Annotated in this window: 54 protein-coding genes, 2 tRNA genes and 1 pseudogene (1 of these 57 cut by a window edge); 34 read left to right on the top strand and 23 right to left on the bottom strand. The window is 66.9% G+C overall.

Annotated elements, in window-relative coordinates; all coding sequences use genetic code 11:
* The 3 genes and pseudogenes from CLD20_RS17590 to CLD20_RS17600 form a co-directional block, all read left to right on the top strand.
* Positions 1-297 (top strand): annotated as a pseudogene (locus tag CLD20_RS17590) (cobalt ABC transporter permease); the annotation flags it as partial.
* A 2-nt stretch (positions 298-299) separates the two neighbouring features.
* Positions 300-1,082 (top strand): cobalt ECF transporter T component CbiQ, encoded by a 783-nt coding sequence (gene cbiQ, locus CLD20_RS17595; RefSeq protein ID WP_224407978.1) that lies wholly within the window; start codon positions 300-302, stop codon positions 1,080-1,082.
* Between the two features lie 19 nt (positions 1,083-1,101).
* Positions 1,102-1,770: an energy-coupling factor ABC transporter ATP-binding protein gene (locus CLD20_RS17600; protein WP_224407979.1), complete on the top strand. Its 669-nt coding sequence runs from the start codon at positions 1,102-1,104 to the stop codon at positions 1,768-1,770.
* A gap of 6 nt (positions 1,771-1,776) precedes the next feature.
* Here CLD20_RS17600 and CLD20_RS17605 read toward each other — a convergent pair whose 3' ends face one another.
* Positions 1,777-2,226 (bottom strand): hypothetical protein, encoded by a 450-nt coding sequence (locus tag CLD20_RS17605; protein WP_224407980.1) that lies wholly within the window; start codon positions 2,224-2,226, stop codon positions 1,777-1,779.
* Between the two features lie 265 nt (positions 2,227-2,491).
* On the opposite strand from CLD20_RS17605, the gene CLD20_RS17610 reads away from it, so the two are divergent.
* The 3 genes from CLD20_RS17610 (at position 2,492) to CLD20_RS17620 (ending at position 6,345) form a co-directional block, all read left to right on the top strand.
* Positions 2,492-3,553 carry a Fe(3+) ABC transporter substrate-binding protein gene (locus CLD20_RS17610; protein WP_224407981.1) on the top strand — a complete coding sequence of 354 codons (1,062 nt, stop codon included), beginning with the start codon at positions 2,492-2,494 and terminating at the stop codon, positions 3,551-3,553.
* An 80-nt stretch (positions 3,554-3,633) separates the two neighbouring features.
* On the top strand, positions 3,634-5,346 hold the full coding sequence (locus CLD20_RS17615; RefSeq protein WP_224407982.1) for an iron ABC transporter permease: 1,713 nt from the start codon (positions 3,634-3,636) through the stop codon (positions 5,344-5,346).
* Positions 5,347-5,682: 336 nt separating this feature from the next.
* On the top strand, positions 5,683-6,345 hold the full coding sequence (locus CLD20_RS17620) for a hypothetical protein (RefSeq protein WP_224407983.1): 663 nt from the start codon (positions 5,683-5,685) through the stop codon (positions 6,343-6,345).
* 4 nt (positions 6,346-6,349) lie between these two features.
* On the opposite strand, the gene CLD20_RS17625 is transcribed toward CLD20_RS17620, so the two are convergent.
* Positions 6,350-8,305 carry an acetoacetate--CoA ligase gene (locus tag CLD20_RS17625; RefSeq protein WP_224407984.1) on the bottom strand — a complete coding sequence of 652 codons (1,956 nt, stop codon included), beginning with the start codon at positions 8,303-8,305 and terminating at the stop codon, positions 6,350-6,352.
* Positions 8,306-8,465: 160 nt separating this feature from the next.
* Here CLD20_RS17625 and CLD20_RS17630 point away from each other — a divergent pair, with 160 nt between their 5' ends.
* Positions 8,466-10,208: an AsmA family protein gene (locus tag CLD20_RS17630; protein WP_224407985.1), complete on the top strand. Its 1,743-nt coding sequence runs from the start codon at positions 8,466-8,468 to the stop codon at positions 10,206-10,208.
* A gap of 15 nt (positions 10,209-10,223) precedes the next feature.
* Here CLD20_RS17630 and CLD20_RS17635 read toward each other — a convergent pair whose 3' ends face one another.
* The 6 genes from CLD20_RS17635 to CLD20_RS17660 all read right to left on the bottom strand — a co-directional run bounded on the left by CLD20_RS17635 (position 10,224) and on the right by CLD20_RS17660 (position 16,220).
* Complete coding sequence (locus CLD20_RS17635) at positions 10,224-11,015, bottom strand: ABC transporter permease (protein ID WP_255599977.1); 792 nt, start codon at positions 11,013-11,015, stop codon at positions 10,224-10,226.
* Positions 11,015-11,905, bottom strand: coding sequence for an ABC transporter permease subunit (locus CLD20_RS17640; RefSeq protein ID WP_224407987.1), 891 nt, complete (start codon positions 11,903-11,905; stop codon positions 11,015-11,017). Before CLD20_RS17640 ends, CLD20_RS17635 begins: the two co-directional genes overlap by 1 nt.
* Positions 11,905-12,312 carry a hypothetical protein gene (locus CLD20_RS17645; RefSeq protein ID WP_224407988.1) on the bottom strand — a complete coding sequence of 136 codons (408 nt, stop codon included), beginning with the start codon at positions 12,310-12,312 and terminating at the stop codon, positions 11,905-11,907. Before CLD20_RS17645 ends, CLD20_RS17640 begins: the two co-directional genes overlap by 1 nt.
* A 2-nt stretch (positions 12,313-12,314) precedes the next feature.
* Positions 12,315-13,484 (bottom strand): ABC transporter ATP-binding protein, encoded by a 1,170-nt coding sequence (locus CLD20_RS17650; RefSeq protein WP_224407989.1) that lies wholly within the window; start codon positions 13,482-13,484, stop codon positions 12,315-12,317.
* A 93-nt stretch (positions 13,485-13,577) separates the two neighbouring features.
* Positions 13,578-14,669 carry a polyamine ABC transporter substrate-binding protein gene (locus CLD20_RS17655; protein ID WP_370636936.1) on the bottom strand — a complete coding sequence of 364 codons (1,092 nt, stop codon included), beginning with the start codon at positions 14,667-14,669 and terminating at the stop codon, positions 13,578-13,580.
* Between the two features lie 138 nt (positions 14,670-14,807).
* Positions 14,808-16,220: a short-chain fatty acyl-CoA regulator family protein gene (locus CLD20_RS17660; protein WP_224407990.1), complete on the bottom strand. Its 1,413-nt coding sequence runs from the start codon at positions 16,218-16,220 to the stop codon at positions 14,808-14,810.
* Between the two features lie 213 nt (positions 16,221-16,433).
* Between CLD20_RS17660 and aceA the strand changes: the two genes are divergently transcribed.
* Together aceA and CLD20_RS17670 are read left to right on the top strand one after the other, a co-directional pair.
* On the top strand, positions 16,434-17,738 hold the full coding sequence (gene aceA / locus CLD20_RS17665) for an isocitrate lyase (RefSeq protein WP_224407991.1): 1,305 nt from the start codon (positions 16,434-16,436) through the stop codon (positions 17,736-17,738).
* 168 nt (positions 17,739-17,906) lie between these two features.
* Positions 17,907-18,140, top strand: a complete 234-nt coding sequence (locus tag CLD20_RS17670) for a hypothetical protein (RefSeq protein ID WP_224407992.1) — start codon at positions 17,907-17,909, stop codon at positions 18,138-18,140.
* A 151-nt stretch (positions 18,141-18,291) separates the two neighbouring features.
* Here CLD20_RS17670 and CLD20_RS17675 read toward each other — a convergent pair whose 3' ends face one another.
* Positions 18,292-18,651 carry an MmcQ/YjbR family DNA-binding protein gene (locus tag CLD20_RS17675; protein ID WP_224407993.1) on the bottom strand — a complete coding sequence of 120 codons (360 nt, stop codon included), beginning with the start codon at positions 18,649-18,651 and terminating at the stop codon, positions 18,292-18,294.
* Positions 18,652-18,769: 118 nt separating this feature from the next.
* Between CLD20_RS17675 and CLD20_RS17680 the strand changes: the two genes are divergently transcribed.
* The 8 genes from CLD20_RS17680 to CLD20_RS17715 all read left to right on the top strand — a co-directional run bounded on the left by CLD20_RS17680 (position 18,770) and on the right by CLD20_RS17715 (position 26,921).
* On the top strand, positions 18,770-19,525 hold the full coding sequence (locus CLD20_RS17680; RefSeq protein ID WP_224407994.1) for a CerR family C-terminal domain-containing protein: 756 nt from the start codon (positions 18,770-18,772) through the stop codon (positions 19,523-19,525).
* A 1-nt stretch (position 19,526) separates the two neighbouring features.
* Complete coding sequence (locus CLD20_RS17685; protein WP_224407995.1) at positions 19,527-20,513, top strand: HlyD family secretion protein; 987 nt, start codon at positions 19,527-19,529, stop codon at positions 20,511-20,513.
* The gene (locus CLD20_RS17690) at positions 20,513-21,442 is read left to right on the top strand and encodes an ABC transporter ATP-binding protein (RefSeq protein ID WP_224407996.1); all 930 of its coding nucleotides are present in this window, start codon (positions 20,513-20,515) and stop codon (positions 21,440-21,442) included. The genes CLD20_RS17685 and CLD20_RS17690 overlap by 1 nt, the downstream gene beginning before the upstream one ends.
* Position 21,443: 1 nt before the next feature.
* Positions 21,444-22,577 (top strand): ABC transporter permease, encoded by a 1,134-nt coding sequence (locus CLD20_RS17695; RefSeq protein ID WP_224407997.1) that lies wholly within the window; start codon positions 21,444-21,446, stop codon positions 22,575-22,577.
* Between the two features lie 156 nt (positions 22,578-22,733).
* Positions 22,734-23,519 carry a MipA/OmpV family protein gene (locus tag CLD20_RS17700; protein ID WP_224407998.1) on the top strand — a complete coding sequence of 262 codons (786 nt, stop codon included), beginning with the start codon at positions 22,734-22,736 and terminating at the stop codon, positions 23,517-23,519.
* Positions 23,520-23,648: 129 nt separating this feature from the next.
* Entirely contained in the window at positions 23,649-25,064 is a 1,416-nt protein-coding gene (locus CLD20_RS17705) for a glutamine synthetase family protein (protein WP_224407999.1), read from the top strand.
* A gap of 32 nt (positions 25,065-25,096) precedes the next feature.
* The gene (locus CLD20_RS17710; RefSeq protein WP_224408000.1) at positions 25,097-26,368 is read left to right on the top strand and encodes an FAD-binding oxidoreductase; all 1,272 of its coding nucleotides are present in this window, start codon (positions 25,097-25,099) and stop codon (positions 26,366-26,368) included.
* 76 nt (positions 26,369-26,444) lie between these two features.
* Positions 26,445-26,921: a DUF4112 domain-containing protein gene (locus tag CLD20_RS17715; RefSeq protein ID WP_224408001.1), complete on the top strand. Its 477-nt coding sequence runs from the start codon at positions 26,445-26,447 to the stop codon at positions 26,919-26,921.
* On the opposite strand, the gene guaD is transcribed toward CLD20_RS17715, so the two are convergent.
* From guaD to uraH, 10 genes are all read right to left on the bottom strand, one after another.
* Positions 26,906-28,225 carry a guanine deaminase gene (gene guaD / locus CLD20_RS17720; RefSeq protein ID WP_224408002.1) on the bottom strand — a complete coding sequence of 440 codons (1,320 nt, stop codon included), beginning with the start codon at positions 28,223-28,225 and terminating at the stop codon, positions 26,906-26,908. The genes CLD20_RS17715 and guaD overlap by 16 nt on opposite strands.
* Complete coding sequence (locus tag CLD20_RS17725; RefSeq protein ID WP_224408003.1) at positions 28,225-29,463, bottom strand: urate hydroxylase PuuD; 1,239 nt, start codon at positions 29,461-29,463, stop codon at positions 28,225-28,227. The genes guaD and CLD20_RS17725 overlap by 1 nt, the downstream gene beginning before the upstream one ends.
* Positions 29,464-29,544: 81 nt before the next feature.
* Entirely contained in the window at positions 29,545-30,621 is a 1,077-nt protein-coding gene (locus CLD20_RS17730) for a BMP family ABC transporter substrate-binding protein (RefSeq protein WP_224408004.1), read from the bottom strand.
* Between the two features lie 53 nt (positions 30,622-30,674).
* A complete protein-coding gene (locus CLD20_RS17735; protein WP_224408005.1) occupies positions 30,675-31,601 on the bottom strand; it encodes an ABC transporter permease in 927 nt (308 codons plus the stop codon).
* Entirely contained in the window at positions 31,598-32,743 is a 1,146-nt protein-coding gene (locus CLD20_RS17740; RefSeq protein WP_224408006.1) for an ABC transporter permease, read from the bottom strand. The genes CLD20_RS17735 and CLD20_RS17740 overlap by 4 nt, the downstream gene beginning before the upstream one ends.
* Positions 32,733-34,301 carry an ABC transporter ATP-binding protein gene (locus CLD20_RS17745; protein ID WP_224408007.1) on the bottom strand — a complete coding sequence of 523 codons (1,569 nt, stop codon included), beginning with the start codon at positions 34,299-34,301 and terminating at the stop codon, positions 32,733-32,735. Before CLD20_RS17745 ends, CLD20_RS17740 begins: the two co-directional genes overlap by 11 nt.
* Positions 34,264-35,154, bottom strand: coding sequence for a xanthine dehydrogenase accessory protein XdhC (xdhC, locus tag CLD20_RS17750; protein ID WP_224408008.1), 891 nt, complete (start codon positions 35,152-35,154; stop codon positions 34,264-34,266). Before xdhC ends, CLD20_RS17745 begins: the two co-directional genes overlap by 38 nt.
* The gene (gene xdhB, locus CLD20_RS17755; protein ID WP_224408009.1) at positions 35,151-37,553 is read right to left on the bottom strand and encodes a xanthine dehydrogenase molybdopterin binding subunit; all 2,403 of its coding nucleotides are present in this window, start codon (positions 37,551-37,553) and stop codon (positions 35,151-35,153) included. Before xdhB ends, xdhC begins: the two co-directional genes overlap by 4 nt.
* Entirely contained in the window at positions 37,553-39,022 is a 1,470-nt protein-coding gene (xdhA, locus tag CLD20_RS17760) for a xanthine dehydrogenase small subunit (RefSeq protein ID WP_224408010.1), read from the bottom strand. Before xdhA ends, xdhB begins: the two co-directional genes overlap by 1 nt.
* Positions 39,022-39,363: a hydroxyisourate hydrolase gene (gene uraH / locus CLD20_RS17765; RefSeq protein WP_224408011.1), complete on the bottom strand. Its 342-nt coding sequence runs from the start codon at positions 39,361-39,363 to the stop codon at positions 39,022-39,024. The genes xdhA and uraH overlap by 1 nt, the downstream gene beginning before the upstream one ends.
* Before the next feature lie 186 nt (positions 39,364-39,549).
* On the opposite strand from uraH, the gene puuE reads away from it, so the two are divergent.
* From puuE to CLD20_RS17800, 7 genes are all read left to right on the top strand, one after another.
* Complete coding sequence (gene puuE, locus CLD20_RS17770) at positions 39,550-40,983, top strand: allantoinase PuuE (protein WP_224408012.1); 1,434 nt, start codon at positions 39,550-39,552, stop codon at positions 40,981-40,983.
* The gene (alc, locus tag CLD20_RS17775; protein ID WP_224408013.1) at positions 40,980-41,999 is read left to right on the top strand and encodes an allantoicase; all 1,020 of its coding nucleotides are present in this window, start codon (positions 40,980-40,982) and stop codon (positions 41,997-41,999) included. The genes puuE and alc overlap by 4 nt, the downstream gene beginning before the upstream one ends.
* Positions 41,996-42,508, top strand: a complete 513-nt coding sequence (locus CLD20_RS17780; RefSeq protein WP_224408014.1) for an ureidoglycolate lyase — start codon at positions 41,996-41,998, stop codon at positions 42,506-42,508. Before alc ends, CLD20_RS17780 begins: the two co-directional genes overlap by 4 nt.
* Positions 42,509-42,646: 138 nt before the next feature.
* Complete coding sequence (locus tag CLD20_RS17785) at positions 42,647-43,057, top strand: dihydroneopterin aldolase (RefSeq protein ID WP_224408015.1); 411 nt, start codon at positions 42,647-42,649, stop codon at positions 43,055-43,057.
* A gap of 50 nt (positions 43,058-43,107) precedes the next feature.
* Entirely contained in the window at positions 43,108-43,398 is a 291-nt protein-coding gene (locus CLD20_RS17790) for a 4a-hydroxytetrahydrobiopterin dehydratase (RefSeq protein WP_224408016.1), read from the top strand.
* A 107-nt stretch (positions 43,399-43,505) separates the two neighbouring features.
* A complete protein-coding gene (locus CLD20_RS17795; protein ID WP_224408017.1) occupies positions 43,506-43,889 on the top strand; it encodes a BA14K family protein in 384 nt (127 codons plus the stop codon).
* A gap of 257 nt (positions 43,890-44,146) precedes the next feature.
* Positions 44,147-45,475 carry a globin-coupled sensor protein gene (locus tag CLD20_RS17800; protein WP_224408018.1) on the top strand — a complete coding sequence of 443 codons (1,329 nt, stop codon included), beginning with the start codon at positions 44,147-44,149 and terminating at the stop codon, positions 45,473-45,475.
* Positions 45,476-45,620: 145 nt separating this feature from the next.
* On the opposite strand, the gene CLD20_RS17805 is transcribed toward CLD20_RS17800, so the two are convergent.
* Positions 45,621-45,695: transfer RNA gene (locus CLD20_RS17805), tRNA-Thr, on the bottom strand.
* A 286-nt stretch (positions 45,696-45,981) separates the two neighbouring features.
* Here CLD20_RS17805 and CLD20_RS17810 point away from each other — a divergent pair.
* The 10 genes from CLD20_RS17810 (at position 45,982) to CLD20_RS17855 (ending at position 51,891) form a co-directional block, all read left to right on the top strand.
* Positions 45,982-46,185: a hypothetical protein gene (locus CLD20_RS17810; RefSeq protein WP_224408019.1), complete on the top strand. Its 204-nt coding sequence runs from the start codon at positions 45,982-45,984 to the stop codon at positions 46,183-46,185.
* Positions 46,186-46,284: 99 nt separating this feature from the next.
* Complete coding sequence (gene murA / locus CLD20_RS17815) at positions 46,285-47,574, top strand: UDP-N-acetylglucosamine 1-carboxyvinyltransferase (RefSeq protein ID WP_224408020.1); 1,290 nt, start codon at positions 46,285-46,287, stop codon at positions 47,572-47,574.
* Positions 47,575-47,775: 201 nt separating this feature from the next.
* Positions 47,776-48,228: a DUF2948 family protein gene (locus CLD20_RS17820; protein ID WP_224408021.1), complete on the top strand. Its 453-nt coding sequence runs from the start codon at positions 47,776-47,778 to the stop codon at positions 48,226-48,228.
* A 13-nt stretch (positions 48,229-48,241) separates the two neighbouring features.
* Entirely contained in the window at positions 48,242-49,534 is a 1,293-nt protein-coding gene (gene hisD, locus CLD20_RS17825) for a histidinol dehydrogenase (RefSeq protein ID WP_224408022.1), read from the top strand.
* A 9-nt stretch (positions 49,535-49,543) separates the two neighbouring features.
* Positions 49,544-50,023, top strand: a complete 480-nt coding sequence (locus CLD20_RS17830; protein ID WP_224408023.1) for a UPF0262 family protein — start codon at positions 49,544-49,546, stop codon at positions 50,021-50,023.
* On the top strand, positions 50,020-50,463 hold the full coding sequence (locus tag CLD20_RS17835; RefSeq protein WP_224408024.1) for a low molecular weight phosphatase family protein: 444 nt from the start codon (positions 50,020-50,022) through the stop codon (positions 50,461-50,463). Before CLD20_RS17830 ends, CLD20_RS17835 begins: the two co-directional genes overlap by 4 nt.
* A 107-nt stretch (positions 50,464-50,570) precedes the next feature.
* Positions 50,571-50,789, top strand: coding sequence for a translation initiation factor IF-1 (infA, locus tag CLD20_RS17840; RefSeq protein ID WP_028482718.1), 219 nt, complete (start codon positions 50,571-50,573; stop codon positions 50,787-50,789).
* A gap of 38 nt (positions 50,790-50,827) precedes the next feature.
* On the top strand, positions 50,828-51,463 hold the full coding sequence (locus CLD20_RS17845; RefSeq protein ID WP_224408025.1) for a Maf-like protein: 636 nt from the start codon (positions 50,828-50,830) through the stop codon (positions 51,461-51,463).
* Positions 51,463-51,648 carry a DNA gyrase inhibitor YacG gene (yacG, locus tag CLD20_RS17850; protein WP_224408026.1) on the top strand — a complete coding sequence of 62 codons (186 nt, stop codon included), beginning with the start codon at positions 51,463-51,465 and terminating at the stop codon, positions 51,646-51,648. Before CLD20_RS17845 ends, yacG begins: the two co-directional genes overlap by 1 nt.
* A gap of 167 nt (positions 51,649-51,815) precedes the next feature.
* Positions 51,816-51,891: transfer RNA gene (locus tag CLD20_RS17855), tRNA-Phe, on the top strand.
* Positions 51,892-52,106: 215 nt separating this feature from the next.
* Here CLD20_RS17855 and CLD20_RS17860 read toward each other — a convergent pair.
* The 3 genes in view from CLD20_RS17860 to CLD20_RS17870 are tightly spaced (each overlapping or abutting the next) and all read right to left on the bottom strand, a layout consistent with a single transcriptional unit that may run on beyond the window.
* A complete protein-coding gene (locus CLD20_RS17860) occupies positions 52,107-53,603 on the bottom strand; it encodes a sugar ABC transporter ATP-binding protein (protein ID WP_224408027.1) in 1,497 nt (498 codons plus the stop codon).
* A complete protein-coding gene (locus CLD20_RS17865; RefSeq protein ID WP_224408028.1) occupies positions 53,600-54,727 on the bottom strand; it encodes a strictosidine synthase in 1,128 nt (375 codons plus the stop codon). The genes CLD20_RS17860 and CLD20_RS17865 overlap by 4 nt, the downstream gene beginning before the upstream one ends.
* Positions 54,724-55,708, bottom strand: the 3' portion of a protein-coding gene (locus CLD20_RS17870; RefSeq protein ID WP_224408029.1) for an SMP-30/gluconolactonase/LRE family protein. Its footprint extends 1,136 nt past the window's final position; the window shows 985 of its 2,121 coding nt (coding positions 1,137-2,121); its start codon lies off the right edge, out of view; its stop codon occupies positions 54,724-54,726. Before CLD20_RS17870 ends, CLD20_RS17865 begins: the two co-directional genes overlap by 4 nt.

Below are 55,708 nucleotides of genomic sequence, written 5' to 3' on the forward strand. Positions count from 1 at the left end.
GCCCGCCCCGCGGCGGCGACCGCGGCGCCTGTTTCGGAGGCCGGGGAGGCCGCGGCTCCGGACGCGCCCGCCGCCAACCCGGCCCCGGAGGCCATCGACATGGAAGCGCTCCTCGACGAGCAGCGGCGGATGGTCACCGAGGCCGTGCAGAAACAGGTGAACCCGCTCCGGCGCGACATCGAGGCCTACAAGGAAAAGCGCGACCTCCAATCGGTTCTCGGAGGGATCGGCTACATCCTCGGCATCTTCGGCATCGGCTTTTATTTCGCCGCGCGCCGCAAGATGAAGGCGGCCTGAGCATGGGACATGTCCTCGGCGCCGAAAGGCCGGCCCTCAGCGATACCGCCGGCCCGCAGCGCACGCTGCTCGCCGGCGTCGATCCGCGCAGCCGCATCCTCGCGGCCATCGCCTTCTCCATCGTGATCGTGGCGCTCGAGGACATGTCGCTGCTGTGCATCGGCCTTGCGGCCGCCATGGCGCTGATGCTGGCGGCACGCCTGCCGGTCGCCGCAACGCTGAAGCGCATGGCGGCGATGGATTCCTTCATCGTCTTTCTCATCGCCATGCTGCCCTTCACCGTGCCCGGAGAGCCAATCTTCACGCTCTTCGGATTTGCCGCCAGCTGGGAAGGGCTCTGGCAGGCCGTGGCGATCGCGCTCAAGGCGAATGCGGTGATCCTCGCCCTCATGGCGCTGGTCGGTTCCATGGAGCCCGTGACGCTCGGCCACGCGCTGAGCCGCCTCAAGATGCCGGAGGGCCTCGTTCATCTCCTGATGTTCACGGTGCGCTACATCGACGTGCTGCATCAGGAGTACCAGCGGCTGCGCCTCGCCATGAAGGCGCGCGGTTTCCAGCCGGCGACCAACCACCATACGCTGCGCTCGCTCGGCTACCTCCTCGGCATGATGCTTGTACGCGCCATCGAACGCTCCGAAAGGGTTCTGGCGGCGATGAAGTGCCGTGGTTTCACAGGGCGCATCCCGCTTCTGGACGAACTGGCGTTTTCGGGCCGCGACCTCCTCTTCGCGGCCGGGTTCACGGCATTCCTCGGTGCGCTCGTCGCGCTTCAGCTCAGCCTCTAGCCCGGCCGGAGAGAGCAAGATGTCCGAGCTCATCACGCTGTCCGACGTCCATTTTGCCTATCCGGGCGGACCGCCGGTGCTGCGCGGCGCTTCTCTCACACTCCTGGAGAAGCAGCGGCTGTGCATCGGCGGCCATAACGGGGCCGGGAAATCGACGCTGCTGCAGGTGATCGTCGGCCTGCTGAAGCCGCAAGCCGGCCGGGTCCTGGCCTTCGGCTCCGAAAGGCGCAAGGAGAAGGATTTCCACGAAGTGCGGCGGCGCGCCGGCCTCGTCTTCCAGGATCCGGACGACCAGCTCTTTTGTCCGACCGTGGCGGAGGACGTCGCTTTCGGCCCGCTCAATCTCGGCAAGGGCCGCGAGGAGGCGATGGCGATCGTCGACGAGGTATTGGCCCGTCTCGACCTTTCGGCGTTTCGCGATCGCATCACCCACAAGCTGTCTGGCGGGGAGAAGCGCCTCGTCACGCTCGCGGCGGTCCTTGCCATGCAGCCCGACGTTCTCCTTCTCGACGAGCCGACCAATGCGCTCGACGTCGACAACAAGGCGCGCCTCAGGGAAATACTCCTTTCCCTGCCGCAGGCGATGATCCTCGTTTCGCACGACCACCGTTTCCGCCGCGAAATCGCGACGCGTACCCTCTTCATGGTCGATGGCCGGATCGAGGAACGCGAGCCGCGCTGCCGCTAAAGCGGCTCAGAAGCTCAGTATGCGGGTGTTATCGGCGATCAGCCTGGCGCCCATCGCCTCCGGCTTGCCGGGCGCGACGCCCTCGATCAGCGCCTCCTGGCCGACGCCCTTGTTGGGCAGGTAAAGGGCGCAGACCTCGACCTTTGTGCCGGTCTTTTCGATGAGCGTCTTCATCAGACCCTGCGGGCTCATGGCCTTCGGCTTCTGCAGTGCGAGCGCGGTCGAGGGCGGGCTCTTCAGCGCCAGATCGCCCGCCGGGCCGCACAGGAGGATATGGGCGCTCGAACCCTGCTGCACGGCCTGCATGGTGAGGATCATCGCCATCAATTGGGTCTCTGGCTCGGCCGCGGTCAGCACCGTGACGAGCTTCGGCTTTTCCTGCGCCGAGGCCGGCGTCGGGGCCGGGACCGCGACAACGAGAAGGGAAAAAGCGAGCGTGGCGAGGATCTTGAGCATCCGGTTCTCCTTGCGGCAGGTTCAGGCTTCATATTCGATACCGGATATATGTTTGCCGCACAGCGGCACCATGGCGACCGCTGCGCCCGTTCGTCACAGGCGGCGGAGTTTGTTTGGAATACTTCTAAAGTCTTGATTTTACTGACGATTTCGTGATCTGCAATTGTTGACTCTGAACCTCCCCAATTTATAGTCCGCGCTCGGCAAACGCGGCGTTTGCTCTTTCCATGTCTGGGCTTTGAACCCTTTCATCCGGAGGTATTTCATGTTCGATTTTTCGCGCCGACCCGGCACGCTGACGGCGCTTCTCATTGGGGGCGCGGTCGCGCTTCTCGGTCCTGGCAGTGCCAGCGCTGAGGAGAAAGGAGAGGTCAATATCTACTCCTACCGCCAGCCCTATCTGATCGCCCCGATCACCGAGGCCTTCGAAAAGGAGACCGGCATCAGGGTCAACACCGTCTTCCTCGCCCAGGGGCTGGAGGAGCGCATCCAGGCGGAGGGCGCCAACTCACCCGCCGACGTCATCATGACCGTGGATATCGGCCGGCTGGAAAACGCCAAGCAGATGGGCATCACGCAGCCCGTCACGGACGAGGTCATCGAGAGGGATATCCCGGCGCAGTACCGCGACCCGGAGGGTCACTGGTTCGGCCTGACGACGCGCAGCCGCGTCGTCTACGCCTCCAAGGAGCGCGTCGAGCAGGATACGATCACCTATGAGGAGCTCTCCGACCCGAAGTGGAAGGGCCGCATCTGCATCCGCTCCGGCCAGCACGTCTACAATATCGGCCTCATCGCCTCGATGATCGCCCATCACGGCGAGGAGGCGACGGAAGAATGGCTGCGCGGGCTGAAGAACAACCTCGCCCGGCGCCCGGAGGGCAACGACCGCAATCAGGCCAAGGGCATCTTTTCCGGCGAGTGCGACATCGCCGTCGGCAATACCTACTATGTCGGCGTGATGGCGACCAACGAGGAGGAGCCGGAGCAGAAGGAATGGGCAAACGCGCTCAAGATCCTCTTTCCCAACAACGATGCGCGCGGCGCACATGTGAACATCTCCGGCATGGCGATGGCCAAGAACGCCCCGCACCCCGAGAACGCGCTGAAGTTCATGGAATTCGCCACCCGCGACGAGGCGCAGCACATCTACGCGGAGAAGAACTTCGAATATCCCGTGAAGGCGGGTGTGCCGGCTTCCGACATCGTCGCGTCCTGGGGCGAGATTCATCCGGACGAGCTGCCGCTGGCGGAAATCGCCCGCTATCGCAAGAAGGCTTCAGAGCTGGTCGACAAGGTCGGCTTCGACGAGGGGCCGAGCTCCTGAGCGAACCCCTCATCTGCAGGAAGGGCCCGGCGGCGAACGCCGGGCCTTTTTGCGTTACCGCCTGAGAAGGACCGGCTCCGGTGACGCCGCAGGAACCGCTGCTTTCTTTTCGCATCTTTTCCTGGCGCCGACGCGGCGCGCGTAACGCACTCGGCGGGCACCGGCTGCTCTCCGGCCTCGCCTGGCTCGTTACGGCGCTGGTGCTGGTTCCGCTCGTGGCGGTCCTCGTCATCGCCATGGGCTCCTCCCAGGGCGTGTGGCCGCACCTCGTCTCCACCGTCCTGCCGCATGCCGTGCGCACGACGCTTCTTCTGATGGCCGGCGTCGCCATCCTCTCGTCCACGATGGGCGTCGTCGCGGCCTGGTTCGTCACCAATTTCACGTTTCCCGGCCGGCGCTTCCTGGAAGTAGCGCTGGTGCTGCCCTTCGCGATGCCGCTCTACATCGCCGCCTTCACCTATATCGAGTTCTTCGATTTCACCGGCCCGCTGCAGACCGCCATCCGCGCCGCCGGCGGATATACGAGCGTGCGCGAGTACTGGTCGCCCGAGGTGCGCAACCTGCCCGGCGCCATCGTCATCATGTCGTCGGTCCTCTATCCCTACGTCTACATGACGACCCGGCTTCTCTTCCTGATGCAGTCGGTGACGGCCCTGCAGGTCGCCCAGACGCTCGGCTGCAGCCGCTTTTCCGCTTTCTTCCGCGTCGCCGTGCCGCTGGCCCGCCCGGCGATCGCCATCGGCATCACACTCTGCCTGATGGAGACGCTGAACGACATCGGCGCCGTCGACTTTCTCGGGATCCGCACGCTGACCTTCTCGGTGTACGACACCTGGCTCAACCGCGGCTCGCTCGCCGGGGCCGCTCAGATCGCCACCGTCATGGTCGGTTTCGTCGTCGTGCTGATCGCGGCCGAACGCGCCGCGCGTGGGCGGCAACGCTACCATGTGGGGCGCGCCGAGCGCGGTCGCTTCCGCATCACGCTCAAAGGCTGGCGCGCCGCGGGCGCGGCCTTCCTGTGCTCCATGCCGCCACTGCTCGGCATCGGCATTCCGGGCTACGTCCTCCTCGATTTCGCCTCGAGGCGGCTCGCCAAGTTCGCCCATCCGGAGCTTTTGGCGGCCGCGACGCACAGCGTCACGGTGGCGGCGGCCACCGGCATCGTGACCGTCGTCGCCGGCCTCGTCCTCGCCTATTGTGCCCGTCTTGCCGCCTCGCGCTTCCAGCACGCGGCCCTGAAGGTCGCCCTGATCGGCTATGCCGTTCCCGGCACGGTGCTCGCCCTCGGTATCCTCGTGCCGCTCGCAAGGCTCGACAATTCGGTGGACGCCTTCATGCGCGCCACCTTCGATGTCTCAACGGGCCTTCTCATCACCGGCTCGGCGGCGGCGATCGTTTACGCCTGCTCGGTGCGCTTCCTCGGCGTCGCACAGGGCACGATCGAGGCCGGACTTTCCAAGGTCACCTCGCATCTCGACATGGCCGCCAGAACGCTTGGCCGGACGGCGCAGCAAACCCTGTTCGACGTGCATGTGCCCTTGATGAAGAAGGCGCTGGGCGCCGCCTTCCTGCTCGTCTTCGTCGACAGCCTGAAGGAGCTTTCGGCAACGCTGCTCCTGCGCCCCTTCAACTACGACACGCTGGCGACGCTGGTCTATTCACGGGCCTCGCGCGCCGCCTATGGCGATGCGGCGATCCCGGCTCTCCTCATCGTTCTCGTTGGGCTCGTGCCGGTGGTGATGCTGCTCAAGAACGCCGCACCGGCCGCCCCCGAGCGCCGCGGCTCCGGCTGAGGGCTGCGGGCGAGCCCGCCTCCAGCGACTGGTCAGGGCGCACTGCGTGCCGAAAATCTGCCTTCGTCGGGTCGCTCCTGAAGTCCCGCGACATGGAGGATTGTGCGCCACATCTTGCGGATTTATCACTTAAAGTTGTATTATTCTGGCAAATGATGCGAACGTGTCTTCTCGGTTGCGTTGCGGCAGCTCGATAGGAGTTCACGAGAGGGCAATCGCCGGACATCCGTATCAGCCGGAACATCTGCGCGGCATCGCGCAATCATTGCTGGAAGATACCAATCAGGCGGAGGGCGAGGCGCCTGGAACGGAGCGCTGTTGGATGAGGGTGAGGCCATGAAGCTTGCGTTCGACCTCGGCTATCACGGCGACCTCACCGAGGCGGCCAATGACGACATTCTCGACCAGCAGCAGCTCGGTTTCGTGGTTGCCGCCAACATCGCGCAGGATCTCCTGCAGACGCAGAGCTGCGTGCATTTCGACAATTGCGACTTCCCGGGCGGTATCTCCCATATCGCCGACGAGTGGAACGTCATCGACCAGCTCGCCGACAAACATCCCGACGTGGCGCTCGGCGCCTTCGGCGCGCTGCTGCACACGATGCAGGATTTCTACGCCCATTCGAACTGGATCGAGCTGCACCGGAACGACGCCGCGATACCCGTCTGGAACCAGAAGCTCTCAAGCCTTCCCGCCGCCATCGTCAGCGGCACATGGTGGATCGGCTCGCCAAAGCTGTGCGGCCCGAACGCACCGAGCCATTCGGATCTCAACAAGGACAGCCCCACCTCCAGAGAAGGAAGCAAGCTCGTCGCCGCGGGGCCGAATGCAGGCAAGAGCCTGTTCGACCTTGCCTATGCCACCGCGCTGGAAGCGACCAGGGAGGAGTTCGCGCGCTTTTCGGCAGTCAGGCTCGCACCGCTCGCCGCGGGCGCGAACAGCGTCTCGCCGCTCTCCGACCTGATCGCCGCGAACGAGGCGCTGCGCGATATCTACTGAGCCTCTAGAAGCGGAGCGCCTCAATGTCCTTGTAGATGTCGAGCGCCTCGGGATTGGCGAGCGCCTCCACATTCTTCACTTCGCGCCCGTGCACCACGTCGCGGACCGCCAGCTCGGTGATCTTGCCCGATTTGGTGCGCGGAATGTCGGCGACGGCGACGATCTTCTGCGGCACATGGCGCGGAGAGGCGCCCTCGCGAATCTGCTTCTTGATGCGCATGGTCAGTTCCTCGTCGAGATCGACGCCCTCGGCGAGGCGCACGAAGAGCACGACGCGCACATCGCCCTCGAAATCCTGGCCGATGGCGAGGGCCTCCATGATCTCCGGCATCTGCTCGACCTGATTGTAGATCTCCGCCGTGCCGATCCTCACGCCGCCGGGATTGAGCGTGGCGTCCGAACGGCCATGGATCACCATGCCGCCGTGCCCGGTCCATTCGGCGAAATCGCCATGGCACCACACGCCCGGAAACCGCTCGAAATAGGCGGCCCGGTATCTGCTCCCGTCCGGATCGTTCCAGAAGCCCACCGGCATCGAGGGGAACGGGCGGGCGCAGACGAGTTCGCCCTTGGCGCCCTTCACCGGCTGACCGTCCTCGTCCCAGACATCGACGGCCATGCCGAGGCCCGGCCCCTGGATCTCGCCGCGCCAGACCGGTTCCAGCGGATTGCCCAGGACAAAGCAGGACACGATGTCGGTGCCGCCGGAGATGGAGGCGAGATGCATGTCCGCCTTGATCGACTGGTAGGCGAAATCGAAGTTCTCCGGCGCCAGCGGCGAACCGGTCGAGGTCATCATGCGGAGCGCGGAGAGGTCGTGCGTCCTGGCCGGCTCCAGCCCCGCCTTGCGCACCGCGTCGATGAACTTCGCCGAGGTGCCGAAGATCGTCATCTTCTCCGCCTCTGCGTAGTCGAAGAGCGTGTTGCCGTCGGGATAGAAGGGCGAGCCGTCATAGAGGAGCAGCGTCACCCCGGCGGCGAGGCCGGAGACGAGCCAGTTCCACATCATCCAGCCGCAGGTGGTGAAGTAGAAGAGCCTTTCCCCGGGCACGAGCGAACAATGCAGCCGGTGCTCCTTGAGGTGCTGCAGCAGCGTGCCGCCCGCCCCGTGGACGATGCACTTCGGCACGCCGGTCGTGCCGGAGGAGAAGAGAACGTAGAGCGGGTGGTTGAAGGGCATGCGCTCGAAAGTGAGCTCGGCAGGGGCGAACCCCTCGAGGAAGGCATCGAGCGTCTCGCCCCGGGGGACGGCCGCGGCGACTTCTCCGGTCCGGCCGATATAGGGGACGACGACGACCTTTTCCGCCGAGGGCAGCTTGTCGGCGATCATGCCGAGTTTCTCGGCCACCTCGATGGTCTTGCCGCCATAATAGTAGCCATCCGGCGCGATGAGCAGCTTCGGAGCGATCTGGCCGAAACGGTCGAGGACGCCCCGCGTGCCGAAATCGGGCGAACAGGAGGACCAGATGGCGCCGAGGGAGGCAGCAGCGAGCATCGCCGCGATCGTCTCCGGCATGTTCGGCATCATCGCGGCGACGGCATCACCCGGTCCGATGCCGGCCGCGCGCATCGCCTGCTGAAGGCGCGAGACGAGGGCCGCGAGATCATCCCAGGAGAGGCGGTATTCCACCTTGTCCTCGCCGCGGAAGACGAGGGCGTCCTCCGCGCCGGAGCGGCGAAGGAGGTTTTCGGCGAAGTTCAGCCGCGCATCCGGGAAGAAGGCGGCGCCCGGCATCGCGTCGGGGTTTTCCAGGATACGCTCGCCCTTCTCGCCGATCACCGCGCACTCGTCCCACACGGCATCCCAGAAAGCTGCCGGCTCGGCCGTCGACCAGCTATGCAGGGCGCGAAAACCCTCAAGGTCCTTGCCGGTCTTTTCCGCGAGCCCTTTCGCGAAGCGCGCCATCGGCGTCGCGGCGGCCTTGGAAGGATCGGGCGTCCAGAGGGGCGTATCGGTCATCGGCGTTTCCCTGCGCTTTTTTCGAAGTGTTTGCGGGTTGCCCATGGCATGCCACAGCCGGCGGGGAGCGCCAAGAGCGCAAGATGTGACTAGCCTTTTCCGCGCCTTGCGTTCCGCCGGCAAAGTGCCTATCGCCGGGGTCTAACGGAGAATTAATCGGATGGTGAGGCGCTCTCTCATCGCTTTATGCGTGCTGCTCGTCCTCCTCGGAGGGCTGGGCTATCTCGCCACCCGGATCATCTCGGCCGACGACGTCAAGCAGCAGATCGGTGAACAGATCTCCGCCTGGACGGGCCGCGAGGTCTCGCTGCAGGGCGATGCCGTCATCACCGTGCTGCCGAACCTTTCCGTCAAGCTGAAGGACGTGCGCATCGCCGGCCCCGACGGCGGCAACGAGCCCTTCGTCACCATGCGGTTCCTGAAGGCCTCCATCCGCATCCTGCCCCTGTTCATCGGCGAGGTGCAGGTGGAGAACTTCTCCATCGTGGCGCCCGACATCCGCCTCGTCCGCGAGGCGGATGGCCGCCGGAGCTGGGACTTCGACAGCGGCGCGGCGGCGCTGCAGCTCGCCTTCGCCGGGGATGTGCGGCTCGGCTCCTTCTCGGTTCAGGAAGGGCATATTCTCTACATCGACGAGATCACCGAGCAGCGCGAGGAACTCTCCAACGTCAATCTCGGCCTCAAATGGGACAGCGTGCGCCGCCCGATCGAGGTCTCAGGCCGGCTCGACTGGCGCGGCGCCGAAGTCAATCTCTCCGCCTCCGCCCAGGAGCCCTACCGCTTCATCCGCGGCGGCGAGACGCCGCTCAGCGCCGACCTGCAGTCGACACGCTTCAACGGCTCCTTTTCCGGAACGATGCGCAATCCGCGCCAGCCTGCTCTGCTCGGTCGCGGCGCCTTCAACGCGGAGGACCTGACCGGCTTCCTCACCTGGGTCGGCAACCCTTATGCCGAAACGACCCCGGTGAAGGCGCTGCGTATCGATTCCAACGTGGAGATATCCGGCCGAAAGGCGAGCTTTTCCGATGCCAGCGTGGCGGTGAACGGCGTCTCCGGGCGCGGGGCGTTCACGCTCGATCTCGCTTCCAAACCGTCGCTCTCGGGCACGCTCGCCTTCCCGAGCCTGGATATGTCGCCGGCCATCGCCCATCTCGTCGACTGGCAGGATGGCGAGAACCTTCTCTCCGGTCGCATCAACGCCGACTGGCTCGACGAGTTTTCGGCCGATCTGCGCGTCTCGGCCGAGGAAATGCGCCTGAAGTCGCTCCGTCTTTCCTCCGTCGGGGCGTCCCTCCTCGTCAACGATGGCAAGGCGACACTGACCATCGCCGAGGCTGGCCTCTATGGCGGACGGCTCAGCGGCTTCATCAGCCTCGCCCAGGAAGAGAACGTGCCGGCAATGGAGGCCTCGCTGAGGGCAGGCGCCGTCAAGGGCGGCGATCTTCTCGCCGCGCTCGGCCTTTCCTCCTTCGCCGGCCTCGCCGACATCTCGGCGGAGCTGCGCTCCGGTGGCGAGCGGCTCCTCGACATGGTCGAGGGGCTGCAGGGGCGCGTGTCAGTCGCCGCGGCGAACGGGCGACTGCCCTATATCGACCTTGCCGCCATCCGCAGCCGAAAGGCCGCCGAGACGACGCCTCTACTTTCGGCCAATGCCAGCACCGACTTCACCAGCCTCGCGGCCGAGATCACCTTCGCCGAAGAGATCGCCCATATTGCGAACTGCAAGGTGGAAAACCCCGGCTATACCGCGGAGCTTTCCGGCGATGTCGGCCTGGAAAGCCGGACCCTTGCCCTTTCCGGCACGATGACGGCGAAAAGCGCCGGCGCCGAGCCGATGCCGGTGCGCATCGTCGGCACGCTGGCGAGCCCGGAAGTCGCCCTCTCCCCGCCCCCTTCCAACTGATTTTTCCTGCTAGCCTCAGGGCGCCTTTGCCGGCGCCCGCACCTTTCCGATCACCGAAGCCGCGAGGACACCCGTCGCCACGAAAGCGACGAGGATGGTGCAGACGGCGTTGATCTCCGGCGTCACGCCGCGGCGGACCTGGCTGTAGATCTTCATCGGCAGCGTCGTCGCCCCCGGCCCCGTGGTGAAGCTGGCGATGACGAGATCGTCGAGTGACAGGGAGAAGGCGAGCATCCATCCGGCGGCGACGGCCGGGAAGATGAGCGGCAGGGTGACCGCAAAGAAGGTCTTTGCGGGCGTCGCGCCCAGGTCGAGCGCCGCCTCCTCCAGCGAGCGGTCAAAGGACATCAGCCGCGACTGCACGACCACCGCCACGAAGCACATGGCGAAGGTGATGTGGGCGATGGTGACGGTCCAGAAGCCGCGGTCGAAATTGATCGCCACGAAGAGGAGGAGGAGCGACAGGCCGGTGATCACTTCCGGCATGACAAGCGGCGCATAGACCATGCCGGAGAACAGCGTGCGCCCGAAGAACCGCCCCGAGCGCACCAGCGCGATCGCCGCCAGCGTGCCGAGGACCGTAGCGATCGTCGCGGAGAGCAGCCCGACCCGTAGCGTCACCCAGGCAGCGTCGAGGATGCTCTCGTTTTGCATCAGCTGCACATACCAGCGGGTGGAAAATCCGCCCCAGACCGTGACGATGCGCGAGGCATTGAAGGAATAGAGGATGAGAATGAGGATCGGCAGGTAGAGGAAGGCCATGCCGAGCGTGAGGGTCGTCAGGTTGAAGGCCGTGAAACGCCTCATCACGCCGACCTTTCCTGCATCTTCTGGAAGATGACGATCGGCACGACGAGCAGCAGCAAGAGGATGATGGCGACGGCGGAGGCGACCGGCCAGTCGCGGTTGTAGAAGAACTCCACCCAGAGCGTGCGCCCGATCATCAGCGTGTCGGAGCCGCCGAGAAGATCCGGGATGACGAACTCGCCGACGGCGGGGATGAAGACGAGCAGCGAGCCGGCGAGAATGCCCGGCAGGGAGAGCGGGATGGTGATCTGCCAGAAGGCCTTGAGCGGCGTCGCGCCGAGATCGGTCGCCGCCTCGATCAAGCGGTAGTCCATCTTCTCCAGCGTGGCGTAGAGCGGCAGCACCATGAAGGGCAGGTAGGAATAGACGATGCCGATATAGACGGCCCAGTCGGTGTTGATGATCTGCAGCGGCTCGGTGATGAGGCCGGTCGCCATCAGCGCCTGGTTGAGAAGACCCTCAGGCTTCAGGATGCCGATCCAGGCGTAGACACGGATGAGGAAGGACGTCCAGAAGGGCAGGATCACCGCCATCAGGAGGATCGGGCGCAGCCTGTCGGGCGCCCGCGCCATCGCCAGCGCCATGGGATAGCCGAGGAGGAGCGTGATCAGCGTCGAGATCACGGCGATCTTCAGCGAGGAAAGATAGGCCTTGATGTAGAGGGCGTCCTGGGTGAGCCACAGATAGTTGTCGAAGGAGAGCTCCTTCGCCTTCTCCCAGAAACCGGCAAGCTGGTCGAAGACGGGCACGTAGGGCGGCATGGCGATTGCCGTCGCCGAGAAGGAAATCTTCAGGACGATTAGGAACGGGGCAAGGAAGAAGACCAGAAGCCACACATACGGGACGATGGTGACGATCCACCGCCCGAAGAAGAGGCGCAGGCCCGCCATCAGCCCGCTCCCCCCGCCCGCCGCAGCGGCAAGAGGACGACGACGAGCGCTGCAAGCGCCGCCGGCACGCCGAGCCAGAAGGAGCCGAGGGCGAAGCCGGCGAAGACGAGGCCGGAGAGGAGGACGAGGCGCGACGGGCCCGGCAGCCTTCCGCCCGAGCCGGACAGCAACAGCCGCAGCCCCATCGCCGCGCCGAGCAGCAGGATCGGCCCGGCGATCACGGCGCCGAGCCAAGGAAGAGCGAGCCCCGGACGCCAGACCGCCAGCAGCACGAACGCGCCCATTGCCCATGCCACGGCCGCCATCATGTGAAGGCGGCGGAACTCGGCGGCCCGGCCGCGGCCCCTCTCGGCCCGATCCCGCGGATCGAGCGGATTGAAGAAAGCACGGTCGAGAGCGTCGGCCATCCTCACCCCGCCAGAACGATGCCGGCATCGGCACGCCAGGAGATCCAGACGCGGTCCTCCCAGGTGATCGGCCGCTCGACCTCGCGGTCGGCGTTGAGGCGGGTCGCCCGCACCACGTCGCCGGAGGCAAGCCTGACGTTGTAGATGGAGACGTCGCCGAGATAGCCGATATCCCAGACCTCGCCCTCGATCAGGTTCGGTGCCGTGCCCTCTTTCGCCCCGGCCGGCCTGTCATGGCTGATCACCATCTTCTCCGGCCGGATGGCGAACCAGACGGTGTCGCCGCGGGCGGGTGCCGCCGCGCCGTTCGGCGCTGCCGCCACCTCGACGGCGAAGCCGGCGGAGGTGGCGATGCGCAGCCCGCCCCCGGCAAGCGGCTCGGCCGTGCCTTCGAAGATGTTCACGTCGCCCACGAAGTCCGCGATGTAGCGGGTCGCAGGCGCCTCGTAGATCTCGGCGGGCGTCGCCACCTGGATGATGCGGCCGTGGTCCATGACCGCGATGCGGTCGGCCATGGTCATCGCCTCCTCCTGGTCGTGGGTGACGATAACGAAGGTGAGGCCGAGATCCTGCTGCAGGTCGGCGAGTTCGAACTGCGTCTCCTCGCGCAGCTTCTTGTCGAGGGCGCCGAGCGGCTCGTCGAGAAGCAGCACCTTCGGGCGCTTGGCGAGGGCGCGGGCGAGAGCGACGCGCTGCTGCTGGCCCCCGGAGAGCTGCGAGGGCTTGCGGGCGGAAAACTCTTCCAGCTTGACGAGGCGCAGCATCTCGGCGACCCGCTGGGCGATATCGGCCTTGCCCATCCCCTCCTGCTTCAGGCCGAAGGCGATGTTGTCGGCGACGTTCATGTGCGGAAAGAGCGCATAGGACTGGAACATCATGTTGACGGGACGCCGGTGTGGGGGAACGCCCGTCAGCGGCTGTCCTTCCAGCAGGATCTCCCCCTCGCTCGGCTCCTCGAAGCCCGCCATCATGCGCAGGAGCGTGGTCTTGCCGCAGCCGGAAGGGCCGAGAAGGGCGAAGAATTCGCGCTCGTAGACGGTGAGGGACTGGTTATCGACGGCGGTGAATTCGCCGAAGCGCTTGGTGACGTTTCTGAGCTCGATGAAGGCGGGCTCGCTCGGATCGTTCCACGGCTGGAAACTGCGCCTCACGGGACCGAGCGTCTTGGCCATGCGCGAACCCTGCCCCTTCGTTGTGCTGCGAAAGCCGCCCGGCTGCCTTGCGAGGCGGCGGGAGGGGCGCCGGGCCCTTCCCGCTCGCCGAGACTACTGGCCGGTCTTCACGCTCGTCCAGGCGCGGGTGATGAGGCGCTGCGTCTTGGGGTCGTAGGAATCGACCGTATAGAGCTTCTCCATCACGTCCTCGGGCGGGTAGATCGCGGGATCGTCCTTCACTTCCGCGTCGATGTACTGGACGGAATCCTTGTTGCCGTTGGCGTAGAAGACGTAGTTGGAGGCCTTCGCGACGGCTTCCGGACGCAGCATGTAGTTGATGAAGGTATGCGCATTGTCCGGATGCGGGGCGTCCACCGGGATCGCCATCTGGTCGAACCACATCTGCGCGCCCTGTTTCGGAATGACGTACTTCACGTTGACCCCGTCGGCCGCGGCATCGATCGCCTGGAAGACGTCGCCCGACCAGCCTACGGCGAGGCAGATGTCGCCGTTGGCGAGGGAATCGATATAGGCGGAGGAGTGGAACTTCTGGATGTAGGGTCGGATCTTCTTCAGCGCCTCTTCGGCCTTTGCGATGTCGCCCGGATCCTTGGAATTGGGATCGAGACCGAGATAATTGAGCGCGGCCGGGATCATCTCGGCCGGGGCGTCGAGCATGTAGACGCCGCAATCGGAGAACTTGGAGACGACGTCCGGATTGAAGACCAGCTCCCAGGAATCGGTCGGCGCATCCGCCATGCGCTCGGCGATCTTGTCGACGTTGTAGCCGATGCCCGTCGTGCCCCACATGTAGTTGACCGAGTATTCGTTGCCCGGATCGTATTTGGAGACCCGCTCGGCGATCTGGTCCCAGACATGGGTGAGGTTCGGCAGCTTTGACTTGTCGAGCTTCTGCAGCGCGCCGGCCTGGATCTGGCGGACCATGAAGGGCGCAGCGGAGGGCACGACGACGTCGTAGCCGGTGCCGCCGGAGAGGAGCTTCGTTTCCAGGATCTCGTTGGAATCGTAGACGTCGTAGACGACCTTGATGCCGGTCTCCTTGGTGAAGTCCTCCAGGATCGTCTCGTCGATGTAGTCGGACCAGTTGTAGACGTTGACGACCTTCTCCTCCTGGGCGGAGGCGGCAGTGGCAAAGCCTGCCATGGCGAGGCCCGCGGCCACGCCCATCAGCGCTCTCAGCATGAAATGCTCCCTTCTTGGACGGCCGGGCTTTTCCCGCTTCATCGCAGCGCAGCCGGCTTCAACCCCAATCATGGGTCGGCAGCATAGGCACGAGCGCCGGCCTGCTTCAATCGCTGCCATGCAGAAATCTGAGGCATCTTAAGGAATCTCGCGGTCCGACTTGGCGATCCGGTAGTCGGCGAGACCGGCCGGGCGGGTCGCCGGCGGCTGGGCGCGGTGGGCGCAACCTTCGCGCTCGCACAGCCGGCAGGTGACGCCCACCGGCCGCGGCGGGGCGGCCCGCACGAAGTCGTACGAGGTCTCGGAGGCGAAGCGCTCGGGAAATGCGAGCAGGCTGATCCTGAGCGGTGGCGGCAGCGAGGTTTCCGCCAGGGCCTCCGCCTCGCGGGCGGCGAGCGCCAGAAAGGTCGCCCCGTCCGGAAAGACGAGACGGGCGGCGAGAACGCCGCTTTCCGTGCGCCGGTCGAAGACGGGCAGCCGGCCGCAGGGGGCGCCGAAGCGGGCGAAGGGGAAACCGGCGCCGCGCACACGCAGGATGGGCGAGCCGGCCGCGTCGAGGACGAGGAGCGCGGCCTCGAAGCCGGCATCGGGCCGGCCGCCGAGGATGGCGAGGCGCGACATGATGCGCGCGCCGCGGGTCTGGAAGCGATGGCAGAGCGCGGCGATGTCGAAGCGCAGTTCGCGCGCGGCGCCGGCTAGGCGCGGCGCGGGAACGAGGATCGCATCCGCCAGACGGCGGGCAAAGCCGGCGCGCAGCAGGCGCTGGCTCTCGCCGTCCTTGAGCCCGGCCTCGTTGGCGAGCCTGGCAATCATCTGGCCGTGGCCGGACTGGGCCACCTGCAGGGCGACGAGATAGGCCCGGTCGATAAGCGGCACCGCCTCTGAGATGAAGAAGCGCATGGAATGGCGGTCGAAGCGGGCACGCTCGTCCGGCAGCGCCCCCGTCGGCAGGATCCTGAGGTCGATGCCGTGGCGCTCGCGCAGATGCGCCTTCAGCGCCGCGAAGGGATCGTCGCGCGGCGTCAGTTCATCCGTCAGGGCAGACGCGGCCTCTTCCAGCTCGCCGATCCACGGCCCCGCCTCCTCGAAATAGGCGGCCACGCGATCGAAGGGCAGGCGCGCCGTCATCTCGGCCCGCAATTCGCCGCCTTCGGCGAGAAGCTGGGAGAGCTCCGTCAGCCGCCCCGCCCCTTCCATATAGGCCTCGTAAAGACGGGCGACGCCGCGCACCACATTGGGCGCGGCCTCCGCCACCTCCTCCAGCTCGGAGGGGCTGGGCACCTCGTCGGACAGAAGCGGATCGGCGAAGACGGTCTTCAGGGCGTCGAGCCCCTCGCCTTCCTCGTCGAGCTGCAGTTCGGCGGCCGAGATGTCGAAGGCCGCCTGCAGCTTCAGCAGCACCTGCACCGTGAGGGGACGCTGGTTGCGCTCGATGAGATTGAGATAGCTCGGCGAGATCTCCAGCGCCCCGGCCATATCGGCCTGGGTGAGGCCGAGGGAATTGCGGATGCGGCGGATGCGCGGACCCGCGAAGATCTTGCGTTCGGCCATGCCTCTCCCCGCTGCGACAGGAGCGCAACCTACAGCCGGCAGCGAGGCTTGTAAATTCTTTACATACTAAACAGAGCGCGCTGCGCACGCCTTACAACTTCACTTCAATTCCCTGCCTTCCGGCGCTTCCGCGCTGGCATTTTGTGCGCTGCGATGTAAATGCGACGACAATCAACCCGAGAAGAGGCGGGGGCGGAAGGTAAGGAGATTGACATGACAGATTTCAACAAGCTCGTTCCGACGGCGCCGGAAGGCCGCTACGAAGGTATCGAGCGCCCCTACACGGCCGACGACGTCAAGAAGCTGCGCGGCTCGCTGAAGATCGAGTACACGATCGCCGAGCACGGCGCCAACCGGCTGTGGAAGCTCTTGCACGAGGACGATTTCGTCAACGCGCTGGGCGCCCTTTCCGGCAACCAGGCCATGCAGATGGTCCGCGCCGGGCTGAAGGCGATCTATCTCTCCGGCTGGCAGGTGGCGGCCGACGCCAACGTCGCCGGGGCGATGTATCCCGACCAGTCGCTCTACCCGGCCAATTCCGGGCCTGAGCTCGCCCGCAAGATCAACCGCACCTTCCAGCGCGCCGACCAGATCGAGACCTCCGAGGGCTCGCAGTCGGTGGAGACCTGGTACGCGCCGATCGTGGCCGATGCGGAGGCCGGCTTCGGCGGCCCGCTCAACGCCTTCGAGCTGATGAAGGCCTATATCGAGGCCGGCGCGGCGGGCGTGCATTACGAGGACCAGCTCGCTTCGGAAAAGAAGTGCGGCCATCTCGGCGGCAAGGTGCTGATCCCGACCTCGGCGCATATCCGCAACCTCACCGCCGCGCGTCTCGCGGCCGATGTCTGCGGCGTGCCGAGCCTCGTCGTGGCGCGCACCGACGCGGAAGCTGCCAAGCTTCTCACCTCCGACATCGACGAGCGTGACCGGCCTTTCGTCGATTACGACGCAGGCCGCACGGCGGAAGGCTTCTACCGGGTGCAGAACGGGCTGGAGCCCTGCATCGCCCGCGCCATTGCCTACGCGCCCTATGCCGACCTCATCTGGTGCGAGACCTCCAAGCCGGACCTCGAGCAGGCGCGGCGCTTCGCGGAAGGCGTGCACAAGTTCCATCCGGGCAAGATGCTCGCCTACAATTGCTCGCCCTCCTTCAACTGGGAGAAGAACCTGGACAAGGAGACGATCGCCAAGTTCCAGAGGGAGCTCGGCGCGATGGGCTACAAGTTCCAGTTCATCACGCTGGCCGGCTTCCACCAGCTGAACTTCGGCATGTTCGAGCTCGCCCGCGGCTACAAGGATCGCCAGATGGCGGCCTATTCGGAGCTGCAGCAGGCCGAGTTCGCGGCAGAGGCCAACGGCTACACGGCGACGCGCCACCAGCGCGAGGTCGGCACGGGCTATTTCGACGCGGTCTCCATGGCGATCACCGGCGGTTCCTCGTCGACGACCGCGATGGGCGAATCGACGGAATCGGCCCAGTTCCGCAAGGAGATGGAGGAGCGCGCCCACGCCGCTTGAGCGAGGGGGGCCGCGCCCCGCAAGGGGCGCAACAAAAAGCCTGCAGGCATCCGCCTGCAGGCTTGATTTTTCGCCGCCATGTCGCGCACCCTTCATTGGCCTCCGGTGCCATCCGGTGTGCTCAAGAAGGGTGCCGATCTCGCGGCGCCCGATGAGGAATTGGAGACAATGTTGACCAAACCGCCGGTGAAGGAGCGCGCCGAAGCGCTTTCCTCCGAAATGACCGACGAGCAGCAGGCGGCGATCCGAGTGCTCGCCAATGAGCTGCACCGGCTGAACCAGGCGGTCATCGGCTGCGTCGATGCCGGCCTTTCGGTCGAGCTGCAGCGCACCGCCCGCCACCATTCCGAAGATGGATTCTGGGGCGACCTGCTCGTCCCCATCGTGGTCAAGCAGCGCTAGCCGCATCATTCAAATTTCGGCCGGGCGCCTCGCCCGGCCCTTTTCCCGCGGCGGGCCTCGCCGCGGCCTTACCCCGCTGCACCGCTGACGGAAACGCGCGCAGAACCCCTGGCCCTTCCTTTCGGGCCGCTCCATGCGGGCGGTCACGGCGCTAGCCGCCGAGCCCCAGCTCCTTCCTCTTCTTCTTCGACAGACCGGCCGCGACCAATGCGTGCGAGGCGCGCAGATAGTCGCGGAGCTCCGCATCGGTGAGGCCGGGCGCGCCGTAGTGCTGGATCCATTTGAGGCCGCGCGAAGCGAGATAGGGCGCCGGCCGCAAACCCGGCTGATCCTTCAGGACCTCAAAGGAGATCTCGCTCGCCTTGAAGGTGTAGGCCGGACGATCCTCCTGCCAGCCGCCGATGGCGAACACCTTGCCGCCGACCTTCCACACCTCGGCCCCGCCCCACTGGACGACATGCGTCGTTGCCGGCAGGCCGGCGCAGAAGGCGTTGAACTCCTCGTAGGTCATCATGGGCTCCCCATCGGTCCGGCCCGTCAAGCTAGCGGAGAGGGCGGCCGATTTCATGCCATGCCGAGGGGGACGTCTCCGATACAGGTTCAAACGATCGTTTGACTAAAACAAACGTTTGATCTATATCTCGGCCATGGACGGCGTGCTCGCCGCCGCAGCTCGCAAGGAAAAGCGCGTGCCACCCGGAAAGCCTACTCCCGCTCAAAGCCCTGCCAATATTCCCGGCGACGGAACGCGCGAGCGGATTCTCGATGCGGCGCTGGAGCTTTTCGGCGAGCGCGGCCTGCATGCGGCCTCCGTGCGCGACGTCGCCAAGCTCGCACGCGCCAACGTCGCCGCGATCTCCTACCATTTCGGCGGCAAGGAGGAGCTCTACAGGGCCGTCGCAACCTATATCGCCGGACTGATCGGCGATCGGGTGGCCGAGCGCGCGCCGCAGGTGGTGCTGTCGCCGCCGCCGGAAACGCCCGAGGCGGCGCTTGCAGAGCTCGACATCGTCATGGAGACCGTCGTCGACGTGCTGGTCGGCAGCGAGGACATGCGGCGCGTGGCGCGCTTCGTGCTGCGCGAGCAGATGCAGCCTTCGCCGGCCTTCGACATCATCTACGATTCCGTCATGCAGCGCCTGCACGAGCGCGTCTGCCTCGCTTTCGGGATCGCCACCGGAACGGACGGGCAGAGCGAGGCGGTGCGTCTGCGCGTCTTTCTGCTCATCGGCCAGGCGATCTTCCTGCGCGTCGGCGAGGCGGTCGTGCTGCGCCGGCTCGGGCTTGAACGCTACGACGAACGGCTGCTCGGCGAGGTCAAGACGATGCTGAAGCAGCATGTGCGGCTCATCGTCGAAGATCTGCATCGCAGCGCGGAGGCATGAGATGGGCACAGCGCGGTTTCTCGTTGCCGCTTTCCTCGCCGCCCTGACCGTTGCGGGACTTGCCGGCTGCAAGCCCGCGGGCGAGGCGGAAGGCGAGCTCCTCCAGGGATATGTGGAGGGCGATTTCATCTACGCCGCGCCCGAGATCGCCGGCCGCATCGCTTCGATCGACGTGCACGAAGGCGAGCGGGTGAAGGCGGGCGATATCCTCTTCCGGCTGGAGACCAAGACCCTCCAGGCGCAGCTGGAGCAGGCGCAGGCCGAGCTTTCGGCCGCCAAGGCTGAGCTTGCCGATCGCCGCGAAGGCCAGCGCCCGCCAGAGCTTGCTGTCATTTCGGCGCAGATCGACAAGGCCGAGGCGACGCGCGTTCAGGCGGAGCGGGAATACCATCGCCAGGAGGAGCTCTTCGACCGGGGCGTCATCGCCGGGGCACGGCTCGACCAGGCGCGCGAAGCGCTGAGGGTCGCCGAGGCGCAGCTCGCCGAGGCGAACCGGCAGAAGGAAGTGGCGACGCTGCCGGCCCGCACGGCGCAGATCGAGGCGGCCGAGCGAAAGGTGGAGGCCGCCGGCGCATCGTTGGATCAGGCGAGGACGCAGCTCGGCAAGGCCGTCGTGGCGGCACCGGAAGCCGGCCTCGTCGACGACGTCTACTACGAACCGGGCGAGGTGCTTTCGGCCGGGGCGCCGGCCCTTTCGCTGCTTCCGGACGCCAAGCGCAAGATCGTGTTCTTCATTCCCGAGCCGATGCTCGCCCGCTTCGCGCGCGACGACGAGGTCGCCGTGACCTGCGACAACTGCCCGGCGAACCTTTCGGCGCGCGTCACCCGGATCTCGGCCGAGGCGGAGTTCACCCCGCCCGTCATCTTTTCGCAGCAGCGGCGCGAAAAGCTCCTCTTTCGCGCCGAGGCGCGGCCTGCCGGCGAGGCGGCGGAGCTGCGCGTCGGCCAGCCCGTCGATATCAGGCTCAAGGGCCCGGGGGGCGTGTGATGGCCGGGCAGGCTGCCGCGATCCGCGTGGAGAACCTCACCAAGCGCTTCGGCGGCAAGGCGGTGGTGAAGGACATCGACCTTGAGATCGACCGCGGCGAGATCGTCGGCTTCCTCGGCCCGAACGGCTCCGGCAAGACGACGACGATCCGCATGATCTGCGGCCTCCTTCGCCCCGATGGCGGCGAGGGATCCTGCCTCGGCTACGACATCATCACCCAGGCCGAGGAGATCAAGCGGCGCGTCGGCTACATGACGCAGCGCTTCTCGCTCTACGAGGACCTCACCATTGAGGAGAACCTCGTCTTCGTCGCCCGGCTCTACGGCATGAAGAGCGTGCACCAGGTGGCAGCACAGACGCTGAAGGACCTCGGCCTCCATTCCCGCCGTAAGCAGATCGCCGGCACGCTGTCGGGCGGCTGGAAGCAGCGGCTCGCGCTTGCCGCCTGCATCATGCACAAGCCCGATCTCCTCCTCCTCGACGAGCCAACGGCGGGGGTCGATCCGAAGGCGCGGCGCGAATTCTGGGACGAGATCCACGAGCTCGCCGAGAACGGCCTCACCGTCCTCGTCTCCACCCACTACATGGACGAGGCGGAGCGCTGTCACCGCATCGTCTACATCGCCTACGGCACCATCGTCGCCCGCGGCACGGTGGCGGAGATCGTCGAACAATCGAAGCTCTCCACCTTCATCCTGACGGGCAAGGATGCGAGCCGGGCGGCCAAGGCGCTCACGGGCGCCAAGGGCGTGGAACAGGTCGCTCCATTCGGGGCGGAAGTGCATGTGGTCGGCTCCGACGCCGCCGCGCTGAAGGCGGCGGTGGAGGAGGCGGAAAGCAAATTCGACATCAACGTTCTGGGTGGCGAGACGACGCTGGAGGACGTATTCATCCGCCTGATGAGCCAGGCCCAGGCACTGGAGGCCTAAGATGGGCTTCCTCTCGCTGTCGCGCATCAAGGCCGTCCTCCTCAAGGAGGTGATCCAGATGCGCCGCGACCGGCTCACCTTCGCGATGATCCTCGCCATCCCCATCATCCAGCTCGTGCTCTTCGGCTACGCCATCAATACGGATCCGAAGAAGCTGCCGACCGGCATCCTCGTCCTCGACGGCGGACCCGTGGCACGCGCCGTCGTTGCCGGCATGGAAAGCTCCGGCTATTTCGCCATCGCGCCGCTTTTGTCGCGCGAGCAGGAGGCGAGGCTCGCCCTGGAGGAAGGCACGCTCTCCTTCGTCGTCACCATCCCGCCCGGCTTCGAGCGCGACCTGGTGCGCGGCAAGGATGCGCAGATCGTGCTGGAGGCGGACGCGACCGATCCCGCAGCCTCGGCGAACGCGGTCGCGGCCATGCCGGAGATCGTCAACCGCGCCATCGCCCATGCACTCAGCGGCCCGCTGGGTGCGAGGAAGACCAATAACCCGAAGGCCGAGGTCGTCATCCACCGGCTCTACAATCCGGAGGGCATCACCCAGTATAACATCGTGCCCGGGCTCCTCGGCACGATCCTGACCATGACCACCATCCTAATGACGGCGCTCGCCCTGACGCGCGAGATCGAGCGCGGGACGATGGAAAACCTCCTCGCCATGCCGGTGAAGCCGGTCGAGATCATGATCGGCAAGATCGTGCCCTATATCGGCCTCGGCTTCCTTCAGGTCGGCATCATCATCGCCGCCGCCCTCCTGCTCTTCCATGTGCCGATGCAGGGAAGCTACGTGACGCTTGCCGTCGCCCTCCTCATCTTCATCGGCGCCAACGTCACGCTCGGCTACACCTTCTCCACGCTCGCCCGCACGCAGCTGCAGGCGATGCAGATGACCTTCTTCTTCTTCCTGCCCTCGATCCTTCTTTCCGGCTTCATGTTCCCGTTCCGCGGCATGCCGGACTGGGCGCAGTTCATCGGCAACGCCCTGCCGCTGACGCATTTCCTGCGCGCCGTGCGCGGCATCATGCTGAAGGGAAGCGGCCTTACCTATATCTGGCCGAATCTGTGGCCGATCCTCGTCTTCTTCGCCGTCATCTCAACGATCGCCCTCATCCGCTTCCGCCGCACGCTCGACTAGGTTGGCCGGGAACCGAAGACGGCCCGCAGCGTGACCCTTCGGCCACGGTTCCCGACCAAATGGCCCGACAAGGACAGGGGCGGTATGCCGCAGCGGCCGGGAGGCGTACTGTTTGCACCGTTGGATGGATTCCCGCGGTTCGGAGATATCTCTAAAGTGCGCGTTTTCTCGATGGCCCTCGCGGCGGGGCTGCTTGTTTCCCAGGCGGCGCTTGCACAGGAGTCGGCACCCGCCTACGGCGCGGGCGGCGAAGACTTCGTCATCGAGCTCGGTGGCGGCGCCTCCGTCACCCCGGCCTATGAGGGGGCGGACGACTACACCGTCCAGCCGAAGCCCTTCATCGCGCTGCACTACCTTTCGCTCCCCGTCCTCGGCAGTTTCGGCGGCGGCTCCGATCAGGGGCTTTCGGTCGGACCTTCCTTCCGCGTGGTTCCCGAGCGCGACGACAACGACCACAAGGCGCTGACCGGCCTCGGCGACGTCGATACGGCGATCGAGCTCGGCGGCAAGGTCGGCTATCGCCGCGGTTCGCTGGAGGCCTTCCTGGCTGTGCGCCGCGGCGTCACCGGCCATGACGGCTTCGTCGGCGAGGGTGGCGCCAACGTGATCGCAAATCCGCTGGAGCGGCTTGAGGTCAAGGCCGGACCGCGCTTCAGCTTCGCCGATTCCGAATACATGCAGACCTATCTCGGCGTCACGCCGGCGCAATCTGCCGCCTCGGGCCTTCCCGCCTTCAACCCGGACGGTGGCATCAAGGGCCTCGGCCTCGGCGCGGAGAGCCGCTACCAGCTTTCCGGCAACTGGACGCTGGTCGGCGAGGCGAGCTACGAACGCCTGGTGGGCGACGCCGCCAATTCGCCCATCGCCCAGGTGGGTTCGAAGAACCAGTTCTCCGCCGCGCTCGGCCTTACCTACAAGTTCGGCCTGGATCTCTTCGACTGATCCTTGCGAGCCTCACCGGGACCGATCCCGGGCTTTTCCACGCGCATTTCCGCCGTTTCCGGCCCTTTCAACCAATCACGGGCTTTCGCCTTCGGCCGTGAAATGGGATATGAAGGGCCGAGGCCCTTCATGAGCGAATCTCCCCTGCGCGACGCGCCGGAACCCCAGTCCGAAATCAGTGCCAGCCGCGGCGTCGCGAACGCCGAGGAAGGTCGCCGATGGTGCCGCGAGCGCGCCATCGAGGACATCGAATGCATCGTGCCCGACCAGGCGGGCGTGGCGCGCGGCAAGTTGATGCCGACGGAGAAATTCTTCGCCGACAAGCCGATGACGCTGCCGGCGGCGATCTTCACCCAGACCATCACCGGCGACTATCCGGAGCGCGACGAGGAGGAATATTCCGAATCGATCACCGACGGCGACCTCGTCTTCCGGCCGGATTTTTCCACACTCGCCGTGGTGCCCTGGGCGTCGGATCCGACGGCGCATGTGCTGCACAACGCCTTCCACCGCGACGGGCGGCCGGTGGAGGTTGCCCCGCGCCGGGTGCTGCAGCGCGTCGTGCAGCTCTATGCCGATGCCGGGCTGAAGCCCGTCGTGGCCCCGGAGCTGGAATTCTACCTCGTCAAGCCGAACCTCGACCCGGACTATCCGCTGGAACCGCCGGTCGGGCGCTCCGGACGCACCGAGCGCGCTCGCCAGGCCTATTCCATCTCGGCGGTGAACGAGTTCGAGGCCCTCTTCGACGACATCTACGAATTCTCCGAGGCGCAGGGGCTGGAGATCGACACGCTCGCCCATGAGGCGGGCACGGCTCAGATGGAGATCAACCTCAGGCACGGCGACCCGATCGAGCTTGCCGACCAGGTGTTCCTGTTCAAGCGCACCATCCGCGAGGCGGCGCTGCGCCACGAAATGTACGCCACCTTCATGGCCAAGCCGATCGCCGACGAACCGGGCTCGGCCATGCATATCCACCACTCGGTGGTGAACGCCGAGACCGGGGAGAACATCTTCTCCGATCCGGAGGGCGGGGCGAGCCGGGAGTTCCTCTACTATATCGCCGGCCTGCAGACCTACATCCCGCGGGCGATGGCGATGATGGCACCCTTCGTCAATTCCTACCGGCGCATCACGCCGCACACCTCCGCCCCGATCAACATGCGCTGGGGCTACGACAACCGCACGGTCGGCCTTCGCGTGCCTTTGTCGGACGCCGTATCGCGCCGGGTGGAGAACCGCGTTCCGTCCTCGGACGCCAACCCCTATCTCGCCATCGCCGCCTCGCTCGCCTGCGGCTATCTCGGCCTCGTCAACAAGCTGGAGCCGGACGCGCCGGCGGAAGGCACCGGCTATTCGGCGCCCTTCACCCTGCCGCGTTCCATCCTCGACGCCTGCCGGCTCCTGGAAAACACGCCTGAGCTGGTCGACATCTTCGGCAAGCCCTTCGTGCGCATCTACCGCAGCATCAAGGAGACCGAGTACGAGACCTTCATGGGCGTCATCTCCCCCTGGGAGCGCGAGTATCTCCTTCTGAGCGTCTGATCCTTCTTCACGAGCGATAATCCGGGTCTTCCGTGCTGCGGCCCTTCCCCCCTTCCTGGTACCATGTCGAAGCCGGCGAGATCGCGCCTCGGCCGAGGCTGCAGGGCGAGACGAAAGCCGATATCTGCATCGTCGGCGGCGGCTTTACCGGGCTTTCGGCCGCGCTGACGCTGGCGGAGGCCGGGGCGAGCGTCGTCGTCCTGGAAGCCGACCGGATCGGCTATGGCGCATCGGGCCGCAACGGCGGCCAGATCCATTCCGGCCAGCGGCGCGACGTGCTGTGGCTGGAAAAGCATTACGGCTTTGCGCGCGCCAAGGCCCTGTGGGATGTCGGCGAGCGGGCGAAGGCGCTGGTGCGCCGGCTCGCCGCCCGCTTCGGCCAGCCGGTCGCGGACGGGCTGGTGGAGACCTTCCACCGCGAGGCCGATTCCCACGAGAACGAACATTTCGTCGAGGCGCTGACGAGCCGCTACGGCTATTCCGACGTCGCCGTCCTCTCCCGCGATGCGGTCGCGGCGGCGGTCGGCTCGACCTCTTATGTCGGGGGCCTGCGCGACGGCGGCGCCGGCCATCTCGACCCTTACCGCTTCGCGCTCGGCATGGCAAAGGCGGCCGAGGCCGCGGGGGCGCGGGTCTTCGAGGAGAGCCCCGCCCTCTCCTACGGCCGGAACGGTGGTTTTGCGGTCCGCACGCAAGCGGGCAGCGTCACCGCGGACCGGCTGATCCTCGCCACCAACGGGCGCTCCGGCCCGCTGGAAAAGCTGACGCGCCGGCGCACCCTCGGCATCAATTCCTTCATGGTGGCGACGGAGCCGCTGGGCAACCTCGCCCAAACCGTTCTGCCTGGCGGCGAATGCGCCTCCGACAGCTATTTCGTCGTCTGCTACTGGCGCAAGACGCCGGACGGACGGCTCCTCTTCGGCGGCGGGGAATCGAATGCCGGTGCCATTCCCGGCAGCATCGCCGATTTCGTCCGACCGCACCTGACGCGCGTCTATCCGCAGCTGAAGAATGTCGGCATCGCGCATGGATGGGGCGGCGTCGTCTCCATCACGCCGGAGCGCGTGCCCTTCATCCGCAGCCTCGGCGACGGGGTTTCGGCGGCGGCCGGCTTTTCCGGCCAGGGCGTGGCTCTCGCCCCCTATATCGGCCACCTGCTCGCCGAGGAAGCGCTGGGTCGCGCGCCCGACGACCTCAAGCTCTACGCCGATCTGAGGATCAGTCAGGTGCCTGACATTACCTGGATTCGCCGCGGCCTGGTGCGCCTTGCCCTCCTGCGCGGACGGATCGCGGACCGGTTCTGAGGTCGCTCCCCGGCGACAGGCGGTTCCGCCAAAAGGAAGCGCGGAACGCCCGCTGCGCCACAAGCGTTCATTCACCATGAGCAGAACAGCGAGCCCAGAGTTCACGGCCGGCCATGCCGGCGCCTCACGCAGCAGCGCCGCAGCAGACCCGGCCGAGATCTCGCGGGGGCTGAAAGAGCTTCAGACCATTGCGCGCCTCATGGACGCCCGCTTCGGCGTGCCCGGCTTCCGGTTCGGCCTCGATTCCGTCATCGGCCTCGTCCCCGGCATCGGCGATGCGGCCGGCGGGCTGATCTCCGCCTATCTCATCTACCGGGCGCACCAGCTCGGCGCGGACAACCACATCAAGGCGAAGATGGTGAAGAATGCCGGCTTCGACTTCGCCCTCGGCCTCGTCCCCGTGGTCGGCGATATCGGCGACGTCTTCTTCAAGGCCAATACCCGCAATGTGCGGCTTTTGACCGAGCATCTCCGGGAAAAGCACGGGGCCGGCATGATCGACATCACGCCCCCCAAGGGTTCCGGCAAGAGGGGCCGTCAGGGCCGCCGGTAGGCCTCCGCGCCCATCAGGCAGGTCGCCGCGACCGACCGGTCGTCGCCCATCATCATCAGGACGAAAAGCTCCTCGAAGAGCGTTTCCACCCTCTCCATACGCTGCGCCATGGCGGGCGTCGCCCGATTGTCGAGGACGACGAGGTCCGCCTCCACGCGCGGCCGAAAGGTGCCGATGCGGCCTTCAAGGCCGAGCGCCTCGGCGTTGCCGAGCGTCAGCATGTGGAAGGCCTCGAAGGGCGTGAGGCGCTCATCCTTCAGCGCCAGCACCTTGTAGAAGGCGGCCGCCGTCTGAAGCATGGAATAGGAAGTGCCGCCGCCGATATCGGTGGCAAGGCCGACCCGGACCGGGGGTTCGCTCCGCCGCATGGCGACGAGATCGAAGAGCCCGGAGCCCAGGAAAAGGTTGGAAGTCGGGCAGGCAATCGCCGCCGCCCCCGCCTCGCCGAGCGCCTGCCGCTCGCGCGGCGAAAGATGGATGCAATGGCCGAAGAGCGCCTTCTTCCGTACCAGGCCGTAGCGCTCGTAGACCGCCGTGTAATCCTCGCTCCAGGGAAAGTCGCGCGCGACCGTTTCGATCTCTTCCTGGTTTTCCGACAGATGCGTCTGGATGTGCATGCCCGGATATTCGGCGGCGAGCGCGCCGGCAGCTTCGAGCTGCGCCTCGGACGAGGTGACGGCAAAGCGCGGCGTGATCGCATAGGAAAGCCGGCCCCTTTCGTGCCAGCGCGCAATCAGCGCCTTCGTCTCGTCGTAGCCCTTCTGCGGCGTATCGAGGAGCGCTGCCGGCGCGGCGCGGTCCATCATCACCTTGCCGGCGACGAGGCGCATGCCCCGCGCCTCGCCTTGCGAAAAAAGCGCCTCGGCGGAGGCCGGATGCACCGAGCAGTAGACCGCCGCGCTGGTCGTGCCGGAGCGCAGGAGCTCGTCGAGAAGGAAGCGCGAGGCGGCCGCCGCGACGCCCGCATCGGCGTAGCGCTGCTCCTCCACGAAGGTGTATTTCTCCAGCCATTCGAGGAGATGGGCGCCGTAGGAGGCGATCACCTGCGTCTGCGGCATGTGCAGATGCGGGTCGATGAAGCCCGGCATGACGAGATACGGGCGATAATCGGCGATCCGCGCGCCGGCCGGCAGGGCCTTGAGGAGCGCGCCAGCCTCACCGACGCTTTCGATCCGCCCATCCCTCAGGACGAGAAGCCCGTCCTCGACATAGCGGACAGCCTCGCCCTCCCCTGCCAGAACCGGATCGGCCTCGAACCAGAGGAGGCGTCCGCGGATCGCATCGAAACGGGCAGACCCGATCATCACCGGATCCCGCTGCCGGCGATCCAGGCGGCCAGCTTCTGCCGTTCCTGCGGCGTGATGACGGCGACGGCGGGCGGCGGCATGGCATGCGAGCGCACCGCCTGAAGCTCGATCAGGTGCCAGTTGCGCACCACGTCCCGGGTGGTATCGAGCCGCACGTTCTTCGGGGCGCGCAAGACGCCCTCATAGAGCGGCTCGGCGGCATGGCACATGGAGCAATGGCCCATGACGATCGCCTCGGCCTCGTCGAAATCGGCCGAGGCCATGAGGGCCTTTTCGGTCGCGTTCGGCGCGGCGGTGTCCGGCGTGGCAGCGGCCGCCTCGGCGGCATCGGTGCCCGGATAGCGCGACAGGAAGACGATGGCGAGAAAGAGGAGCGCCACGGCCGCCCAGGGCCACCAGAGCATCCGGCCGGTCGCGTGCATGACGTTGAAGAAATGCCGGATGAGCGCCCCCGCCGGCAGGATGAGGATGGCGATCAACCAGTTCCATTCCGTTGCGAAGGCAAGGGGGTAATGGTTGGAGACCATGAAGAAGAGGACGGGCAGCGTCAGGTAATTGTTGTGCAACGAACGCTGCTTGGCCGCCAGGCCGAGGGAGGGGTCGGGATCGCGCCCGGCCTTGAGGTCGGCGACGACGATCTTCTGGTTCGGGATGATCAGGAAGAAGACGTTGGCCGTCATGATCGCGGCGATCAGCGCGCCGCAATGGATGAAGGCGCCGCGGCCGGAAAAGACCTGGGTGAAGGCGAAAAAGACGAGACAGAGGAAGACGAAGAGGGCCGCCAACAGCACGGCGTCGTTCCGGCCGAGCGGCGAGCGGCAGAGGAGATCATAGACGATCCAGCCGGAGGCAAGGCCGCCAAGGCTGATTGCGACGGCGCCCCAGACCGGCAGATCGACCCTCGACGGATCGAGCAGGAAGAGCTCGGCGCCGAAATAGTAGACGATGACGAGGAGCAGGAAGCCGGAGAGGAAGGTGGAATAGCTCTCCCATTTGAACCAGGTGAGCTCCTGCGGCATGAAATGCGGCGCGATCGTATATTTCTGCAGGTGGTAGAAGCCGCCGCCATGCACCTGCCAGGCCTCGCCGCTGACGCCCTCGGGCATGCCGGAGCGCTTCTTCAGGCCGAGATCGAGGGCGATGAAATAGAAGGAAGAGCCGATCCAGGCGATGCCGGTGATGACATGCACCCAGCGCACCGCGAAACTCAGCCATTCCCACAAAACCGGGCCCATCGATCCTCCAGCGGCGGGCGCGCGGCCCCGACATGAGAAGGGAGCCGGCCGCGGCCGGCTCCCCGTCTTTTCGCGGCCAGACTAGCTCTGCACGCCTTCCACGTACCAGTCCATGCCGAGGAGATCGGCGTCGGGGATGGTCTCGCCGTCCTTGATCTTGACCTCGCCGGACTGGTCCTTGATCGGGCCGGTGAAGGGATGCAGCGTGCCGGCGGCGATGTCGTTCTTCACCTTGTCGGCCGCCTCGCGCACATCGGCGGGCATGATCTCGTTGTAGGGCGAGATGCCGACGAGGCCTTCCTTGATGCCCCACCAGATGTCCTCCGGCTCCCAGGTTCCGTCGATCTGCTTCTGGATCTGCTGGACGTAGTAGGGACCCCAATTGTCGGTGATGGCCGTCAGATGCGCCTTCGGGGCGAAGGACATCATGTCGGAGGCCTGGCCGAAGGCGTAGACGCCGCGCTGCTCGGCAGCCTGCAGCGGGGCCGGGGAATCGGTGTGCTGGGTGATGATATCGCAGCCCTGGTCGATGAGGGCCTTGGCGGCATCGGCTTCCTTGGCCGGGTCGTACCAGGAGTTCACCCACACGACCTGCACCTTGAAGTCCGGATTGATCTTCTGGGCGGCGAGGGTGAAGGCGTTGATGCCCATCACCACTTCCGGGATCGGCACGGAGGCCACGTAACCAGCCTTGCCGGTCTTCGACATCATGCCGGCGATGGTGCCGATGACGGCGCGCCCCTCGTAGAAGCGGGCGTTGTAGATGCCGACATTGTCGGCGGTCTTGTAGCCGGTGGCGTGCTCGAAATGCACGTCCGGGAACTGCTTGGCAACCTTGATGGTCGGGTTCATGAAGCCGAAGGAGGTGGTGAAGATCAGCTTGTTGCCCTGCTGGGCGAGCTGGCGGATGACGCGCTCCGAATCCGGACCCTCGGCAACGTTCTCCACATAGTTCGTCTTGATCTTGTCGCCGAACTTCTCGACGGCCTCCTTGCGTGCCGTGTCGTGGGCGTGCGTCCAGCCGTAATCGCCGACCGGGCCGACATAGACGAAGCCGACATTCAATACGTCCTGCGCCGAGGCGCGGCCGATGAGGCCCGGCAGGGCGAGCGTCGCGGCGGAGCCGGCGAGCAACTGGCGTCTGTTGATCCTGAACATTTTTTGCAAAAGCTCCCTGTTTTCGTGACTTGAGGGTCTTGGGGCGCGCCGGCCTAGCCGGTCGCGCGGAAAGGCTTGCCGAGACAGGCCGGCGCCGCCAGCCGCCCGCCCGCCGGGGCGATGGAGATCGCCGTCAGGACGACGATGGTGGCGAGATAGGGCAGCATGGCGAGGAATTCGGGCGCCACCACGGAAACGCCGGCCGCCTTGGCGTGCAGCTCCAGGGTCATCACCGCGCCGAAGAGATAGGCGCCGCCGAGAAGGCGGAGCGGGCGCCAGGAGGCGAAGACGACGAGGGCGAGCGCGATCCAGCCGCGCCCGGCCGTCAGCCTGTCCGCCCACATCGGCGTCAGCACCAGCGAATAATAGGAGCCGCCGAGTCCTGCCATGGCGCCGCCGAAGGCGACGGCGAGATAGCGCACGCCGATCACCGGATAGCCGATGGAATGGGCGGCCTCGTCGCTCTCGCCGATCGCCCGCAGGATAAGGCCGGCACGCGAGCGCGTCAGGAACCAGGCGACGAGCGCCGTCATGACAAGCGAGATGTAGACGAGCGGCGAATAGCCGAAGAGGACACGCCAGATCGGGTCTTCCGCCAGCGCGGCGGGAAAGACATGGGCGAGAGCCGGCACGGTGAGCCCGACGAAGCCCTGGCCGATCAGCGAAGAAAGGCCGATGCCGAAGATCGTCAGCGCAAGGCCCGTCGCCACCTGGTTCGCCGTCAGCGTCAGCGTCAGGAAGGCGAAGATCATCGAGGCGGCGGCGGAGGCGACCATCGCGGCCACGAGGCCGAGCGGGGCGCTGCCGGTCGAATAGGTGACGGCGAAGGCGGTGACGGCGCCGATCAGCATCATGCCTTCGAGGCCGAGATTGAGGACGCCCGATTTCTCCACGACGAGTTCACCGAGGGCGGCGAGGAGGATCGGGGTGGCGGCGCCCACCACCGTCATCAGGATGGAAATGAGGATCGCGGTGGTCATGCCGAGGCGCTCTCCGGCTCCGGCGCCTTGGCGCCGGCGGGCTGCCCGGAAGCGGGCCTTTCATGCGTGGCGCGGGCGCCGGCGGGGACGACAAGGCGCAGGCGGTATCGCACCAGCACGTCGACGGCGAGAAGGAAGAACAGCATCATCGCCTGGAACATGCCCGTCGCCGCATAGGGGAGCCCGATCGCCGTCTGGGCGTTCTCTCCGCCCACATAGGAGATAGCAAGAACCATGCCCGCGAGCACGATGCCGAGCGGGTGCAGACGGCCGAGGAAGGCGACGATGATCGCCGTGAAACCGTAGTTCTGCGGGAATTGCGGCGTCATCTGCTGAAAGGGCCCGACGGCCTCGAAGATGCCGGCAAGGCCGGCCAGCCCACCGGAGGTCAGGAGCGCCAGCCAGATCGTGCTTCTGGCCGAAAAGCCGGCATGACGGGCCGCCTGCGGTGCAAGACCGACGATGCGCACCTGGAAGCCGGTGATGGTGCGCGACAGGATCACCCAGACCACGACCGCGATGAGCACGGCCATCGGCACGCCGAGATGGATGAGTGTGCCGGGCACGACGATCGGCAGGGTCTGCCATTCGGTGAAGAGGCGCGTCTGGGGAAAGCCGAAGCCCTCCGGATCGCGCCACGGCCCCCGCATCAGGTAAAAGAGGAGCTGGATCGCCACATAGGTGAGCATCAGGCTCGTCAGGATCTCGTTGACGTTGAAGCGGGTCTTCAGGAAGGCCGGGATCGCCGCCCAGGCGAGGCCGCCCAGAATGCCGGCAAGCACGATCGCGGGCAGGATCCAGTAGCCCTCCATGCCCCAGGTGGCGAGCGCGACACCGGTGCCGGCGAGCGCACCCACGATGTACTGGCCCTCGGCACCGATGTTCCAGACATTCGCCCGGAAGCCGATGGCGAGGCCGAGCGCGATGATGATGAGCGGCGCGGCCTTCACGAAGAGGTCCTGCCAGCGATAGGGATCGACCAGCGGGGTGAGGAAGATCTGGTAGATCGCGCCGAGGCCGTCATAGCCCATGAGGGTGAAGATCACGATGCCGGCGACGACGGTGAGGAGCACCGCCAGAGCGGGCGTCACGTAGAGCATCAAGCGGCTCGGCTCGCGGCGCGCCTCCAGCTTAAGCCGCATGGGAGTGCTCCTCCTGGTCGAGGGCGGCGGAAGCGTCGTCCTCGCCGTGCATGCCGCCCATCAGGAGGCCGACGCGCTCGATCGATATGCCTTCCACTTCCATCATCTCCGACAGGCGGCCGCCGTTGATGACGGCGAGCCGGTCGCACAGCGCCAGAAGCTCGTCGAGGTCCTGGCTGATGACGAGGATCGCCGAGCCGGCGGCGGCGAGATCGACAAGCGCCTGGTGGATCGCCGCGGCCGCGCCCGCATCGACGCCCCAGGTCGGCTGGGAGACGACGAGGATGTCCGGCTTCTGCAGGATCTCGCGGCCCATGATGAATTTCTGCAGGTTGCCGCCGGAAAGGCTGCCGGCCGTCGCCTTCGGCCCCGTCGCCTTCACGCCGAAGGTGTCGATGACGTTCCTGGCGTAGTCCTCGGCGGCCGAATAGCGGATGAAGCCCTGGCCGGTGAGGCCCATGCGGTAGCGGGCCGTCAGCACCGTATTGTCGGAAAGCGAGATGCCGGGAACGGAGCCGTGTCCGTTGCGCTCTTCGGGCACCGAGCACATGCCGTCGCGCCGCCTCTCGCCGACATTGGCGGCGATGCAGGCCTTGCCATTGAGGAAGATCGCGCCGTGCTCGGCGCCGTCCATCTCGCCGGCGAGCGCGGCCAGAAGCTCGTTCTGGCCATTGCCGGCGACCCCGGCGATGCCGACGATCTCGCCGGCGCGCACATTGAGGCTGATCTCCTTCAAGGGCACGCCGAAGGGGCCTTCGCGCGGGGCCGAAAGGCGGATGACCTTCAGCCGGTCCGGTCCGAAATCGGCCGTGCGCTTGCGGCTGACATCGCGCAGCGAGCCGCCGATCATCATCTCGGCCATGGAGCGCGCCGATTCCTCGCGCGGATCGCAAGTGGCGACGACGCGCCCGCCGCGCAGGATCGTGGCGGTCTCGCAGAGCGCCTTTATCTCGTGCAGCTTGTGAGAAATGTAGAGGATGGAGCAGCCTTCGGAGGCGAGCTGGCGCAAAGTCTCGAAGAGGCGTTCCACCTCCTGCGGCGTCAGCACCGAGGTCGGCTCATCCATGATGAGGAGCTTCGGCTTCTGCAGAAGGGCGCGCACGATCTCGATGCGCTGACGCTCGCCGACGGAAAGGGTGTGCACCTCGCGTCTGGGGTCGAGCGGCAGGTGGTAGGTCTTGAGAATCTCCGTGACCCGCTGCTGCAATTCGCGCCAGGAATATTTCTCGTCGATGCCGAGCGCGATGTTCTCAAGCACCGTCATCGCCTCGAAGAGCGAGAAATGCTGGAAGACCATGCCGATGCCGAGGCGCCGCGCCACCTTCGGATTGGCGACCTCCACCTCCTCGCCGTCCCAGAAGATGCGCCCTTCATCGGCGTGCTGCACGCCGTAGATGATCTTGACGAGGGTGGACTTGCCCGCCCCGTTCTCTCCGAGAAGCGCATGGATCTCGCCGGGCGCGACCGAAAAGCTCACATCGTCATTGGCGAGAACGCCCGGAAAGCGCTTGGTGATACCCTCAAGCGCCAGCCGCGGCGGTTGCCCTTGTTTTGCCATCGCTCGCTCTTCTTCCCTGCCTGTCGCCCGCCGCGGGTGGTTCCGACCGCCATTTGATGAGGCTTGTGGTGACTTCCGCCGCGACCAGGGCCGCAATCACGGGCGGGCGCTTGTCACGCAGCGCCGTTCCGCCGATCGGCAGGACGAGACGGTCGAATGTGGCGCGCTGGAGCCCTTCCCGGCAAGCCCAGCGCTCGAATTGCGCACGCTTCGTTTTGGAGCCGATCATGCCCGTATAGGCGAGGTCGTCGCGCTTCAGCGCCGCCTGGGTGATGGCGAAATCGATGGCGTGGCTATGGGTCGCGACGATCACCGCCGAGCCCGGCGGCGCTTCGGCCACGACCGCCTCGCCGAGAGCCGTCCAGACCGTCTCCACGCCCGCCGGCAGATCCGTCAGCAGCTCCTCGCGCGCATCGACGACGCTGGTGCGGAAAGGCAGCGGCGCGAGCGCGAGGGCGAGCGCCCTTCCGACATGGCCGGCGCCGAAGACATAGATCGCCGGCTCGAGCGCCCTCGCCGCCTCCTCGGCGCTTTCGATCTCGGCAAGGAGGGCCGCATCGGCGATACGGAAGGAAAGGCCCACCCTGCCGCCGCAGCACTGGCCGAGATCGGGGCCGAGCGGCACCTTGTGCTCCGCACGCTGGCGCTCCTCGGCAATGAGCCGGCGCGCGGCGGCGAGCGCCTCGTATTCCAGCGTGCCGCCGCCGATCGTGCCGGCAAAACCCGTCTCGGAGACGAGCATCGCCGCGCCCGCCTCGCGGGGCGTCGATCCCTTCGCCTCGTCGACGCGCACGAAAATCGCCGGCTCGCCCGCCGCGAGCCTGTCGCGCAGGAAGGCGGCGAGCGACTTCAAGAAGTGGCCCCCGCGCGGCGGCGGACGTCTTCCACGGCAAAAAGAATGCGCTCCGGCGTCGCCGGGGCGTCGAGATCGGGGAACGCCCTGTAATCCGATGCGGCCGAGACGGCGTCGGCAAGGGCGGAGAAGACGGAGATCGCCAGCATCAGCGGCGGCTCGCCCACCGCCTTCGAGCGGTGGATGGTCGCGGCGCGGTTCTCGCCCTTCTTCCAGATGGCGATGCGCATGTCGTCCGGGCGGTCGTTCGCCGTCGGGATCTTGTAGGTGGAGGGGGCGTGCGTCTTCAGCTCGCCCTTCTCGTCCCAGACGAGTTCCTCGGTGGTGAGCCAGCCCATGCCCTGGATGAAGCCGCCCTCGATCTGGCCCATATCGACGGCCGGGTTCAGCGAGCGGCCGACCTCGTGGAGGATGTCGATGCGCGTGGCGCGGTTCTCGCCGGTTAGCGTATCGATCGCCACCTCCGAGCAGGCGGCGCCATAGGCAAAATAGAAGAAGGGGCAGCCGCGCGCCGTCTCCCGGTCGTAATGGACGCCGGGCGTGGCATAGAACCCCGTGGAGGAGAGCGAGACGCGAGCGAGATAGGCCTCGCCGACGAGGTCGGCAAAGCTCATCTCCTCGTTGCCGATCCTGACCCGGTTCGGGCCGAAGACCACCTGTTCGGCCGGCACGTGCCAGGCGTTCGCGGCGAAGGCGACGAGCCGCTCCCTGATGGTGCGGGCGGCGGCCTGCGCGGCCATGCCGTTCATGTCGGAGCCGGAGGAGGCGGCCGTGGCGGAGGTGTTGGGCACCTTCGCCGTGTTCGTGGGGGTGATCTTCACCTTCTCGACGTCGATCTGGAATTCCTCGGCGACGACCTGGGCCACCTTCATGAAGAGCCCCTGCCCCATCTCCGTGCCGCCGTGGTTCAGCATGACGGAGCCGTCCTTGTAGACATGGACGAGGGCGCCGGCCTGGTTGAGATGCGTCGTCGTGAAGGAGATGCCGAACTTCACCGGCGTCAGGGCGATGCCCTTCTTGAGGATCGGGCTCTTTGCATTGAACTGGCGGATCGCTGCCCGGCGGGCGCGATACTCCGAGCTTGCCTCCAGCTCCTCCACCATCTCGGCGATGACGCTGTCCGTCACCTCCATATGGTAGGGCGTCAGCGCTCCGCCTTCGGCCGGATAGAAGTTCGCCTTGCGCACATCGAGCGGATCGCGCCCGAGATCGAAGGCGATGCGGTCGATCATCCGTTCCGTCGCCACCATGCCCTGCGGGCCGCCGAAGCCGCGGAAGGCCGTGTTGGAGACGGTGTGCGTCTTCAGACGCCGCGAGGTGACGCGGGCATTGTTCAGGGCATAGGCGTTGTCGGCATGGAACATCGCCCGGTCGGCGATGGCGCCGGAAAGGTCGGCCGAATAGCCGCAGCGGGCGGCCTGATCGAAAGCGGCGCCGGCGATGCGGCCCTCCTCGTCGAAGCCCACCTGCCAGTCGATGACGAAGTCGTGGCGCTTGCCCGTCATCACCATGTCGTCGTCGCGATCGAGGCGCAGCTTGGCCGGCCTTCCCGTCTTCCTCACCGCCAGCGCGGCGATCGCCGCGAGCAGCGCCGGCTGGCTTTCCTTGCCGCCGAAGCCGCCGCCCATGCGGCGCACCTCCACCGTGACGGCATGATCGGGCAGGCCGAGCACCTTGGCGACGTTGTGCTGCACCTCGCTCGGATGCTGGGTGGAGGAGAAGACGGTGATGTCGCCATTCTCGCCGGGCTGGGCGTAGGCGATCTGGCCTTCCAGATAGAAATGGTCCTGGCCACCTATGGCGATGCGGCCGGATGCCCGCTGGGGGGCGGCGTCGATGGCGGCCGCGGCGTCACCGAGCCGCATCTCGTGCGGCGGCAGGAGGTCCGCACCCGCCTCCAGCGCCGCCTCGATGGAGAGGATCGGCGGCAGCTCCTCATAGGCGATCTCGGCAAGATCGGCCGCGGCGCGCGCGAGAGCCGGCGTTTCGGCGGCGACGGCGAAAAGCGACTGGCCGCGATATTCCACGACGTGCTCGGCGAAGACCGGATCGTCGCCATAGACCGGGCTCGCATCGTTCTCGCCGGGAATGTCGGCCGCCGCGAGCACGCAGGCAACGCCCGGCGCGGCACGCACCTTCTCAAGGTCGAGGGAGAGGATTCTCGCATGCGGGCGGGCGCTCATCGCCACGTAGAGGTGAAGCGTGCCCGGCAGTTCGGGCAGGTCGTCAATATAGCGCGCCTCGCCGCTCACATGCCCGGCGGCGCTGTCATGGGCGAGCGGGGCGGAGACCCCGCCGGCGATCGGAGTCTCAACCTTTTCCTTCGTGGCAGCCGGCTCTCCGTGCTTCAGCCTCGCCGTGCCGGCAACGCCGCGATCCTGGATGAGGTTCTCGTCCATCAGGCGACCTCCAGGACGCTCAACGCTGCGCCCTTTCCGTCCGCCTCGTTCTCCAGGAAGAAGCGCAGAAGGAGGTTCTGCGCCGCCTTCAGCCGGTAGCGGGCGGAGGCGCGCATGTCGGTGAGGGGCGCGAAATCCTCGCCGAGTGCTTCGGCGGCGGCGCGGAAGCTCTCCTCGCAGAAGGGCTTGCCGGCGAGCGCGGCCTCGGCGGCCTTCGCCCGCCTCGGCGTCGCGGCCATGCCGCCGAAGGCAAGGCGCGCGGCGGCGATCTGCCCGCCCTCCATCTCGATGCGGAAGGCGGCCATGACGGCGGAAATGTCCTGATCGAAGCGTTTGGAGATCTTGTAGGCGCCGAAGCGCGAATGGGGCCCGAGCTTTTCAACCACGACCCTTTCCACGAACTCGCCGGGGGCGCGGTCCTGGTGGCCGTAGCCGATGAAGAAGTCTTCCAGCGCGATGGTGCGCACCTCCTCGCGCCAGCGCAGCACCAGATCGGCGCCGAGGGCGATGAAGGCCGGCGGCAGGTCGCCAATCGGCGAGCCGTTGGCGATATTGCCACCGACCGTGCCGCAATTGCGGATCTGGACGGAGGCGAAACGGCGCATCAGCTCGCCGAGATCCTCATGGATGGCGGCGAGCCTTTCGGCAGCCTTGCTGTGGCTGACGGTGGCGCCGATGGAAAGGTGGCTCTCCGTCTCCTCCATCTCGCCAAGCTCGGGAATGCGGGTGACGTCGATCAGCACCTTCAGGTGCCGCTGCTGCTTCGTCACCCACAGGCCGACATCGGTCGCACCGGCGACGAGGATCGCATCGGGATAGCCCCAATAGGTGACCGCCAGCTCGTCGAGCGAGCGCGGGGTGAACCAGCGCTGGGCGCGGCCCTCCGCATCGCGGCCGGAGATGCGCAACATCGCCTGGTTGTCCATGGCGGCAAGGCGCGCGGCCGTGCTCTCCTCGCCTGCGCGGCCGTTCCCGCCGCTGGCGAGCGCCTCGACCCCCGCCTCGACGATCGGCCCGTAGCCGGTGCAGCGGCAGAGGTTGCCGGCGATCCAGTCCTTCACCTCCTGGCGGGTCTTCGCCTCGCCGGTCAGCCAGCCGGCATAGAGCTGCATGACGAAGCCGGGCGTGCAGAAGCCGCATTGCGAGCCGTGCTTTTCCACCAGCGCCTGCTGCACCGGATGCAGGGCGCCGTCGGCGCCCTTGAGATGCTCCACCGTGAGGAGCTGGCGTCCATGCAGGCTCGGCAGGAACTGGATGCAGGAATTGACGGCGCGATAGGCCATGCCCCCCTCGCCGTCGGGCTCGCCGAGGACCACCGTGCAGGCGCCGCAATCGCCTTCCGCGCAGCCTTCCTTGGTGCCGGTCAGGCGCTCGGCCGTACGCAGGTAATGCAGGATCGTCTCGCTCGGCGAGCGGCCCTCGATGCGGCGCTCCTCGTCCCCCAGCAGGAAGCAGATCCGGCTGCCCATCAGCTGCCCCGGTAGGTCGAATAGCCGTAGGGCGAAACAAGCAGCGGCACATGATAGTGCCCGTCCTCGGCCATGCCGAAACGGATCGGAACGACGCCGAGGAAGGGCGGGTCGGCAAGCTCCACGCCCTGCGCGATAAAGTAATCGCCGACATGGAAGCGGAGCTCGTAGGTGCCGGTGTGGAAGGCCTCGCCCGCAAGCACCGGCCCCTCGCAGCGCCCGTCGGCATTGGTGAAGACGCTGGTGATCGCACGCCCGTCGGCGGTGAAAAGCTCGATGCGCATCCCGGAAGCCGGCCTGCCGGAGGCGGTGTCCAGAACATGCGTCGTCAAACGGCCCATCCCCATCCTGCCGGTTTTCGCTCTCTCGTCCCTCGCCGTGCCCAAGGTTGCGCCAAGCCCAATGGCTGCACAACCCCCCAGCGACCTTCCGGAGGCATGCAACGCCCGTGCCATCCCGCGGGAAAGGCTGGGCTTTCACCAAAGCCCGGATTGACGGAAATCGCGCTGCGGTGCAAAGCCCGAGCCATGCCCGCTCCCCGCTATCCTCGCGATCTCCTCGGCTACGGTGCCAGCCCGCCGGACGCCGCCTGGCCCGGCGGGGCGAAGATCGCCGTCCAGTTCGTCGTCAACTACGAGGAGGGCGGCGAGAACACGGTCCTTCACGGCGACGCCGCCTCGGAGGCCTTCCTGTCGGAAATCGTCGGCGCCGCGCCCTGGCCCGGCCAGCGCCACATGAACATGGAATCGATCTACGAGTACGGCGCGCGCGCCGGCTTCTGGCGGCTCCACCGCATGTTCACCTCGCGCGCCATCCCGGTGACGGTCTTCGGCGTCGCGACCGCGCTCGCACGCAACCCGGAAGCGGTGGCGGCGATGCTGGAGGCCGATTGGGAGATCGCCTCGCACGGTCTCAAATGGATCGACTACAGGGACTACACGCTCTCCGACGAACGCGCGCATATGCGCCAGGCGCTGGCGATCCACGAGGCCGTCACGGGGGCACGCCCGCTCGGCTGGTACACGGGGCGCTCGTCGGAACATTCGCTGCGCGTCGTCCTGGAAGAGGGCGGCTTCCTCTATTCCTCCGACGCCTATGCCGACGACCTTCCCTACTGGGTGGAGGGCGCTCATAAGCCCCATCTCGTCGTGCCCTACACGCTCGACGCCAACGACATGCGCTTCGCCACACCGCAGGGCTTCAATTCCGGCGAGCAGTTCTTTGCCTACCTGAAGGACAGCTTCGACATTCTCTACGCCGAGGGCGGGGCGGGCGCGCCGAAGATGATGAATGTCGGCCTGCATTGCCGGCTGGCCGGCCGTCCTGGACGCGCGGCCGCGCTCGCCCGCTTTCTCGACTACGTGCAGGGATTTGATGGCGCCTGGCTCGCCCGGCGCATCGACATCGCCCGCCACTGGCATGAGCACCATGCGCCGGCCCTGTTCGAGCGGCCGAGCGGCATGGCGCGCGGCGCCTTCGTGGAAAAATTCGGCGGCGTCTTCGAGCATTCGCCCTGGATCGCCGAGGGCGCCTTTGCTGGCGAACTGGGGCCTGCGACCGACACGGCGCGGGGCCTGTGGGGCGCGATGGTGGCGGTCTTTCGTTCGAGCGGCGAGGCCAGGCAACTCTCCGTCCTCAAGGCGCATCCGGACCTTGCCGGCAGGCTGGCGCTCGCCAAGGGGCTGACGGCCTCCTCCAACGCCGAGCAGGCTTCCGCCGGGCTCGACAGTCTCACCGAGGCGGAGCTTGCCCGCTTCACCAGGCTGAACGCCGCCTATACCGAAAAATTCGGCTTTCCCTTCATCATGGCCGTGAAGGGGCGCAACAAGAGCGAGATTCTCGCCGCCTTCGAGCACCGCGCGGGCAACGATGCCGCGAGCGAGTTTTCGACGGCCTGCCGGGAGGTGGAGAAGATCGCCCTCCTGCGCCTTAAAGACCTTCTGCCGGAGAGACAGATTTGAGCGGCCTCTTCATCCCTGCAAAGCCGAGCGCGGAAGCGGAGGCCTTCGCGGCCCGTTTCATCGACCTTGCCCATCCGCGCCTCGGCAGCCGCGTCATGGACGTGAGCGACGAATTCTTCGCCGCGCGCGAGCGGCTCATCGAGCCGAAGCCGCCGGTCTTCCTGCCGGACGAATACGACGATCACGGTAAATGGATGGACGGCTGGGAGACGCGCCGCCGGCGCTCGCCCGGGCACGACTTTGCGGTAATCCGGCTCGGCACGCGCGGCGTCATCCGCGCCCTCGACATCGATACGAGCTTCTTCACCGGCAACTACCCGCCCGAGGCCATGATCGAGGCCGCCGCGAGCGAGGACGCTCCCCAGGAGCGGGACTGGCAGATGCTGGTGCCGAAAATGCGCCTTGCCGGCGACAGCCACCATGTCGTGGAGATCCACGATCCGCGGCCCTTCCGCTGGCTGAGGCTCTCCATCTATCCCGATGGCGGCGTGGCGCGGCTGCGCGTCTATGGCGAGGTCGCGATGGACTGGGCCGCCGTGTCGCCGCAGGAAAGCGTCGACCTTGCCGCGCTCGCCCATGGCGGGCGGGCGCTCGCCTGGTCGGACGCGCATTACGGCCATCCCTCCAACATGCTCGCCCCGGGCCGCGGGGCGAATATGGGCGACGGCTGGGAGACGGCGCGGCGGCGCGGACCCGGCAACGACTGGGCGGTGATCCGCCTCGGCACCGCCGGCACCGTGGAGCGGATCGAGCTCGACACCGCCCATTTCAAGGGCAACTACCCGGACCGTGCCTCAGTTCGCGCCATCCGGCTCGCCGACGAGCCCGGCCTCGGTCGCCTCGGCGAGGACAGCCCGCTCTGGCCGCTGCTGATGGAGGAGGTCAAGCTCGGCCCGGACGCCGTGCATTCCTTCGAGCACCTTCACGATCTCGGCCCGGTCACCCATATCCGTTTCGACATCTTTCCGGACGGAGGCGTCAGCCGGCTCCGCATCATCGGGAAAAAGGCGAGATGAACGAGGGTATCGCGGTTCTGCCGCTGACGAGAGACGCTTTCAGGCCCTTCGGCGAGGTGATCGCGGCCAAGGGCGTCGATCCGGTCTTCATCAACCGGGGCAAGGCAAAACGCTTTCATGCGCTGGCCACCGCCGATACCGGTGAGGCAGGCGGGCGGGCCATCATCAGCCTCTTCTCCGGGGATCCATACGAGCTGCCCATCCCGATTTCGATGATGGAGCGCCATCCGCTGGCGAGCCAGGCCTTCATGCCGCTCTCGGGCCGACCCTGGCTCGTCGTCGTGGCGCCGGACGAGCGCGGCCAGCCGGGAAGGCCGGTTGCCTTCCTGGCGGAGGGCGAGGAAGGCGTACAATTTGCCCGCGGCGTCTGGCACCATCCCCTGATCGCCCTTGGCGGGCGCGCCGATTTCCTCGTCGTCGACCGGGCGGGGCCGGAGGGCGAAGCGGCGGAAGTCAATCTGGAAGAATTCTTCTATCCCGCCCCCTTCCTCGTCCACGCCGTCGGCTGAGGAGACGGCGCGTTCGGGCCGGGCGGTGCCGCTCCGGCCTTTCCGGCAGGCCGTCGGGGCGCCTATGAGAGTGGAACGGGGGGCGACCGGCGCCGTTCGGCAAGGGACGGGCGGCAGCAAGCGCAGCGTGGAGCGGGCATGAACGCAATCGAAGAGGTGCTCCTGGCGGCCCGGAGCCGGGCCGAGCCGGATGCCGACATCGTCTTTCTCACCGAATACGTCCTGCCCGTGCGGATCGGCACCTACCGCCACGAGAAGAACGGACCGCAGCAGGTGCGCTTCGACATGGCCGTGGCAACGCCCGCGCGCCCGCCGCTCCAGCCCGGAGAGGTGGTGCCGCTCTCGGCCGTCCTTTCCTACGACACGCTGACGGATGCGATCGAAACCATCGTCGCCGAAGGGCATTTCGATCTGGTGGAGACGCTGGCGGAGCGGATCGCCGAACGGGTGCTGGAAGACCGGCTGGCGATGAGCGTGACGCTGAGGATCGAGAAGCTGGAACTGAAGCGCGCCCGCGCCGGCACCATGATCACCCGCCACCGCGGCTGATACCGGCAAAGCCGGCGCTTCACGACAGGCAAGCAACGAGGAGATGCCGCATGGCCGAAGAGTGCCGCTATACGAACGAGGAAGCCGCAAGCGAGGCGAAGGCGAGCCTGCCGGACTGGCGGGTGGAAGAGGGCATGCTCACCCGCAGCGTGAAGACCGGAAACTTCGCCGAGAGCCTTCTGGCCGCAAACGCCATCGGCTACCTTGCCGAGAAGGCCGACCATCATCCCGACCTCACGGTCAAATGGGGCTCGCTCGATATCGCGCTGAGAAGCCACGATGTCGACGCGCTGACGGATCGGGATTTTCAGCTGGCAAAGCAGATCGAGACCGTTCTCTGACGGAGATGCCGCCGGCATGCGGCCAACCGTCGGCAAAAGGCCAAAATGAGAAGCCACCCTCGGGCCGGACGTATTTTGAAGAACGAATGACAAAGGAGATACGGACGATGAGAAAGCTCACGCTCCTCCTAAGCGCGGGGCTTCTGTCCCTCGGCCTCGGATGCGCCGCCGCAAGCGCCGCCTCCCCCATCGCTCCCGCCGGCACGGCCATTCAGATTGCCGGCGGCCATCCGCTCGTCCTTGCCCAATGGGGACCGCCGGGCCCGCCGCGATGGGGACCTCCGCCCCGCCGCTGGCGCGGTCCTCCTCCCCGGCGCTGGCGCGGCCCGCCTCCCCGGCGCTTTGGCCCGCCGCCCGTGCGCCGCTACTACGGCGCGCCGCGGCCGTGGACGCCCGACTGGTACGCCTATTGCTCGTCGAAATACCGAAGCTTCGATCCGCGCAGCGGCACCTACCAGCCCTACAACGGACCGCGCCGGCTCTGCCGATAGGCCTCTCCGCGGGCTTATGGATTCCTTGCAAGAGCCACCGGCCGAGCGCCGGTGGCTTCTTTTTGCCTGGGGCGAAGGGCAGGTGCGTTCGCCGGCGCCGATCACCCCAAAATTGCGTCGGCGTTCCAGCCCACCAACTAGAAATCATCGCCCGGGCCCTGCCGGCGCCCTCGAGAGTCCTTCAACCCTCCGGCCGCAAGCCCCGCGCAATGTTCTCGGCGCAGGCCAGATTGCGAGGTCTTTCGACGGGGGGTTCATTGGAAGACGACAGCGATATTTCCGAGCGTCTCAGATTCGTGGTGCTCCAGAAGGAAGATTGCACGCGGCTGCGCGAGATCTGGCCAAAAATCGAGCCGGCGCTGCCTGCTCTCCTTGCAAAATTCTACGCCCATCTCGGCGCGTTTCCGCGCATGGCGAGCCTCGTCGGCAGCCAGCAGGAGCGTCTCGTCAAGGCGCAGGGCAGCCACTGGCGGCACCTCTTCAGCGGACGCTTCGACGCCGACTACGTCGCCAGCGTGCGCCGCATCGGCCTCGCCCATTTCAGGATCGGCATGGAGCCGCGCTGGTATATCGGCGGCTACGCCGTCCTTCTCAACGCGCTCGCCGGCCATCTGCACAATCTGCGCATGCGCGAGAAATCGCGGCGCGCCGCACTCGTGGCCATCAACAAGGCGCTGATGCTGGACATGGACATCGCCATCTCCGTCTATCAGGACGAGGCGGCGGCGAGCCGGCAGCGCAGCGCCGCGCTGGGCGATGCGATCGCCAGCTTTTCCAAGCAGGTGGAGACGAGCCTTGCCGTCTCCGGGCAGGCGAGCGCCGGCCTTTCGCGGAGCGCGGCGGCGATGACCGGCTCGATGGCCGATGCCGGCCGGCTTTCCGGCCGGATGGTTTCGGCGGCCGAGCAGACCTTCGCCGACATGCAGGCGGGCGCCGCGGCGGCCGAGCAGCTCTCTGCCTCCGTGCGCGAGATCGCCGAACAGGCGAGCCGCACGGCGGGAATCGCCGGGCGAGCGGTGGAGAGGGCCGAGCAGGCCAAGGCCTCCGTCCATGGCCTTTCCGGGCACGCCCGGCAGATCGAGGACGTCGTCGACCTCATCAACCAGATCGCCTCGAAAACGAACCTGCTTGCCCTCAACGCCACCATTGAGGCCGCGCGGGCCGGCGAGGCCGGCAAGGGATTTGCCATCGTGGCACAGGAGGTGAAGGCGCTCGCCACCCAGACCGCCAAAGCGACCACCGACATCGTCGCGCGCGTCAAGGCGATCCAGGAGTCCACCGGCGCGACGGATGCCATCATCGCCGAGATCGCCGGGGTGGTTTCGGAGGTCGACCTGGCCGCGACCGCCATTTCCGCCGCCGTGGAGGAGCAGACGGCCTCCACCGCGGAAATCGCCCAGAACGTCAACAAGACGGCAGCAAACGCCCGTATTGTCACGGAAGGCATCGCCTCGCTCGACGGCTCGACCGCGAGCGCCAGCGAAGCCGCCCGCGAGGTGGACGGCGCCCGCCAGACGCTCGACGGCGAACTGGCGCGCCTTCGCGCCGACATCGACGGGTTTCTGGAGAGGGTGAAGGCAGCCTGAGGCGGGCTTGAAGGAAAACAGAAAGGCGTCGGCCCAGCCGGCGCCTTTCTTGTTTCCGCCGGAAAGTGGCCAGACGCCGCACGGCCTTCGCGGCGGCGAGCCTGACGAAGCGGAGCAGGAAGCGGAGCGGAGCGGAAAAGAAAACTGGTGCCGCAGGGGAGGATTGAACTCCCGACCTCACCCTTACCAAGGGTGCGCTCTACCACTGAGCTACTGCGGCCCGTTTTCGCGGCCCGTCCGATCGCGCCAACTCCGAAACCGGGCGGCGCAAAGCCTCCGGCAAGGCGAGGCCTGCCGGCGCACCGGTCCATGCCACAAGCGCCAGCGCCTTGCAACACCGCGAAAGGACCGCAAAGCCGCGGCCCGAAAGCCAGGCGCAAGCCCCCTAGCCGCGCCATTGCAGGAGCCGGGGCCGAAGCCGGGCCGTTTCGTCTGGCGCGCCCGAAAGGTAACCCAATGCGGGCCGAGCGCTTCCTTGCGCCGCGCACCCCCGCTATGAAGGCCGGATGCAGAACGCCAGCCCGGACAAGGACGCGCTGCGCAAGGCGCGCGTGGCCCGCCTCGCCGAGGCGCTGAGAGCCAACCTGAAGCGCCGCAAGGCGCGCGCACGCTCCGCCGACGGCGAAGGGCCGGGCGGGGAGGACGGGCCGGAAGACGCCGGAGCCGCCACAAAGGGGCCGGCTTCGGCTTCCATAGGCTCCAAGGAATAGGGCCGCCCGCGACGCGAACGCGGCGGGTGGAAGGACGAAGAGACCGGAAACGGGGCGCGCCAGACGGGACCCCCGGCGCGACAAGGGGATAGTCGAAACATGGATTCCATCCGCATTCAGGGCGGCAGGCGCCTGTCGGGCACGATCGCGATCTCCGGGGCGAAGAACGCGACGCTGCCGCTGATGATCGCCAGCCTTCTCAGCCACGAGACGCTGACCTTGAAGAACGTGCCGCAGCTTGCCGACGTGCAGCTCCTGAAGCGCATCCTCGGCAATCATGGCGTCGACTATGCCGTGCGCGGCAAGCGCTCAAGCGCAGAGGTGCAGGCCGGCGAGACGCTGGAGCTTACGGCAAACCAGATCGTCGACACGACGGCGCCCTACGACCTCGTCTCGCGGATGCGCGCCTCCTTCTGGGTGATCGGCCCGCTGATCGCGCGCATGGGCGAGGCACGAGTCTCGCTACCGGGCGGCTGTGCCATCGGCACGCGGCCGGTCGATTTCTACCTTGCCGGCCTTCAGGCGCTCGGCGCGGAGATTTCGGTGGAAGGCGGCTACGTGCTCGCCAGGGCGCCGAAGGGGCTCATCGGCGCGCTCGTCGCCTTCCCGCGCGTCTCCGTCGGCGCGACGCATACGATCCTGATGGCGGCGGCGCTCGCCAAGGGCGAGAGCGTGATCGAGAACGCCGCCCGCGAGCCGGAAGTCGCCGACCTCGCCGAGTGCCTCACCAAGATGGGTGCGAAGATCGAGGGCGCCGGCACCGGCGAGATCCATGTGGAGGGCGTCGGCGCGCTGCATGCGGCCGAGCATTCCGTCCTGCCCGACCGGATCGAGACCGGCACCTACGCGATGGCGGTAGCGGCGACCGGCGGCGAGGTGACGCTCTCGGGCGCCCGGCCGGACCTTCTGCGCGCGGCCCTCGACACGCTCGTGGAAGCCGGCGTGGAGGTGACGGAGACCAACGAGGGTATCCGGATCGCCCGCAACGGCGGCGGCCTCAGGCCCGTCGCGGTGACGACGCAGCCCTTCCCGGGCTTTCCGACCGACCTGCAGGCCCAGCTGATGGCGTTGATGAGCCGCGCCGAGGGCACTTCGGAGATCACCGAGACGATCTTCGAGAACCGCTTCATGCACGTACAGGAGCTCTCGCGCCTCGGCGCCGACATCCGTCTCGACGGGCAGACGGCCACCATCCGCGGGGTGGAGAAGCTGACGGGCGCGCAGGTCATGGCGACGGATCTCAGGGCCTCCGTGTCGCTCGTCATCGGCGGGCTGGCGGCGGAAGGGGAGACGGTGGTCAACCGCGTCTACCATCTCGACCGCGGCTTCGAGCACCTGGAAGAGAAGCTTTCCGCCTGCGGGGCGCAGATCGAGCGCGTCAGGGCCTGAGGCCAAAGCCGGCGCGCGAGGCGCGGAAAGCGCCGTTACAAGGGGGTGGGGCCAGCCGCGCCGCTTTGCCCGTGCGCCTTGCCCTTGCCGCGGCAACGCCCTAGAGCCTAGGGCTATGGCATGCGCACGGCCGGGCGCTTTTTCCGCTCGGCATCCGCCCGATCCTGAAGTGCAAAAGGGGCCCGTCCGGGACGAGATTTCATGGCGTCGAACGACCGACTGCGTCTGATGGCAATGGACGAGGAGGATCTCGCGATCCTCTCCGCGCATGTGCAGGACGCCGTCCTGAAGGTCGGCGACATCACCTGGCTGCCGGCCGAAAAGCGCCTCGTCCTCGCCCTCAACCGTTTCGCCTGGGAGGCGACTCCCTCCGGCAAGGGGCTGTCGCGCAGCTACGAGCGGCGACGCACGGCGCTGCATTTCGAGCGCGTGGAAAAAGTGCTCAGCCACGGCATCGACAAGAGCGACAAGGAAGCGGTGCTGTCGCTGCTCGCCATCAGCTTTGCGGCCGGCGAAGCGCCCTCGGGCGAGGTCACGCTGGTCTTCGCCGGCGATGCGACGCTGAAGCTGGCGGTGGAGTGCATCGAGGCGCAGCTCAGCGACCTGGGCCCGGCCTGGTCGACGCCGAACCTTCCCCGCCACATCGCTTCGTGAGAGAAGCCACGCCATGGCCCAGTTCCTCTCCACGAGCGACGCGGACTTCCAATCGCGCTTTTCCGCCTTCCTCGCCGCCAAGCGCGAGGCGGCGGCCGATGTCGACGAGGCGGTGCGCGAGATCATCGCCGATGTGCGGGCCCGCGGGGACGCGGCGCTCGCCGAGCTGACGCTGCGCTTCGACAAGGTCGACATTGATAAGCGCGGCATGCGCATTTCGGCAGAAGAAATCCGCCAGGCCGTCGCCGATTGCCCCGAAGACATCCTTGCGGCGCTCACCCTCGCCCGCGACCGGCTCAAGGCCGGCCAGGAGCGGCTGATGCCGGCCGATACGAGCTCGACCGACGCGCTCGGCGTCCGGCTCGGCACGCGCTGGAGCGCCGTCGATTCGGCCGGCCTGTACGTGCCCGGCGGCACGGCGGCCTATCCGAGCAGCGTCATCATGAACGCCGTGCCGGCGAAGGTGGCGGGCGTGGAGCGCCTCGTCATGACGGTGCCGACGCCGGACGGCGTCTTCAACCCGCTCGTCCTCGTCGCCGCCGAGATTTCCGGCGTCGACGAGATCTACCGGATCGGGGGAGCGCAGGCGATCGCCGCCCTCGCCTACGGCACGGAAACGATCTCGCCGGTCGCGATGATCTGCGGGCCCGGCAACGCCTATGTGGCCGCCGCCAAGCGCCGGGTCTTCGGCCAGGTCGGCATCGACATGATCGCGGGGCCGTCGGAAATCCTCGTCATCGCCGATGCCGAGAACGATCCGGCCTGGCTCGCCGCCGACCTTCTCTCGCAGGCCGAGCACGACGCCGTCGCCCAGTCGATCCTGATCACCGACGATGCGACCTTCGGCAGGACGGTGGCGGAGGAGGTGGAGCGCCAGCTTGAGCTTCTGCCGCGCAAGGCGATCGCCGGGGCGAGCTGGCGCGATTACGGCGCCGTCATCACCGTTGCCGATTTCAGCGAGGCGGCGCGCCTTGCCGACCGCATCGCCGCCGAGCATCTGGAGATCTGCACGGACCGGCCGGAGGCGCTGCTGGAGAAGATCCGGCATGCGGGCGCGGTCTTCCTCGGGCGCACGACGCCGGAAGTGATCGGCGATTATGTCGGCGGCTCCAACCATGTCCTGCCGACGGCGCGCTCGGCGCGCTTTTCCTCCGGTCTTTCGGTCCTCGACTTCCTGAAGCGCAGCTCGATCCTCTCCTGCCCGCCGGAAGCGCTGGCCGAGCTCGGCCCGGCGGCCGTCGCGCTTGCCCGCGCGGAGGGTCTGGAGGCGCATGCGCGCGCCATCACCATCCGGATGAACCGCTGAGGCCGGGCGATGGCGAAGGGCACGGGCACGAACCGGCTGATCGCTGTCGACCTGGACGATTCCATCGGCCGTGGCCCGCCCGACATCGAGCACGAGCGTGCCGTCGCCATCTTCGACCTGATCGACGAGAATTCCTTCACGCCCACAGGGGGCCATGAGGGCCCCTTCCGGCTGAAGCTGTCGCTCGCCGAGCGCCGCCTGATCCTGGAAGTGCGCCGGGAGGACGGCAAGGAGGTGATGACCCACATCCTCTCCCTCAGTCCCTTCCGCAAGATCGTGAAGGACTACTTCGTCATCTGCGAGAGCTACTACGAAGCGATCAAGATGGGCTCGCCCTCGCGCATCGAGGCGATCGACATGGGCCGCCGCGGTGTCCACGACGAGGGCTCCCGCCTCCTGCAGGAGCGGCTCGCCGGGAAGATCGAGGTCGATTTCGACACTGCCCGCCGGCTCTTCACCCTCGTCTGCGTGCTCCACTGGCGCGGATGAGCGGCAGCGCGCCCCGCGCGCCGGCATCGATCCTCTTTCTGTGCGGGCGCAATTCCGTGCGCTCGCCCATGGCCGAGGCCCTTGCACGGGCGATGCTCGGACCCAACATCTGGATTGCTTCTGCGGGAATTTCGCCCGGCGCGCGCGACCCTTTCGTCGATAGCGTCCTCTCCGAGATCGGCCTTGGCGTCGCGGCCGGGCGCCCGCAGGGGCTGGATGGTCTGGAAGACTACAATTTCGACCTCGCCGTGACCCTGTCGCCGGAGGCGCATCACCGCGCGCTGGAGCTGACACGCACCACGGCGATCGAGGTCGAATACTGGCCGACCCCCGACCCGACACTCGCCTCCGGCAGCCGCGAGCAGATCCTTTCAGCCTACCGGGATCTGCGCGAGCGGCTGAAGCGGCGGATCGCTTCGCGCTTCATCGGCGCGGACTGAGCCGGCCGCCGCGCGCTCGCGCGCATGTTGCGGCGCCGGAAACGGTTCACACTTCCCGAGCTTTGCGGTAGGTAGGCCCGCCGACCGGCATGAACACAAGGTGATAGATGGCCAAAGAAGAGGTACTGGAATTTCCCGGCGTCGTGACCGAACTCCTTCCCAACGCGACATTTCGCGTGAAGCTGGAGAACGACCACGAGATCATAGCCCATACCGCCGGACGCATGCGCAAGAACCGCATTCGCGTGCTCGCGGGCGACAAGGTTCTCGTGGAGATGACGCCTTACGACCTGACCAAGGGGCGTATCACCTACCGCTACAAGTAGCAGCAGGCCTTTCGGCCTTTTGAGGGCGCCCCAGGGCCATGAACCGCCACAAGCATCCACCCGCACCGCTCGTCCTCGCTTCCGGCTCGCCGCGACGCCTGCAGCTTCTGGAGCAGATCGGCATATCGCCCGACCGGCTCCTGCCGCCCAGCATCGACGAGACGCCGCAGCGCAAGGAGCTGCCGCGCTCCATGGCGCGGCGCCTGGCGCGCACCAAGGCGGAGGTGGCGATGCGCGCCGCGCGCCGCGACCCGGCGCTCGACGGAGCCTATGTGCTCGCCGCCGATACGGTCGTCGCCGTCGGACGGCGCATCCTGCCCAAGCCGGAGGTCACCGACGAGGCGGCGGCGTGCCTGCGCCTTCTTTCCGGGCGCGCCCACCGCGTCTATACCGCGGTCTGCCTGATGACGCCGAAGGGCGTGGCGCGGCAGAAGCTGATCGAGACCCGCGTGCGCTTCAAGCGCCTGTCGCGCGAGGAGATGGACACCTACCTCGCCTCCGGCGAATGGCAGGGAAAGGCCGGCGGCTACGCCATCCAGGGCCGGGCCGGCGCCTTCGTCGTCAAGCTCGTCGGCTCCTACACCAATGTCGTCGGCCTGCCGCTCTTCGAGACGATGAGCCTTCTGGCCGGCGAGCATTTCGCCGTCTACGAGAACTGGATGGAGCCCGCGTAATGGCGCGTGCCGCACGCCCGAGAGGCCCGCGCTGCCCGATCTGCGGCAAGCCGGCTTCGGCGGAGGATATGCCCTTCTGCTCGCCCCGCTGCCGCGAGGTCGATCTCAACCGCTGGCTGGGCGGCGCCTATGCGATCCCCGGCGAGCCCGTGCGCGAGACCAGCAGCGAGGACGGGGAGGAATAAGCGAGCCCGCCCGCATCCTGCCTGCAGGCCGTTCCACACCCTTCTCGCGGCACCTCCGACAGGCTGCGGCGCGAAGTCCGGCATAAGCGCCTCAGGCGTCTGGACAGGGCCGGCCGCCTCTCCTATAACCCCGCTCGCCTCAAGGCCTTTGCGGCCCTTTCGGCAAAGCCCAGGTAGCTCAGTTGGTAGAGCAGCGGACTGAAAATCCGCGTGTCGGTGGTTCGAATCCGCCCCTGGGCACCACTTTCCGCCTAAAGACTTCAAGAAAGCCTGGAAATCTCGAGACTGGTTTCGGCCGTCCGCACCTCGGCGCGCGCTTTTCCCCAAGTATGCGCCACGGACGACGTCGCGCCTGAGGCCATCCGGGAACGTTGTTCCGATCCGCCCCCCGGGCATAACGCGGGCCGGTAGGAGGGATGCCGTTACATTGCGGGACCAGATATTCCTTGAGCGGACAGCTAGTGGACCGCGGCGAACATGATCTTTGCTTCGCTGGCGTTGTCGATCGTCATCTCTTCGACCACGCGGCCCTGGCGCACGACGAGCACGCGGTCGGACAGCGCCAGGATTTCGGGGAGATAGGACGAGATCACAACGACCGCGATCCCGGCATCCGCCAGCTCTTCGATGAAGCGGTGGATCTCCACGATCGCCCCGACATCGACGCCGCGCGTCGGCTCGTCGAAAATGATCAGCTTCGGCTTCTGGATCGCCGCCTTGGCGATGACGACCTTCTGCTGGTTGCCGCCCGACAGTTCGATGATCCGCGCATCCGGGTCGATCGCCTTGACGTCCAGTCTCTTGATCCACTCTTTAGCGAGCGCTTTCGCCTCCGAGCGCGAGACGACGGTCAGCGGGTTCGACTTCCTGCCGAGCTCTCCCATGTGGATGTTCTCGGCGATCGACATGGTCTCGAAGAAACCCTCGGACTTGCGGTCCTCGGTGACGTAAACGATGCCGCTCCTGACCGCCTGCTCGGGCGTGCGGTAGCGCACGCGCTCGCCGTTGTATTTGACAACCCCGCCATGGAAGAAGTCGCGCTTGTCGACCCCGGCGACGATCTTCATCGTCTCGGTGCGGCCGGCGCCCACCAGCCCGAACAGCCCTGTCACCTGCCCTGAATAGATGGAAAAGGAGTTGTTCCGCACGATCCGGCCCTTGGAGAGGTTCTGGACGCTGAGCGCCATCTCTCCGTAAGGCCGGGGCCGGCGTTCGCCCGCATTGGCGTAGAGCTCGTCCGACAGCGAGCGGCCGACCATGGCGTCGATGATCTTGTTGCGGTCGAAGTTCTTCGTCTCGTCCGTCGCGACGACCTCCCCGTCGCGCAAAACCGTGATGCGGTCCGACAGAGCGAGCGCCTCTTCCAGCGCGTGGCTGATGAAGATGATGGTGACGCCATCCTTGCGGAGCCGGCGCACGAGGTTGAAGAAATGGAACTTCTCTTCCGGCGTCAGGCTGGCGGTCGGCTCGTCGAAGATAATGATGCGCGCCTGGTGATGCACGGCGCGGGCGATCTCCACCATCTGCTTCTTCGCCGCGCCGAGCGAGGAGACCAGCGCTTCGGGCTCTACGTAGAAGTTGAGCGACAGCAGGAAGCGCTGCGCCTTGATGTAGAGGCCGCGCAGGCGATTGAACATCTCCTCTTCGCCGAGATAGATATTCTGCGCGACCGTCATGGAGGGAACGAGGTTGGTCTCCTGAAACACCATGGCGATGCCGCGGTGGCGCGCCTCGCCCGGCGTCTTCATGACCAGCGGCTTGCCATCGAGGAACATCTCGCCCCGCGTCAGCTGATAGACGCCGGCGAGCACCTTGGTCAGGGTCGACTTTCCCGCGCCGTTCTCGCCGACGATGGCATGGATCTCGCCTTCGTGCAGATCGAAGTTGATATCCTTGATCGCCGGGACGCCACGAAACTCCTTGGTGGCGTTCCTGAAACTGAGAAGCGTGGTCACAGCTCGACTCCAATTCCGATCTGCGCGTTGACCGGGACGGCGACCACCCGGCCGGATCCGCAGGCGCCGATCATGAGCCGCCCGTCCTTCTCCGCGAGCGAGGTCACCCCGTGAACGTTGCCGTCGGCGCGGCTGTGAACGCTCGCGACCGGGCGGAACTGCGCGTTGCACTGCAGAGCGAGACCGTATGACCAGCTCGGCGACCAGGGTTTGAGGACGTTGAGCTTCTTGCGCGCGCCGCCCTGGATCGGCTCAAGAAAGCTCTTTCCGCTGGAGAGCGCCGGCGCGATCCAGAATTGCGGATCGACGGTATCGATCATCCTTTCGCAATAGCGCCGCTCGAGGATGACGAACTCGACCAGGGGATTGCGCGGCGCAAAGAGGGCGAGCCAGAACGCGCCGTCCGAGGTCGGTGCGACGAAGCCGGGATAGGCGGGCAACTCGATCAGAAGCTCGACCGGCGCCGAGGGCTCCGACGCGCTGAGGCCCACCACCCGATGTTCCCAGGCCTCCGAGACAAAAAGCTCGCCCTGGCGCCCGAGAGCGAGGCCTGAAGGAAAGGCCAGTCCCTTCGCCAGCGGCACGGCCGCTTCGGCGCCCTTGCCGAGGTCGATCCGCCAGACGCTGCCGGAATGGCATTGCTTCATCAGGTCGCGCTTCCACTCGGCGGCGACATGCTCGTCCGATCCGATCGCGACGATGAGCGTGTGCGGGTCGACAAAGACGCAGCCCGTGGGACAGGCGAACCGCGTGGCGCCCGTCCCTGTCAGGGCCATGCCATCGTGCGCGCCGCCGCGGATGAGGATGCCCTCGCCGTCCTGACCGATCGCCAGCGCCCCGGCGCCATCGGATGCGATGCAGGTGATGGGGCGGGCAAAGGTCTCGAGCGGTTGCGCGCGGAAACCTTCGCCCTCCGGCATGAGGGACAAGAGCTCGCTTGCCGCAGAGGCGAACACGCCGGCGGGCGCCACGCACAGATTGTCTATGCCTTCCTGCTCCAACAGGACCGGCGCCTCGTCCAGCATCGCATTGGGATGCAGCGGCCCGTCCATCGCCGGCACGATCCGCTCCGGCGGGTCGATGCCGCGAAAGCGCTCGTAGCTGCGTTGCAGAAACGCCCTCATTTGGCGTCCCCCCAATAGGAAGCCGGTCCCGTCCAGTTCGGGTCGGCGCCTTCGATCCTGTAGCGGCCGATGCGGTTGTTGGAGACGCCGCCGAGATACAGCCAGCCCTTGTGCTCGCGCATGGAGGTGATCATCGGATGGTTCTGGCCGCCGAGGTCCCAGAGGCTTTCCAGGATGTTGCCGTTCTCGTCGAACTTGATCACGCAGCCGGTATTGATGTTCGGGTAGAGCCAGAAATCCGGCGCCACGCGCTTGGCCATGCGGCGGCGGAAATCGGGCATCGTCATCGCAAGATCGAGGGCCGGCGTGCGCATGCCCAGCAAGGCGGCCCAGTAATTGCCGTCGGAGGCCCGGTTGATGTTGTCCGGATAGCCCGGCAGGTTGGTCAGGACCGGCTCGGTGCGCCCTTTCTTGGGGCCGGCGAAATAATAGCGGCTGATGGAGCAGGTCCAGCTCTCCGCATAGAGGATGGAACAGCCGTCGCGCATGGTCGTGATGCCGTTGGCGAAGACCAGATTGGGCAGCACCGTGCGCGTGGAGCCGTCGCGCGGATCGTAGCAGATGATCCGGCCGTTGCCCCGGCTTTCCAGCGCATCGGTGGCCCATTCCTCCTGCTCGTAGCGCACGGTCGCTTCGCTGAAAAAGATCCGCCCGTCCGGCGCGATGTCGAGGTCGTCCGCCAGGCGCAGCCGCGAATCGTCCACCACCGAGGTCCAGCGCCGGTTGGTCTCATCGGTCACCTTCGTCGAGATTCCGTCCGGCGTGACCTGGTAGAGCCCCATGCCGCCGATGCAGACGAGAAGATTGTCGTTCTTGTCGAAGGCCATGCCGAGCGGATGGCCGCCGATATGGGCGAGCACCTCGTTGGTCTGATAGTCGGGCGCGAAGAACTTGACGATGTCGCCGTGCCGCGTGCCGCAATAAAGGTTGTCGTGACGATCGAGGATCACGTCCTCCGGGCCCTCGATCTCGCCCAATCCG

This window comes from Afifella sp. IM 167 (genome assembly GCF_020144925.1).
GTDB lineage: Bacteria > Pseudomonadota > Alphaproteobacteria > Rhizobiales > Afifellaceae > Afifella.

Bases quoted from the DNA above. Each gene is read 5' to 3' on its own strand.
- CLD20_RS17705 (WP_224407999.1), top strand. From the start codon at position 23,649: ATGAGCGAATCTCCCCTGCGCGACGCGCCGGAACCCCAGTCCGAAATC.
- xdhA (WP_224408010.1), bottom strand. From the start codon at position 39,022: ATGGGCAGCCGGATCTGCTTCCTGCTGGGGGACGAGGAGCGCCGCATC.
- CLD20_RS17635 (WP_255599977.1), bottom strand. From the start codon at position 11,015: ATGAGGCGTTTCACGGCCTTCAACCTGACGACCCTCACGCTCGGCATG.
- CLD20_RS17790 (WP_224408016.1), top strand. From the start codon at position 43,108: ATGGCCGAAGAGTGCCGCTATACGAACGAGGAAGCCGCAAGCGAGGCG.
- CLD20_RS17660 (WP_224407990.1), bottom strand. From the start codon at position 16,220: ATGGCCGAACGCAAGATCTTCGCGGGTCCGCGCATCCGCCGCATCCGC.
- xdhB (WP_224408009.1), bottom strand. From the start codon at position 37,553: ATGGACGAGAACCTCATCCAGGATCGCGGCGTTGCCGGCACGGCGAGG.
- CLD20_RS17655 (WP_370636936.1), bottom strand. From the start codon at position 14,669: ATGCTGAGAGCGCTGATGGGCGTGGCCGCGGGCCTCGCCATGGCAGGC.
- CLD20_RS17820 (WP_224408021.1), top strand. From the start codon at position 47,776: ATGGCGTCGAACGACCGACTGCGTCTGATGGCAATGGACGAGGAGGAT.
- CLD20_RS17690 (WP_224407996.1), top strand. From the start codon at position 20,513: ATGGCCGGGCAGGCTGCCGCGATCCGCGTGGAGAACCTCACCAAGCGC.
- CLD20_RS17620 (WP_224407983.1), top strand. From the start codon at position 5,683: ATGAAGCTTGCGTTCGACCTCGGCTATCACGGCGACCTCACCGAGGCG.
- CLD20_RS17640 (WP_224407987.1), bottom strand. From the start codon at position 11,905: ATGGCGGGCCTGCGCCTCTTCTTCGGGCGGTGGATCGTCACCATCGTC.
- hisD (WP_224408022.1), top strand. From the start codon at position 48,242: ATGGCCCAGTTCCTCTCCACGAGCGACGCGGACTTCCAATCGCGCTTT.
- guaD (WP_224408002.1), bottom strand. From the start codon at position 28,225: ATGATCGGGTCTGCCCGTTTCGATGCGATCCGCGGACGCCTCCTCTGG.
- CLD20_RS17730 (WP_224408004.1), bottom strand. From the start codon at position 30,621: ATGTTCAGGATCAACAGACGCCAGTTGCTCGCCGGCTCCGCCGCGACG.
- CLD20_RS17600 (WP_224407979.1), top strand. From the start codon at position 1,102: ATGTCCGAGCTCATCACGCTGTCCGACGTCCATTTTGCCTATCCGGGC.
- CLD20_RS17625 (WP_224407984.1), bottom strand. From the start codon at position 8,305: ATGACCGATACGCCCCTCTGGACGCCCGATCCTTCCAAGGCCGCCGCG.
- CLD20_RS17605 (WP_224407980.1), bottom strand. From the start codon at position 2,226: ATGCTCAAGATCCTCGCCACGCTCGCTTTTTCCCTTCTCGTTGTCGCG.
- murA (WP_224408020.1), top strand. From the start codon at position 46,285: ATGGATTCCATCCGCATTCAGGGCGGCAGGCGCCTGTCGGGCACGATC.
- puuE (WP_224408012.1), top strand. From the start codon at position 39,550: ATGCCCGCTCCCCGCTATCCTCGCGATCTCCTCGGCTACGGTGCCAGC.
- CLD20_RS17645 (WP_224407988.1), bottom strand. From the start codon at position 12,312: ATGGCCGACGCTCTCGACCGTGCTTTCTTCAATCCGCTCGATCCGCGG.
- CLD20_RS17845 (WP_224408025.1), top strand. From the start codon at position 50,828: ATGAACCGCCACAAGCATCCACCCGCACCGCTCGTCCTCGCTTCCGGC.
- CLD20_RS17780 (WP_224408014.1), top strand. From the start codon at position 41,996: ATGAACGAGGGTATCGCGGTTCTGCCGCTGACGAGAGACGCTTTCAGG.
- yacG (WP_224408026.1), top strand. From the start codon at position 51,463: ATGGCGCGTGCCGCACGCCCGAGAGGCCCGCGCTGCCCGATCTGCGGC.
- CLD20_RS17610 (WP_224407981.1), top strand. From the start codon at position 2,492: ATGTTCGATTTTTCGCGCCGACCCGGCACGCTGACGGCGCTTCTCATT.
- CLD20_RS17650 (WP_224407989.1), bottom strand. From the start codon at position 13,484: ATGGCCAAGACGCTCGGTCCCGTGAGGCGCAGTTTCCAGCCGTGGAAC.
- CLD20_RS17735 (WP_224408005.1), bottom strand. From the start codon at position 31,601: ATGACCACCGCGATCCTCATTTCCATCCTGATGACGGTGGTGGGCGCC.
- CLD20_RS17630 (WP_224407985.1), top strand. From the start codon at position 8,466: ATGGTGAGGCGCTCTCTCATCGCTTTATGCGTGCTGCTCGTCCTCCTC.
- CLD20_RS17675 (WP_224407993.1), bottom strand. From the start codon at position 18,651: ATGACCTACGAGGAGTTCAACGCCTTCTGCGCCGGCCTGCCGGCAACG.
- CLD20_RS17835 (WP_224408024.1), top strand. From the start codon at position 50,020: ATGAGCGGCAGCGCGCCCCGCGCGCCGGCATCGATCCTCTTTCTGTGC.
- aceA (WP_224407991.1), top strand. From the start codon at position 16,434: ATGACAGATTTCAACAAGCTCGTTCCGACGGCGCCGGAAGGCCGCTAC.
- CLD20_RS17865 (WP_224408028.1), bottom strand. From the start codon at position 54,727: ATGAGGGCGTTTCTGCAACGCAGCTACGAGCGCTTTCGCGGCATCGAC.
- cbiQ (WP_224407978.1), top strand. From the start codon at position 300: ATGGGACATGTCCTCGGCGCCGAAAGGCCGGCCCTCAGCGATACCGCC.
- CLD20_RS17725 (WP_224408003.1), bottom strand. From the start codon at position 29,463: ATGGGCCCGGTTTTGTGGGAATGGCTGAGTTTCGCGGTGCGCTGGGTG.
- CLD20_RS17745 (WP_224408007.1), bottom strand. From the start codon at position 34,301: ATGGCAAAACAAGGGCAACCGCCGCGGCTGGCGCTTGAGGGTATCACC.
- CLD20_RS17685 (WP_224407995.1), top strand. From the start codon at position 19,527: ATGGGCACAGCGCGGTTTCTCGTTGCCGCTTTCCTCGCCGCCCTGACC.
- CLD20_RS17830 (WP_224408023.1), top strand. From the start codon at position 49,544: ATGGCGAAGGGCACGGGCACGAACCGGCTGATCGCTGTCGACCTGGAC.
- CLD20_RS17810 (WP_224408019.1), top strand. From the start codon at position 45,982: ATGCAGAACGCCAGCCCGGACAAGGACGCGCTGCGCAAGGCGCGCGTG.
- uraH (WP_224408011.1), bottom strand. From the start codon at position 39,363: ATGGGCCGTTTGACGACGCATGTTCTGGACACCGCCTCCGGCAGGCCG.
- CLD20_RS17740 (WP_224408006.1), bottom strand. From the start codon at position 32,743: ATGCGGCTTAAGCTGGAGGCGCGCCGCGAGCCGAGCCGCTTGATGCTC.
- CLD20_RS17785 (WP_224408015.1), top strand. From the start codon at position 42,647: ATGAACGCAATCGAAGAGGTGCTCCTGGCGGCCCGGAGCCGGGCCGAG.
- CLD20_RS17715 (WP_224408001.1), top strand. From the start codon at position 26,445: ATGAGCAGAACAGCGAGCCCAGAGTTCACGGCCGGCCATGCCGGCGCC.
- CLD20_RS17670 (WP_224407992.1), top strand. From the start codon at position 17,907: ATGTTGACCAAACCGCCGGTGAAGGAGCGCGCCGAAGCGCTTTCCTCC.
- CLD20_RS17695 (WP_224407997.1), top strand. From the start codon at position 21,444: ATGGGCTTCCTCTCGCTGTCGCGCATCAAGGCCGTCCTCCTCAAGGAG.
- infA (WP_028482718.1), top strand. From the start codon at position 50,571: ATGGCCAAAGAAGAGGTACTGGAATTTCCCGGCGTCGTGACCGAACTC.
- CLD20_RS17795 (WP_224408017.1), top strand. From the start codon at position 43,506: ATGAGAAAGCTCACGCTCCTCCTAAGCGCGGGGCTTCTGTCCCTCGGC.